Source organism: Lutibacter agarilyticus, from assembly GCF_900188235.1.
GTDB lineage: Bacteria > Bacteroidota > Bacteroidia > Flavobacteriales > Flavobacteriaceae > Lutibacter > Lutibacter agarilyticus.
This window is the reverse complement of record NZ_FZNT01000013.1, coordinates 1-57,671: the sequence shown is the minus strand read 5'-3', so window position 1 is coordinate 57,671 and position 57,671 is coordinate 1. Positions and strand designations below refer to the sequence as shown.

General features: G+C 32.5%; 34 protein-coding genes. All 34 read right to left on the bottom strand.

What is annotated here, in order from left to right:
- Positions 1 to 206: 206 nt before the first annotated feature.
- Positions 207 to 554, bottom strand: coding sequence for a DUF2493 domain-containing protein (locus CHB67_RS16635; protein WP_089382937.1), 348 nt, complete (start codon positions 552 to 554; stop codon positions 207 to 209).
- 236 nt (positions 555 to 790) lie between these two features.
- On the bottom strand, positions 791 to 1,231 hold the full coding sequence (locus CHB67_RS16630; RefSeq protein WP_245813598.1) for a DUF6943 family protein: 441 nt from the start codon (positions 1,229 to 1,231) through the stop codon (positions 791 to 793).
- 1,508 nt (positions 1,232 to 2,739) lie between these two features.
- The gene (locus tag CHB67_RS16625; protein WP_089382936.1) at positions 2,740 to 4,194 is read right to left on the bottom strand and encodes a sulfatase; all 1,455 of its coding nucleotides are present in this window, start codon (positions 4,192 to 4,194) and stop codon (positions 2,740 to 2,742) included.
- Between the two features lie 181 nt (positions 4,195 to 4,375).
- Positions 4,376 to 6,103 (bottom strand): sulfatase family protein, encoded by a 1,728-nt coding sequence (locus CHB67_RS16620; protein WP_217900285.1) that lies wholly within the window; start codon positions 6,101 to 6,103, stop codon positions 4,376 to 4,378.
- A gap of 212 nt (positions 6,104 to 6,315) precedes the next feature.
- Positions 6,316 to 7,629: a T9SS type A sorting domain-containing protein gene (locus CHB67_RS16615; protein ID WP_089382934.1), complete on the bottom strand. Its 1,314-nt coding sequence runs from the start codon at positions 7,627 to 7,629 to the stop codon at positions 6,316 to 6,318.
- Between the two features lie 78 nt (positions 7,630 to 7,707).
- Positions 7,708 to 7,971: a hypothetical protein gene (locus tag CHB67_RS16610; protein WP_089382933.1), complete on the bottom strand. Its 264-nt coding sequence runs from the start codon at positions 7,969 to 7,971 to the stop codon at positions 7,708 to 7,710.
- A gap of 18 nt (positions 7,972 to 7,989) precedes the next feature.
- On the bottom strand, positions 7,990 to 8,343 hold the full coding sequence (locus CHB67_RS16605; protein WP_141119743.1) for a hypothetical protein: 354 nt from the start codon (positions 8,341 to 8,343) through the stop codon (positions 7,990 to 7,992).
- Between the two features lie 60 nt (positions 8,344 to 8,403).
- The gene (locus CHB67_RS16600; protein WP_089382931.1) at positions 8,404 to 10,644 is read right to left on the bottom strand and encodes a beta-glucosidase family protein; all 2,241 of its coding nucleotides are present in this window, start codon (positions 10,642 to 10,644) and stop codon (positions 8,404 to 8,406) included.
- Between the two features lie 972 nt (positions 10,645 to 11,616).
- Positions 11,617 to 12,753 (bottom strand): endo-1,4-beta-xylanase, encoded by a 1,137-nt coding sequence (locus CHB67_RS16595; protein WP_089382930.1) that lies wholly within the window; start codon positions 12,751 to 12,753, stop codon positions 11,617 to 11,619.
- Positions 12,754 to 12,774: 21 nt separating this feature from the next.
- Positions 12,775 to 13,890 carry an endo-1,4-beta-xylanase gene (locus CHB67_RS16590; protein ID WP_089382929.1) on the bottom strand — a complete coding sequence of 372 codons (1,116 nt, stop codon included), beginning with the start codon at positions 13,888 to 13,890 and terminating at the stop codon, positions 12,775 to 12,777.
- A gap of 21 nt (positions 13,891 to 13,911) precedes the next feature.
- On the bottom strand, positions 13,912 to 16,485 hold the full coding sequence (locus tag CHB67_RS16585) for a sulfatase-like hydrolase/transferase (protein ID WP_089382928.1): 2,574 nt from the start codon (positions 16,483 to 16,485) through the stop codon (positions 13,912 to 13,914).
- A 112-nt stretch (positions 16,486 to 16,597) separates the two neighbouring features.
- Entirely contained in the window at positions 16,598 to 18,016 is a 1,419-nt protein-coding gene (xylE, locus tag CHB67_RS16580) for a D-xylose transporter XylE (RefSeq protein ID WP_089382927.1), read from the bottom strand.
- A gap of 75 nt (positions 18,017 to 18,091) precedes the next feature.
- The gene (locus tag CHB67_RS16575) at positions 18,092 to 18,940 is read right to left on the bottom strand and encodes a fumarylacetoacetate hydrolase family protein (RefSeq protein WP_089382926.1); all 849 of its coding nucleotides are present in this window, start codon (positions 18,938 to 18,940) and stop codon (positions 18,092 to 18,094) included.
- Positions 18,941 to 18,986: 46 nt separating this feature from the next.
- On the bottom strand, positions 18,987 to 19,766 hold the full coding sequence (locus CHB67_RS16570; protein WP_089382925.1) for an SDR family NAD(P)-dependent oxidoreductase: 780 nt from the start codon (positions 19,764 to 19,766) through the stop codon (positions 18,987 to 18,989).
- A gap of 9 nt (positions 19,767 to 19,775) precedes the next feature.
- Positions 19,776 to 21,503 carry an IlvD/Edd family dehydratase gene (locus CHB67_RS16565; RefSeq protein ID WP_089382924.1) on the bottom strand — a complete coding sequence of 576 codons (1,728 nt, stop codon included), beginning with the start codon at positions 21,501 to 21,503 and terminating at the stop codon, positions 19,776 to 19,778.
- 38 nt (positions 21,504 to 21,541) lie between these two features.
- The gene (locus CHB67_RS16560) at positions 21,542 to 22,354 is read right to left on the bottom strand and encodes an SDR family oxidoreductase (RefSeq protein ID WP_089382923.1); all 813 of its coding nucleotides are present in this window, start codon (positions 22,352 to 22,354) and stop codon (positions 21,542 to 21,544) included.
- A gap of 12 nt (positions 22,355 to 22,366) precedes the next feature.
- On the bottom strand, positions 22,367 to 23,224 hold the full coding sequence (locus CHB67_RS16555) for an amidohydrolase family protein (protein ID WP_089382922.1): 858 nt from the start codon (positions 23,222 to 23,224) through the stop codon (positions 22,367 to 22,369).
- 91 nt (positions 23,225 to 23,315) lie between these two features.
- Positions 23,316 to 24,848, bottom strand: a complete 1,533-nt coding sequence (locus tag CHB67_RS16550; protein ID WP_089382921.1) for a RagB/SusD family nutrient uptake outer membrane protein — start codon at positions 24,846 to 24,848, stop codon at positions 23,316 to 23,318.
- A gap of 17 nt (positions 24,849 to 24,865) precedes the next feature.
- On the bottom strand, positions 24,866 to 28,027 hold the full coding sequence (locus tag CHB67_RS16545) for a SusC/RagA family TonB-linked outer membrane protein (protein WP_089382920.1): 3,162 nt from the start codon (positions 28,025 to 28,027) through the stop codon (positions 24,866 to 24,868).
- Between the two features lie 636 nt (positions 28,028 to 28,663).
- Positions 28,664 to 29,443 carry a ThuA domain-containing protein gene (locus CHB67_RS16540; RefSeq protein WP_089382919.1) on the bottom strand — a complete coding sequence of 260 codons (780 nt, stop codon included), beginning with the start codon at positions 29,441 to 29,443 and terminating at the stop codon, positions 28,664 to 28,666.
- 305 nt (positions 29,444 to 29,748) lie between these two features.
- Positions 29,749 to 34,014, bottom strand: a complete 4,266-nt coding sequence (locus CHB67_RS16535; RefSeq protein WP_089382918.1) for a hybrid sensor histidine kinase/response regulator transcription factor — start codon at positions 34,012 to 34,014, stop codon at positions 29,749 to 29,751.
- 156 nt (positions 34,015 to 34,170) lie between these two features.
- The gene (locus CHB67_RS16530; protein WP_089382917.1) at positions 34,171 to 35,736 is read right to left on the bottom strand and encodes a sulfatase; all 1,566 of its coding nucleotides are present in this window, start codon (positions 35,734 to 35,736) and stop codon (positions 34,171 to 34,173) included.
- Between the two features lie 115 nt (positions 35,737 to 35,851).
- On the bottom strand, positions 35,852 to 37,405 hold the full coding sequence (locus tag CHB67_RS16525; RefSeq protein WP_089382916.1) for a sulfatase: 1,554 nt from the start codon (positions 37,403 to 37,405) through the stop codon (positions 35,852 to 35,854).
- 116 nt (positions 37,406 to 37,521) lie between these two features.
- Positions 37,522 to 39,090 (bottom strand): sulfatase, encoded by a 1,569-nt coding sequence (locus CHB67_RS16520; protein WP_089382915.1) that lies wholly within the window; start codon positions 39,088 to 39,090, stop codon positions 37,522 to 37,524.
- Positions 39,091 to 40,731, bottom strand: coding sequence for a sulfatase family protein (locus tag CHB67_RS16515; protein WP_245813596.1), 1,641 nt, complete (start codon positions 40,729 to 40,731; stop codon positions 39,091 to 39,093).
- A gap of 194 nt (positions 40,732 to 40,925) precedes the next feature.
- Positions 40,926 to 43,391 (bottom strand): glycoside hydrolase family 9 protein, encoded by a 2,466-nt coding sequence (locus tag CHB67_RS16510; protein WP_089382913.1) that lies wholly within the window; start codon positions 43,389 to 43,391, stop codon positions 40,926 to 40,928.
- 114 nt (positions 43,392 to 43,505) lie between these two features.
- Complete coding sequence (locus CHB67_RS16505) at positions 43,506 to 45,173, bottom strand: glycoside hydrolase family 43 protein (protein ID WP_089382912.1); 1,668 nt, start codon at positions 45,171 to 45,173, stop codon at positions 43,506 to 43,508.
- Positions 45,174 to 45,233: 60 nt separating this feature from the next.
- A complete protein-coding gene (locus CHB67_RS16500; protein WP_176461312.1) occupies positions 45,234 to 47,399 on the bottom strand; it encodes an endo-1,4-beta-xylanase in 2,166 nt (721 codons plus the stop codon).
- Between the two features lie 52 nt (positions 47,400 to 47,451).
- On the bottom strand, positions 47,452 to 49,170 hold the full coding sequence (locus CHB67_RS16495; protein ID WP_089382910.1) for a glycoside hydrolase family 43 protein: 1,719 nt from the start codon (positions 49,168 to 49,170) through the stop codon (positions 47,452 to 47,454).
- A gap of 14 nt (positions 49,171 to 49,184) precedes the next feature.
- Positions 49,185 to 50,687 (bottom strand): sulfatase family protein, encoded by a 1,503-nt coding sequence (locus tag CHB67_RS16490; RefSeq protein WP_217900284.1) that lies wholly within the window; start codon positions 50,685 to 50,687, stop codon positions 49,185 to 49,187.
- A 32-nt stretch (positions 50,688 to 50,719) separates the two neighbouring features.
- Positions 50,720 to 54,238, bottom strand: coding sequence for a glycosyl hydrolase (locus CHB67_RS16485; RefSeq protein ID WP_089382908.1), 3,519 nt, complete (start codon positions 54,236 to 54,238; stop codon positions 50,720 to 50,722).
- 27 nt (positions 54,239 to 54,265) lie between these two features.
- Positions 54,266 to 55,690, bottom strand: a complete 1,425-nt coding sequence (locus CHB67_RS16480) for a sulfatase family protein (RefSeq protein ID WP_217900283.1) — start codon at positions 55,688 to 55,690, stop codon at positions 54,266 to 54,268.
- Between the two features lie 31 nt (positions 55,691 to 55,721).
- Positions 55,722 to 57,092, bottom strand: coding sequence for a family 43 glycosylhydrolase (locus CHB67_RS16475; RefSeq protein ID WP_089382907.1), 1,371 nt, complete (start codon positions 57,090 to 57,092; stop codon positions 55,722 to 55,724).
- Between the two features lie 346 nt (positions 57,093 to 57,438).
- Positions 57,439 to 57,671 (bottom strand): LUD domain-containing protein (locus tag CHB67_RS16470; protein WP_176461311.1); only part of this gene is annotated, 233 nt, incomplete at its 5' end.

Genomic DNA, 57,671 nt, shown 5'->3' with positions numbered 1-57,671 from the left:
GTATCTGTTTTATGATTTTTGATTGTGCAATTTTTCGAATGTACTAATTTAACAAAAAAGAGCTCATAAAATATGTTTGTTGTTAATTTAGAATGAATTTAGATATGATTTGGATTCATTTGATGATTTCAAATTTATGATACAAAATTGAATTGAGATTACGGGAAACTGTATTGTGAACTCATTTTTTTATTGTTAGGCAATTATTAAGTATCAATAATTCTTACTTTCAAATTATTTTGTTTTGCTAAGTCAATCATATTTTTAGTTCCTTTGCTTTCACCATCCCAAAAGGCAATTAATGCGTCTGCATAATTTGCCATTTGTTCATTGCGTTTTGGTCCTGCTGCTTTTCGGTATCGTTTCCAGTCTGCAGGGAATTGTGTGAGTTTGTATCCTCTTTCTTTTGCGTATTGTTCGCCTAATTGATCTGCTCCTCTGCAGGTTCCACTTACGATTTCAATATTGTTTTGATCCTGGAGGAAGTGGCCACAGATTTGTTTTAATTTTTGGTAGTTGGTGAAGGTTCTACTTCCTGCTATTATTAGTTTCATATTTTTTAGTTTTAAATGTTGAGATTCCCAGTCAAGCTGAGAATGACGATTAGGTTTTTGATGATGAGATTCTTCGACTGCGCTCAGAATGACAGTTCAGAATGACAGTTCAGAATGAGATTCCCAGTCAAGCTGGGAATGACACTTTGTTTGCACTTCGACTCCTCTCAGTGACCTAGTTCATGATGACGTTTTACCCCCTTTGTCCCCCTTGAAAAGGGGGAGAGGTATTTTTATTAAGACCTCAGCAATGCAATTTTTAGTTGCTTGATTACTGCAAGTTGCTGCTGCAGGTTTTCTTCAAATGCATTTATTTTTTTAAGCTTTTCAACTTTGATTTTCCATTGTTGCTCTTGGTTGTTTTGAAGTGCTGTATTGATTACTTTTTTTGCATCTGAAATACAGATAAAAGGAATGACACTTCCTTTCAAATAGTAGTTGAAAAATCGACCAATTTTAAGTGATAAGCATAAATAATACAAGGATTCACGAGCTTGTTCTGAAGATGTTGTAATTACAAAACAATTGGGGCAAGGTTGATCCAGTGGTTTTCCACTGTTTAAGCCTTTATTTAGAATAAAAAAGTGAGGTTTGTTGTAGGTCCTTCCTGGTTGGTGGGTTTTGATTTCATAAGTAAGCATAGTTCCGGAATTAAAATTATAAGCGCTATCGCGCATGTAATTTTTTTCGGAAGAGAAAGAAAAAAGATAGCAGCAGGTTAGGTTGTGAGGCAAATGTTGTCAAGGTTTTTGGAGAAAATACTACCGTATTTTAGTTGACAGTTTACAGTAACAGTTAGCAGTTTTCTTTTATTTAATATTTTTATTAAAAACGAATTCTAAGGTGGAGATTTTTTTCAAAACCCGTAGGGCTTGACCTTGATTACATAAGTGTGGCTGACGAAGGGAACAACCGAAATTTGCTAACTTTTTTATTTTTTTTGTAGTAGGATTATTCTTTATATAGTGGTTTTAGGATTATTCATTTGCAGGTAATGGCTGCCTAATGCGATAGCATTAATGCGAGCCGCCTAGCGAGTTCGAACGTAGGGTGTTGAGGCAAAAGTACGTTGCCATCGGCATAAGTACGTGCAACAACTACGTGGCACACGCAGGGTTGGCTAAGTTTTTGACTACTTTTTTTGTTCCTATTTATGCGGTGGGAAAGGCAAGGGCAAAGAATGGAGTGGCTATTTATTTGTATTGTTCATTTTGCCTTGATGCAAAACGAACCAAAAAATCAAGACTTATTTTAATTTCCTGGAATTCTAGCGTTTTATCCGCTATCGTATCCAGACCGCTGCGCTCTTTGGATACTTAGCCGCTTCTAAAACTTGAATTGCTACAGAAATTAAAATAGGTCGTTTTGGTGAGTTTACTATTTTAGAAGCAGGCTATTTAAAAGTAGGATTTTAACGAAATGGATTGCTCTTGTGCGCGTTTGCGATATGGTTTAATCCCAAGTGATAAAGAGGGGGTAAATCATATGCAAAATGGATTGGTTTATTCTGAAGTAAGTACTGCAAAAACTGTGACAACCCGATCAGCCCGAAGTGAGCAGCAGGCGAGCCAAATTGTGTAATAGCGGTTTGCCCCTAATAATTTTGAATTCATACCTAAATGGGTTTTAGGGGCAAAAGATAGCTATGCGTGAGCAATACGTGTATTGTGTGTAGTAAAATAAATAAATTGTGCTAAATGAGGACTGTGGACGATTAGTGCAACTTATGGTAAGTACAAGGGTATTGTTTAACCCCTCCGCCTTTGGCACCTCCCCTTAAAAGGTGAGGAGTTTTGATTTTAGTTTATTTACTAAAATGCCCTTGTAATTATATTTTATGAAACAAAATGGAGCGTATTGTGAACACCTTATTACCTGCACAAATGTTTGTACTTTGTTCTGTTGTTTTTTTGGAAACGGATTTCAGAGGGCAAAGGCAAAGATAAATGCTTACCTTTCAGTAAGCTTTTATGCGTGGAATTGCAAGCTGTATGCAATGGAACGGGATACTGCTGGAAATGAGGTGTTTTAATAAGCATCTAAAACTGAAACTTAATTCAATTTCAACAATGGAGATACAAATGATTCTTAAAATTAATCAAGATAGCATTATCCTAAAAATTTCATTCATTTAAAATAACTTAAAACATGATTTTATAAAGACACTTCTTTTTAATAGCTATTATTATTCTCCATAGATATTTGCATAATAACTACTATGAAGTTCTTTGTGTAAATCATCAACTATTTTAGCATATTCAGCTGTTTCTACTACATTTTCATTCTCATCTGGGTCTTTATCATGGTCGTAGAGCATACGATCAATTAATTTATTATTTATTGGATTTATATATTCTGTATAACTATATTTCTGTGTTTTTATAGTATAACCATTGGTGTTATTTATAAATATATGTGATTTCCCTTCTAAATTAGGATTGTGTAAAATGGGTGCTAAACTTTTCCCTTCCAATTGTTTATTTGGAATTTCTATATCACACAATTGAGCAATTGTTGGGTAAATATCCACCAATTCTACTAAAGCATTGGTATTCCCCGATGTTGAAATAAAAGGAGATGAAATAATTAAAGGGATTTGCATTGAAATTCTATGGCTTGTCCATTTTGCCCACTGCGAGTGCTCTTGTAAATTATAACCGTGATCTGACACAAAAACTATAATTGTATTTTTATCTAAACCTGAAGATTTCAATTTATTTAAAATATCTCCAATTAAAGTGTCTACATAACTCACCGTTGCATAATAACCGTGAATTAATGAAATAGCAGTAGAATCATTAACTTTTTGACCTCTATCTGGAATTCCTGTGTATTGTCGTAACTCAATTGATTTAGAAATAGATATTTCAGGCGCATTTTTAGCAACAAAATTATTGTAAGGTTGTTTAATTGAATTTGAAGGGTATTTATCCCAATGACGAGCTGGTGCGTTGAATGGTAAATGCGGACTTATAAAACCTGCTGTAAGAAAAAAAGGTTCCTTATTATTTTTAAATTTTTCAATGTCATTTATTACTTTTTGAGTCATCAACCCATCAATATAATCTGTATCCCTTACGTCAGCTCTTTCATAAGCAGGACCACTATTGGTTGCTTGATAAATTAAAATATTTTCAGGCAATAAATAATCACGCCACAATCCTTCCCACCAATCTGTTGGCGCAAGACCATCAGGATTTTCTTCAAAAGCATAAGGTCTCCAAACTTCATCCCAATCGCTCACACGATCATCTAAATGATGGTATATTTTACCATTTGAAATAGTCGTATACCCGTTTTGTTTAAAAAGTTGAGGTAACGTTATAGCATTTGGAGTATCATCTTGTACAAATACTTTATAATCTCTAAAAATATTTTTTGTAGGGCGCATTCCTGTTAACATACTAGCTCTTGATGCTCCACAAACCGCAACATTACAATAAGCATTGTTAAACAAAACACCTTGCTTAGCTAGATTGTCAATATTTGGAGTTTGCATTTGAGTTTGACCATAACAATTCAATTGTGGACGTAAATCATCCATATACAAAAGAAGTATATTGGGTTTTTGAGGTGTAGTAGTTTTACAACCTAAAATTAATAAACCGATACCGAAAATTAAAAGAATTTTATATTTCATTGTAAAATAAATAGTTAATTTAAAAAAAAACTTCCTAATTATAGATTCGTTCGTAAACTAAAACCAAAAATTAGGAAGCCATAATAATTGTTATTTATGAAAAAAGGGTGTTATTTTTTAGTCTCCTTACCTTTTGATATAAGAAGGTTATTTATTTGATCCGTTTCTTCTTTTGAAAATTTCAAATTTCAAACTTACCCGGTAATTTATCTAAATGCTCTTGCATTTCTATTTTCATTTCCTCTAACACAGCTTTATAAGCTTCTTTTAAAGCTAAATTATTTTCTTCTATTGGATCAGCTTCTAAATCGTACAATTGGTCTACATCAAAAAAACCTGATTTATTCCCATAGGTTGCGTGTTCTGCGCCACCACCTCCTGGAACCATTTCTAAGTGTCCATATGGTAATGTTGAATCGTAACTTATTGCTTCACCTCCAAATGACTCTCTAAATTCATTATATTCTTTTAGAATTTTTGCTCGTTCTTCAGCATTTAGTTTTGTTGCATATTCAGGATATCTAATTGCTATGTATTTATATTTTCCTTTAACAACTGCTCTTGCATATCCTAATTCATAAAAGTTAGAGCTTCTTGGAATAAATTCTTCGCCATCTAAAGCTGCTTTAAAACTGTAACCATCACCAATAGTTGAAGTTTCTTTTACACCTGCAAAATCTAAAATTGTTGGAAGAAAATCAATATTTGAAACTTTCACATCGCTTGTATTTCCTACTTTAAAGCCTCCTTTTTTCCAAATAATGGTTTGCGAATGGATACCGCCTTCATATAATGTACCTTTGGAGTTTTGACCGTGATCATTAAAAAATACTATAATTGTATTATCTAATTTTCCTGTTTCTTCTAATTTATTTATCAATGCACCTAAGGCGTCATCCATCCATAATAAATTAGTTTTTTTCTCACCACTTAAACCTGACTCTTTGATTCTTATTTTTAATGATTCGCGTGAAGGTTGAACATTTAACGGCTCTTCTAAAAGTCCTTTTGAAGTAATTCTAGGATCAGCATCATACGAGTTTTCAGCATTCAAAGGATGATGAGGAATTGTAGTTGCAAAATATAAAAAGAAAGGACTGTCTTTGTAGTTATCAATAAATCGAAGTCCACCTTCGGTTATCCAATCCATATTTTGAGATGCTAATGCTTTTATTCCTAGCCAATTTGGATTGTCATGGTATAGGTTGTCTGCAAAATCAAACCCACAATTTTTAATATCCTCTTGTAACATTTTATGTCGGTATTCTAATTCTGCTATTACCTTTGGATCAGTTGGATCTGCGTACAAATCGGGTTTCTTAGATTGATCTACTTGCTCTAAACTTTCTATGGCATGGTTTTTTCCAACAAAACCTGTTTTATAACCTAATTCTTGTAAGTAATTACCGATCGTTTTTTCTTTTCCTGGCGTAATAAATGAATTCCATTGTATCACAGTTTGACCTTCATTTTCTTTTGTGAAATCAGTAAATTCTATATTGGTTGCCCTACTTGCATAAGTGCCTGTTAAACTATTATATCTACTTGGTGTACAAACTGGTGAAGAAACCATTTGACCAGTCATAAAAACGCCTTCATTTGCTAAACGATCAATATTTGGAGTTAAATTTTCACCCTTTCCTTCTGGACGTGTATTGAACATATCAGGATACATATCATCTGCAATAAAAAATATAAAATTTGGTTTTTCTTGGACAACCTCTTTTTTCTTATTGATTATTAATTCATCAACTTTTTGAACTCCTTCATAAGGATGTAACTCTTTTTCACTATCAATTTGATTGTAAGCTATTTCAATGGATTTCATTTCCGTTTTTGAATGCTGGCTTTCTGCGTTGAAAAAGGTAAACAAAAGGATGATAAACGATAATTGTTGAAGTGTATTCATTATTTTAAATATTAATTTATGTTTTTATTTATTGAATACTGTTTGAATTAAGCAAATATGAAATTTAAATTATTGATAACAAATTAGCTATCTTAGCTAAGAATAGCTTCGATAGCCAATTTTGAATAACCAAACCACTAGTATTTTATAGTCGAAAATTCGACGAAACAAGCCAGAAAAATGGCATAATTTTTTTAATTTAAATGATGATCCTATTCTTTAACAAATCTTTTTACCAATACATTTTTATTTGAATCTTCAATACTCAAAATGTACACACCTGAATTTAAAATACTAATATCCAATTGATTATTACTCAAATTACTAGTTTCCAAAATTTTTCTTCCAGTTATATCAAATAATTTAACGCTAGATATATCATTAACTCCTTCAATATTTAAAATACCACTTGTTGGGTTAGGGTATACTGCAACGTTATTAAAAGCATAATCATTTGTACCTAATGTTCCAGAGTCATTATCAAATACAATACTAGCTATTTTTATTACGCCATCACTAACAGCAGCACCACCTTTTGTAAACATAATATTCCATCCAACATAATTACCTGTCCATTCTGGTATAGTAGTTAAATCTAATTCTAATAAAGTAGGCGCTCCATTATTTAAAACACCTATATCGTTATTATAAGAGAAAACACCACCTGCAGGATTTATAAGTTGAAATCTTATTTCATTCGCATCAGTTGTATTATCCTCAACAACAATATGGACATACTGATTAGCACTAGCATTAACTGCAAAAAAAGTTTGTGCCAATTTAGGATATTGAGCCCCTGAAGTTCCTGTAGAATAATTTATGGTGTTACCACCGTCTGCAACACTCCCTGATGCCGAACTAGTACTTGTAAAGCCAGTAATATCATCAGAAGCAAAATTGTAATTATTTTTAACCGATGTACCTGCACTCAAAATTTCAATTTTCTTGATAATGATGTTACCTGCATCAGCACTAGTCTGTGTTAAAAAAGGATTGCTACCTACCATACCAATTGTAGCTCCCATTCTTAAACCAACACGCTCCATATTTTCAACACCATCAGTATCATTAAGAGTACCATCTCCATTATCATTCTTATAGTTGGCCGTTAAAGCTACAGTAACAACTTGCTCAATACCTGCTCCTACGGTTGCAGCTGGCACTAAATCGTTATTAACTGCATAAAATTGAATGCCACCAGTAGCATCGTTTCTGTCATTTAAAGGACCTAAAACATCTACCTCTGTATTATTGTTAATTAATGTTATACGCATTAAATCTCCAGGTTTGGAAACATATGCTGCTTCTGCAGGATCAGTAGTTGTTAAATATATTAAACCACTATTGCGAAATTCTAGAACTAATCCCTCTGCTGATGTTACAACACCATTAGGATTATCAAGAAGACCACCGCCTCCTTGTTTGGCCCATGAACCTGGATTTTGACTTCCTGTAAAGTCATACACTTTTTGTGCGTTTGTAATAAATGCTACTAATAAAGCAGCTAATAAGGTAATTTTTTTCATGATTTATTTGTTTTAAAAAATTAATATTTAGTTTGTAATTATTCACTAACAAACAGGGAATTATCATTTCAATCTATTTTAAATAGACGTGTTTCCTAAAGTTCTATCTCCAAAAAAATATATTGGAATACGTACTATTTTAAAGCCTGCCTTAGCCACATCTTCAAAATAACTTTCTGTAAATGCTGATGCCCAATTACCCTCAACTGGTGCTGATAAGACATTACCCATGTTAATTCCCCTGCCCATACTACTTACCATTTGTTGTGGTGTAGTTTGAGCAAAAATTATATTTGCCAGCAATAGTAAAAAGCCCAGTAAGTATTCCTTTAAACGTTTCATTTTAAATTTTGTCTAAAACTATTTTTTCTTCTTTTTTTCGTTAGCTTCCTTCATTGCCAATCTCTGTTTTTGTGATAAAATATCTTTATATATTTTTTGATAACAAGCCTTATTTGTAGCCTTCTTATCTTCCTCACTTCCACCATCTTTTCTTATTTTCGCTAACGCTTCTAATCTATCAACTTGAAGCGTTTTAATTTTAGATTTTTGAGCATCTGATAATGCAGAAGACTTATCTTGTCCAACAATATCTTCGTTCATGTTTATAACGAGTTTATCTGCTTGTTTCATAATATGATCAGACTGAGCAAAGCCCGAGATAATTGATCCGATAACTAATAAACAAGTGATAATTTTGGTTCTGATTTTCATGATATTTAAATATTTAAAATTTCGTAAAAAAATATTTTCTTACGTTTGTTATTAATTTGATTATTTAATATTTATGGAGATTTCTGTTTTAATATCTCTTGATGAATTCCCTATTTTAAGTATGTATGTTCCTGGTTCAACCACCCATGCTTTATCAACAACATTATAGTACGCCAATTCTTTTACAGGTAGTTGGATTGTGACATTTTCTGTAGTTTTATTTTCAATCAATACTTTCTTGAAACCTTTTAATTCTTGCGCTGCTCTTTCAACTGATGAATTAGGTTTTGAAACGTATAGTTGAGCCACTTCTTTACCATCTATGTTACCAACATTTGCAATATTAAAAGTAACTTCAATGATGTCTTCAGTTGTATATGTCTCTTTATTTGTTTTTAAATCTGAAAACTTAAAATCTGTATAAGACATACCATAGCCAAAAGGATATAACGGTTCTATTTTCTTAGTGTCAAACCAACGGTAACCTACTAAAATACCTTCCTCATAAATAACCGTTTGGTCTCCAGGAAAACTATTTGTAGCATGAGCAGGAGAGTCTTCTATTTTTACAGGCATGGTCCAAGGTAATTTACCTGAAGGATTCACATTTCCTAAAATAACATCTGCCAAAGCATTACCGCCCTCAGAACCATTAAACCAACTCCAAATTAAAGCCTTTGATTTTTTACTAATATTTTCAATATCAAAAGGCGCTCCACCAATCATTACTACGATGGTATTTGGATTAACAGCCAGTACTTTTTCAATTAATTCTTCTTGTGCGAATGGTAATCTTAAACTAACCCTATCTGAAGATTCAGTTTCAAAATCTCTATTTGAACCTGCAAAAACAATGGCTATATCAGAATTTTTGGCTGCTTCAATAGCAGCTGCAACCATTTCTGGTTCTAACTTATCAATAGTAACCGGACTTTTTAGTGTAATAACACCAAGCTTGTTTTTCGCTGTTTTTGAATAACGCTCTAAATACCCTTCAGCATAATTTATGGTTATTGATGTTGGAAGCTTATTTTGAAGTCCTTGTAATGGTGTAACTTCTCTTTCTGTTTTTACTCCCGCACCAAAACCTCCTAAAGCATTTTTCTTTTTAGCATTGCTTCCTATTACTGCTATACTTTTTATACCGTTAGTTTTTATTGGCAATAAATTGTTTTGATTTTTAAGCAATACGACAGATTCGGCAGCTATATCATAAGCATCCTTAAAATGGTCTTCAGTATTAATACTTCCTTTAGCGCGACCTTTATCATCAACACTTTTCAACGTAAACATTAAGCGCAATACATTTTTTACACGTTCATTTAAAACTGCTTCATCTATATCTCCAGATTTCACTTTTTCAATAAGAGGATTGGCATAAAAATATTCATCAAATGGTTTATGAGTTCCCATTTCAATATCAAGACCGTTTTCAATTGATTTTTTAGTATCATGAACGGCAGCCCAATCTGAAATTACAACACCATTAAATCCCCATTCATCTCTTAAAACACTATTTAACATAGGACCGTTTTCACATAAATACTCACCTCTAAACTTATTGTAAGCCCCCATAAAACTATAAGCATTTGCTTCTTTTACTGCTGCTTCAAAAGCTGGGAAGTAAATTTCACGTAAGGTTCTTTCATCAATTTGAACATCAACAAAATTTCTATTTGTTTCTTGATTGTTAGCTACAAAATGCTTTACACATACCGCAACATCATTTTCCTGAACACCAACAATAAAAGGCACTGTAAGTTTTTTATTTAAAAACGGATCTTCTGTGAAATACTCGTATGTTCTTCCTCCTAAAGGTGTTCTAATAATATTAATTGCTGGTGATAATAAAACGTCCTTATCTCTAGCAATAGATTCTTCTCCAATACTTGTTCCTAATAGGTAAGAAAGTTCTGTATTCCAGGTTGCTGCTAATGCACCACTAGCTGGATAGTATGTCGCAAAATCATTGTCCCATCCTGCAGGTTTCCATGAGTCTAGAGAAAGTTCTTCCCTTACACCTAAAGGTCCATCGGCCATTGTTAACTCAGGAATTCCTAAACGTTCTATTGCTTTTGTAGCAAACATGCTATTACCATGTAACATTCCTGCTTTTTCTTCAATAGTCATTTGAGCTATTAAACTATCTATTTTAGCATCAAATTCAGTAGTAATCGGACTTCCTTTATATTCTACTACCGATATAACTTCAGAAACTTCATTTGACGATTTCCCATCTTTACAAGATGTTATGAAAACAGATGCTACTATAACTAATGTGTATAAAAATTTATTTTTCATTTAAAAATATTTATTATTTCTTGTGTTGTTTTGAATTATTGAATGCGCCTTTAATAACCTCATATACTTACACTTAGGTGTTTACCATCTATATCGTAAATAGCTATAAAAGTTTCTTTTCATTTTTGTTTTATTTTGAATCATCGAAGAACTATTTAATTTAATCGGAGTAGCCTCTATTATTTTCACTAAAAAAACTGCATTATTAAATTAATTTGGTCTTTCTTATAGAATCAACTTAAGTCTGATTTAGTATAACATATTACAATATTACTGATAGAGCTTAATTAACAAAGGGTGTTATGGTTCTTGTATAGGGTTAAATGATTTTTTACCCAAAACACCCTTTAAAGCTTCAACAAAAAAGACATAACTCACTGAAAATAAATCGCCGCAGCTATTTTTTATTTAACATTTCAAAAAACCAACAAGTAGCATTAAAGCCAAGAAACACTTTGATCATTACATGAAGAAATAATAGTAAGTAAGAGAAAAAAACTCGAAAAAAGTATCAAGTTGAGGATTGTACACGTCAATTATTCGTCAACTTTTCATCAGTTGAAAAAATGCTTATAATTTTCCGCAAAAAAACCTATATTAAAGTCTGAAAATCCTAAAACTAATCAATTACTTATCCTTTATTAATGGAGTTCAGGTCTTAAATTATTCTCTTTTACTATCACCCAAAACTTTTTTAATAATGGCATAAGCTGGAAAAGGATCAGAATTATCACCATACAGGGAAATAAAATCATTCCCATTAGGTGTTTCTTCCTAGAATTACTCATATGTTCAGGCTTACAACTCCTGTAGATTCCTTAGAATGAAAAGTATGAGATATACTGTTATAAGCTCTAGTTTGTTTCTCATAATTCTCATCTATACTTAGTTTATCATCGACCTTATAATCTAATTCCGTTACTTGAAACTCTAGACCATTGCTTGAGGCTAATAAATTAATGTTCCTGTTTCTTATTTATTACTGTGTTTTGAATTATCAAATGCAGCTTTAATAACTTTATGAGAAGGTCTTGGCTTTAAGTTTTCATCATAAATAGAAATAAAAGTTCCTTTATCTGGGTGTAATCTATCTGTCATATCCCAAAGATTTAAGGTTACCACTCCTGTTGCTGTTTTACTTTCCAAAACCTCAACTATCCTTTTATAAGCTAAAGCTTGACGATTAACTTCTAGTATAAAATTTTTATTATCCCTTACTTGATAATCTATTTCTGTAATATGAAATTCTAAATTATTAGCATGTGCCCAATCAATTAAATCACTTAATTTTTGTACTGTTTCCTCAGGATCTACTAAAATTCCATTTACATTTTTATTAAAATAATTGATATGACCCTGCCACCCAATACCATCTACACGATGCCCTTTTGAGCGAATATACAAAACGGTTTTCTTCAATTTATCCCACAAAGCATCTTGTAACCCTCCATTTTGATTGTAAACTAATTTTATATTTGGAGCGTGCTCTGTAGCCAATTGAAATGCTTTTAAAATGTAATTTGGATAACCATTCTGATCTAGCCCCATTTTATAAAAAGGAACTTCCCAAGCATCCGTTCCTGGTTTGTTCGGATTGTATTCGCCAGTTGTAGTTATAGTTTCATTTACTACATCCATCCATTTAATTGTAGGCTCTACATTATACTTTTTACAAGATGCTATTAAAAAATCGGTCATATTTTTTTCTAACTCTTCAGCTGTACGAATATCTTCTCTTGTCCATTCAGATACTTGAGGGCTTATTGGTCCGTGCACACGAATCTCTAAATTATGTTTTTTTGCGAATGCAATATGGGCATCTATCCAACTCCAATCCCAACTAGATTCTTTATTATCTCGTTTTACAATTTGTTGTTTTGCTGCATTGGCTGGTGTTAAATATTTAAAACCATCATCTAAATATAATTTCTCTACTGGTGTATTTAACTGACGTAGATTTAGTGTAGAACCAACAATCAAATTTTCTTTTTTCACCACGAATGGTGCTTCTGTTTCTTGTTCTTCTACCTGTGTATCATCATTAGAATCACCACAAGAAACCAATAACAATAATACTACTGTCGATATAGATAATAATTTAAATTTCATATTTAGTTATTTTAAAATGTTTTATTTATTTTGATATTCAAGAGCATTTATAATAGTTTTATATGCTGGAGTAGGTTCAAATTTTGAATCATAAATCGAATAGAAGTACCCTTTATCTTTTTTGAATCGCTCTCCCATATCCCAAAGATTTAAGGTAACTACTCCATTTTTCGACTTTTCGATTAAAATATCAACTATTTTTTGATACACCTCAGCTTGTTTCTTATATGCTGCATCTAGATTATTTGAGTCCTTTACAAAATAATCCAGTTCAGTAACATGGAATTCTAAATCATTTTGATGTGCCCAATCAATTAAATCTGCTAATTTCTTTGCCTCTTCTTCCATATTTACCACAAATCCACTACTGTTGTTATTGAACATTATATGAGCTTGCCAACCTATTCCATCAACACGGGAACCTTTTGAACGTAGGTATAAAACAGTTTCTTTTAGTTTATTCCACATTGGAGCTTGCATACCACCTTGCAGGTTGTAAACCAATTTAATATTTGGAGCATGTTCTGTCGCAATTTCAAAAGCTTTTAAAATAAAAAGTGGGTAACCATTTTCATCAACACCCATTTTAAACCATGGATTTTCCCAAGCATCCACTCCTGGTTTGTCACCTAACCATTTACCCGTTTTTTCAATAATAGTTTCATTCACAACATCCATCCATTTTACTGTAGGCTCATTGTTAAATCTCATTGCAAAAGCCGTTAAGAATTCGGTCATATTTTGATCTAATTCTTCAGCGGTTCTATGATCTTCTTTTGCCCATTTTGAAGATTGTGGACTTATTGGCCCGTGTAAACGAAGTTGTAAATCGTGTTTTTTAGAAAAGTCAATAAAATCATCAACCCATTTCCAATTCCAAACATTGGGAGTAGGATGAATTATTTCTTGCTTTGCAGCATTGGCTGGTGTTAAGTATTTAAAATCCTTTAAAAACAATTCCTCCTTGATCGTCTTTAACTCTCTATGGTTTAATGTAGCCCCAATAATAAAATTCTCTTTATTTATAATTGGTGGATTTTCTTCTTTTATTGATGAATTATCTTTAGAATTTCCACACAAAACGAATAACGATAACGATAATGCTATTGTCGATGTATATAATAATTTAACTTTCATATTTTATTGTTTGAAAATGTTTTATTTATTTTGATATTCAAGAGCATCTATAATCGTTTTATAGGCTGGGGTCGGTTTAAACTCTGCATCATAAATAGAATGGAAATACCCTTTGTCTTTCTTAAATCGTTCTCCCATATCCCAAAGATTTAATGTTACTCCCCCTGTTTTTGACTTTTCTTTTAAAACATTTACAATTTTTTGATAAACCTCAGCTTGTTTTTTATAAGCAGCATCAATATTATTTGAATCTTCAACAAAATAATCTAGTTCCGTAACATGGAATTCTAAATCATTTTGGTGTGCCCAATCAATTAAATCAGCTAATTTTTTTGCCTCCTCATCAGTATTTTCGACCCATGCGAATGTTGTAGGACTTAAAAGTATATGTGCTTGCCATCCAATACCATCTACACGATATCCTTTTGAACGCAGGTACAAAACGGTTTCTTTTACCTTATCCCACAATTCAGTTTGCATACCTCCATTTTGATTGTAAACCAATTTAATGTTAGGTGCATATTTTGTAGCAATATCAAAAGCCTTCAGAATAAAAAGTGGGTATCCGTTTTCATCTACTCCCATTTTAAACCATGGGTTTTCCCAACTATCTGTTCCTGGTTTATCTCCTAACCATTTACCTGTTGCTAATATGGTCTCGTTTACCACATCCATCCACTTTACTATAGGTTCATTATTAAACTTCATTGCAAATGCGGTTGCAAACTCAGTCATATTCAACTCTAATTCTTCAGCAGTTCGGTGATCTTCTTTTGCCCATTTTGATGCCTGCGGACTTATAGGTCCGTGTAAACGAACTTCTAGATTGTTTTTTTTAGAAAACGCAATAAAATCATCTACAGGTTTCCAATTCCAATCTTTGGGAGTCGGATGAATTACTTGTTGTTTGGCGGCATTGGCTGGTGTTAAATATTTAAAATCCTTTAAATACAATTCCTCTTTAATAGTATTTAACTCACGATAATTAAGTGTTGCACCAACCTTTAGCCCCTTTTCATTACTTTTCTTAAATTTTATTTTTTCTGAAGTGAAATATCCCTCAGAATAACCAATTAATTTATCTTGAATAGTTCTGTATTTTTTTTCTCCAAAATGGTTTACAGTTTCTAAAGGATCTTTTACATAATCATATAATTCTTGAGCAACTATATCTTTAGAATTAATAGCATCCATACTTTCTTTACCCTTAACCCAAACGGTATATCTGTAATCATCAGTTCTAAAACTATAGCCCATAACGTCTCCTTTAGGCCATTGACTTACGGCATATTTTTTACTGGTATGTGATGACTTATTCATTGATTTAATCAAACTTTCACCATCTAAATTTGTTGGCACAGATAAACCCGACAATTCACAAAGTGTTGGAAAAATGTCAACAAACTCTGTAGGTGAATTCACCTCTATGGATTTATTGCTATGTGGAGAATATATTATTAGCGGAGAGCGGGTAGCTTGCTCAAAATTTGAATGTTTATTCCATAAGCTATGATCTCCTAAATGCCATCCGTGATCTCCCCAAACAACTATAATGGTGTTTTTGTCTAAACCTTTGTTTTTTAACTCATCTACTATTTTTCCTATTTGAGCATCAACAAAACTAGTGCAAGCATAATAACCTCTTATCAATTCTTTTTGGAAGTCTTCATCCATTCTTAAAAGTTGATTTTCATCAAGTTCATATTCAATACCAGGAGCAATATACGCGCTCATTTCATTTGAATTGTGATAAGCTACCTTAGGACTATTTTTAGACATTTTTTGATAAGCAGCGACTGGTACATTGATACTGTCATATAAATCCCAATATTTTTTTGGCGCTACAAAAGGTAAGTGTGGTCGTTTAAAACCAATTGCAAGAAAAAACGGTTTAGTTGTTTCTTTACTCAAATCATCCATTAAATCAATGGCTCTATTTGCAATAGCAGCGTCCATATAAGCATTATCTGATACATTACTTTTTTCAAAAGGAGGTTTAAAACGATCCGTTACATAAACATACGTATTTTTTACACCTTTATCTTTTGCTTCTTTATAAAGCTTCTCAATTACTTTTTTATTTGACTTTTCTTGATAATATCCTAAAGCTGGTCTCCCAAATTCTTCTGGATACGATAATTGCCATTCTCTTACAAACGGAATACTCCAAGATGCTGCATCTAAAGTTTCTTTATCTACACAACGAGGATCATAAATTTTACCAACACCAACAGTCGTATAACCGTTTTGTCTAAAATATTGTGGTATCGTTACTATATTAGGGTTTACATCCCTCATTCTGGTTTTTAAATCTTTCACTCCAGTATAATCTGGACGTTTACCTGTCATTAAACTAGCTCTCGACGGTCCGCAAACTGCTTGTTGTGTATGGTTATTTGTAAAAATTGTAGAACGCTTAGCCAATTCATCCATTGCTGGCGTTTTAGCATAAGTATCACCAAATGCACCTATAGTAGGTTTTAAATCATCTATTGCTATAAAAATGATATTAGGTTTTTGTGCATTCTCAACTTTTTGCGCCAATAGATTTGAAGCAAAAACAAGAATTGTTAATAATGTGATGAACTGTTTCATAAATATTTTTATTGTAAGTTTTTAAATGATTGAAATTTTTATAACACTGGTGTTAACCAGAAAAATTAGATATTGTAAATTCGTACTTCTTTAATCTTAATTATTTCAATTGCTATTTTTTCCATAATTCTTCCATTTCTTCCAATGTCTTGCCTTTTGTCTCGGGCACATACTTCCAAACAAAGTACATAGCTAATAGTGACATCACCCCATAAATCCAATAAGCAAAACCATGATGAAATTTTTCTAACAAATAAGTGTTTTTATCCATCATAGGAAATGTCCATGACACCAAATAATTAGAAACCCATTGAGCAGCAACTGCTATTGCCATTACCTTCCCTCTAATTTTATTCGGAAATATTTCAGATAATAATACCCATACAACTGGTCCCCAACTAAATCCGAAGAATGCAACATAAAGCAACATTAATACTACTGCGGTAATACCTGTTATTTCAAAATAAAAGGTAGTACCAAGTGCAAACATTGAAATGGCCATACCCAAAGCACCATAAACCATTAGCGGTTTTCTTCCAAACTTCTCGATAGTTAGAATAGTTAGCATTGTAAAAATTAATAGCGTAGCTCCTACAGCTATAGTTTGCATTAGCGAAACATCGGTAGCTGACCCCATGCTTTTAAAAATTTCTGGCGCATAATATAGCACACCATTAATACCTACAAATTGTTGAAAAACCGATAACAATATTCCTATAACAATAATTTTAGGGCCAAAAGAGAATATTTTCCCTGAATGGTGAACTACTGTATTTTGAATATCTATCAGTATTTTTTTTCCTTCTGTTTCACCATTTAGTTTAGTTAAAATAGTAAGCGCCTCTTCTTTTTTTTCTTTTAACACCAATGATCTAGGCGTATCAGGAACAAAAAACAACATGATTAAAAATAATCCCGCGAGTATGGTTTCCGAAGCAAACATCCAACGCCATCCAACAGTATAAAGCCAAGAATCATCACCTTGTTCGGCAATAAAATAATTCACGAAATAAACAGCTAACAGACCAAAAACTATAGCGAATTGATTCATAGACACCAACTTACCTCTTATTTTTGCTGGCGCTATCTCAGAGATGTATAATGGCGAAAGCATTGAAGCTAAACCAACCCCCATACCTCCAATAATTCTATAAACAATAAACACATAAATAAACGTATGATCACCTTCTCCTATTGGTCTCATAAACATTTCGGGCATAGACGAACCAAGCGCTGAAATTATAAATAGTAATGCTGCAAGAATAAGTCCATTTTTACGCCCTAATTTTTTAGCAACAAGACCTCCTGAAAATCCTCCTATAACACATCCAATCAATGCACTGGAAACTACTAACCCTAAAAGGGAATTAGCACCCATTTCATCTAAACCAAAGGGTGTAATAAAGAAATTTTCCAAAGAACCCACAGTTCCTGATATTACTGCCGTATCATACCCAAACAACATACCTCCTATTGTGGCTACCAATGTCAATTTGATTAGATACTTTGAATTCTTTATTGTTGCTCCCATATTGTTTTTAATTGGCTTTATATTAGTACTTCATTAAAATAATTTTTATATCAGGATTGTAAAATAGAATGAAGATTAAGCGTTTATACAGCTTTGTTTTTGACTTCCTAAACCTTCGATTTCAAGTTCAACAACATCTCCTTCTTTTAAATATTGAGGTGGATCAAAACCTAAACCTACACCTGGAGGAGTTCCTGTATTGATAATATCTCCTGCTTCTAATGTCATAAATTGAGATAAGTGATGAATTACATGATAAACATCAAAAATCATAAAACTTGTATTTCCAGTCTGCTTTTGAACACCGTTTACTGACAAAGACATTTTTAAGTTTTGAACATTCGCAACCTCATCTGTTGTTGATAAATATGGTCCTAATGGATTGAAATTATCACAAGATTTCCCTTTAGTCCATTGACCACCTCTTTCTAACTGAAATGCTCTTTCAGAGACGTCATGAGATGTACAATATCCCGCGATATAATCTTTAGCATCTTCTACAGAATTCAAATACCGAGCATCTTTACTGATAACTACACCTAATTCTACTTCCCAATCTGTTTTCACAGAATTTCGTGGAATAAGAATATTATCAAAAGGTCCAACAACAGTATTTGATCCTTTTTGAAATATAATAGGTTCTTCAGGAATTGCCATTCCAGATTCGGCAGCATGGTCTGAATAATTTAAACCAATGCAAATTACTTTACCTGGACGAGCAACACATGCTCCCCAACGTTCAGCATCATCTATCGTTGGAAATACTGAAGGGTTTTTAATATATTCCTTTAATATTTTCAACCCATCATTTTGAAAAAACTGTCTATCCCAGTCTTGGAATACAGAAGACAAATCTTTGCGTTCACCATTTATTAAAACTCCTGGTTTTTCATTACCTGACTCTCCGAAACGAATTAATTTCATATTTTTTTTATTTTAATAATTAAATTTTGTTTTCTTATTTTATCTATTAGTTATTCAAACGAGTAAATCCTCCATCTATAGCGTAATCACTACCTGTAATAAATGATGCTTCATCTGAACATAAATAAAGAGCCAGATTAGCAACTTCTTCTGGACGTCCCATTCTACCAATTGGTTGGGATTTTGATAATTTATCAAACATAACTTTTTCCTCACCTGGATAGTTATTCTTCAAAAACCCATCAACAAAAGGCGTATGTACTCTACCTGGTGAAATACAATTACATCTTATATTATAAGACAAGTAGTCCTTTGCAACCGATAATGTCATGCCTACTACAGCACTCTTAGTCATACTATAAGCGAATCTATCTTTTATCCCTACATTAGCAGCTATAGATGCCATATTCAAAATGGCACCTCCATTTGATTTTAAAAATGGAATAGCCGCTTGCATTACATAATACATTCCCTTAACATTCACCGCAAACAATTTATCAAAATCATTTGAAGATGTTTGCTCTAGGTTTCCAATATGTGCAATACCTGCATTATTAATAATAATATCTAACCTTCCTTCTAGTTTTGCAGCATCCTTTATAGCTAGTTCTACATCATCTTTAATAGCTATGTTACACTTTTTATATACTGCAAACCCTCCTTTGTTTTGAATGTTTTCAACCGTATCAGCAGCACCTTTCTCGTCCATGTCTAATATATAAACAGAAGCTCCTTGTTGTGCTAGAGCCAAACTAATAGCCTTTCCAATACCGCTACTACCACCAGTAACAATTGCTGTTTTACCCTTTAAATTAAATATGCTCATTACTATATATTAATGTGAATCTCTTGGTATTCCACTACCTGATTTCCCGTTTAAAAAATTTAAATCTGCTCCTAAATGCGCTTGCTGCACATGGTCTGTATACATTTTAACATATCCTCTTTTCAAAGCAGGTTCACTTGGAGTCCATGCTGCCTTTCTCTTTATAAGTTCTTCTTCTGAAATATCAAGATGTAACCTTCGTTCTGGCACATTCAATTCAATCATATCTCCTGTTTCTACTACTGCTAAAGTTCCACCTACAGCAGATTCTGGTGACACGTGAAGTATAACTGTTCCAAAAGCAGTACCACTCATTCTTCCGTCAGATATTCTAACCATATCTTTAATCCCTTTCTTTAATATTTTTTCAGGTAAATCAACATTGGCTACTTCTGGCATTCCTGGATATCCTACAGGACCTGCTCCTTTAAGAACAATAACACTGTTTTCATCAATATCAAGATCTGGATCGTCTACCTGTGTATGATAATCTTCTACCGTTTCAAACACAATTGCTCTTCCTCTATGCACCATTAACTCAGGAGTTGCTGCTGAAGGTTTGATTATAGCTCCGTTTTCACAAAGATTTCCGTAAAGCACAGCAATACCCGAAGCTTCTTTAAACGGTTTGTTAACTTGTGCTATTACTTCTTCATTATAACAAGCTGCACGATCATTATTTTCACCTATTTGATTACCATTAACTGTAATGGCATCATTATGAAGATGTTCTTTCATTGTCTTTATTACTACAGGAAGTCCTCCTGCATCAAAAAAGTCTTCCATCAAAAATTTTCCAGATGGCATTAAGTTTACTAAGAGAGGTATATTACTCCCTAAACTATCAAATTCTTTAAGATCTAAATCTACACCAACTCTTCCTGCAATCGCTTTTAAATGGATGATAAAATTGGTTGATCCACCAATAGCTGCGTTTATCTTAATTGCGTTTTCAAATGCTTTTTTAGTCAATATTTTTGAAATGGTTAAATCTTCCTTCACCATTTCAACTATACGTCTTCCTGAATTTCTAGCTAATAATTTTTTGCGTGAATCTACAGCTGGTATTGCTGCTGCTCCAGGCAATGTAAGTCCTAAAGATTCTACCATACATGCCATTGTTGAAGCTGTACCCATTGTCATACAATGCCCATCACTTCTTGCGGAGCACCCTTCAGCCTCCATTAAATCATCTTTGGTATACCCTTCGTTGCTAACTTTATCTTTTATATTCCATAAAAAAGTTCCAGAACCGATACGCTCTCCTTTGTACTTACCATTAAGCATAGGGCCTCCAGGAACTACAATAGTTGGTAAATCTACACTAGCAGCTCCCATTACTGTGGCAGGAGTTGTTTTATCACAACCAGTTAATAATACAATACCATCTAAAGGGTTTGCACGGATACTTTCTTCGGTATCCATACTTCCTAGATTTCGGAACAGCATAGCAGTAGGTCGCATTAAAGATTCTCCCATACTCATTACAGGAAATTCTAGAGGATAACCTCCAGCTTCTAAAACACCTTTCTTTACATGTTCTGCAAATTCCCTAAGATGTGCATTACAAGGTGTTAATTCTGACCATGTATTGCAAATACCTATAACTGGTCTTCCATCAAATTGGTCGTTAGGTAACCCTTGATTACGTAACCAAGAACGGTGTATAAATGCTGTTTTGTCATCAGCAGCATCAAACCACTCTTGACTTCTATATCTTTTTTTATCTTTTTTCATTATATTGTCTATTTATAAATTATATAGAGATTCCTTATTTATTTTGAGCCAGCATTTACAGTTGATTCTCCTAAACCTTCAGGTCCTAATGCAAGGTATCCACCATCAACATCTAATGTAGTTCCTGTTATAAATGACGCATCATCACTAAGCATAAAAAGTGTAGGTCTTGCTATTTCAATTGGTTGTGCCATTCGGTTTAATATTTGAAATTTCCCCCAAATTGGACCCCATTTTTCACGACCTCCACCATCTAAATCTGCTGCTTTATCTGTTTCGTTAGACCAAGTCCATCCAGGTGCGACTTCATTAACACGAATATTGAATTTTGCTAAGTCCAAGGCTTGACATTTTGTTAATTGATGTACTGCTCCTTTCGATGCATTATAAGTCCAGCGATCTATTTGAGCTATATACGCGGAAATACTTGAAATGTTTACTACTGCACCTCCTCCATTTTCTTTCATATAAGGAACAGCAAATTGAACCATTCTTGCAAATGCTACTGGACCGGTATTTAAACTACACAACCAGTCTTCCTTTGTTGCGTTAACTCCTTTAGCTGTAAAAGAAAAGGCATTGTTTACCAAGCAATCTATTTTCCCATAAATTTCAATGGTCTTCAAAATAGTTTCTTTACAGAACTCTTCTAGCCCCATATCACCATGGAGGAAAGTAACATTATAGCCTTCCTTTTTAAAGTTATGTTCAACCTCAATACCTCTATCACTGATACCCGTAAAAAGGACTTTACCTCCTTCTTTACAAAACTCTTCTACAATTGAGTAACCTAAACCCGATGAGCCTCCAGTAACTATGGCTACCTTATTTTTAAATCTATTAAAGTTCATTTTTTATATTTTTTAATTATTTAACCCATAAAATTGGATGGCATTTTCCCTAAACACAAGACTTTTATCGTTTTCATTTAAATCTTTGGTTAATGTTTCTGCAACTTGCAACCAAGTTTGCCATGTTGCCGCTCGCTCTAATGGAGGCCAGTCACTACCCCAGATTAAGCGTTTAGGTCCAAAGCTTTCAATTACCACTTCAGAAAAAGGTTTTAAATCATTTATTTTCCAGTTTTTTAAATTTGCATTGCCTAAAAAGTTTGAAAACTTACAATAGTGTGGTCCTGAATCTGCAAAGTTCTTTATAAGTTCTTTCCAAGGGTGTAACTCTTGCTTATCAATATTAGGATTACCTATATGATCTAGAATAAAACGTGTATCTGGACACTTTTCAATTAATTTCATTACTGCTTTGAAATGTGAAGGATCTATTGTTATTTCAAAATGTAATCCGTACTGTCCTAGTAATTGTACACCTCTTATAAAGTCGGGTTTTAAACAAAAATCTGGATCTTCTTCAAATTGTATAATTTGACGTACCCCTTTAATTCTTGGATCCTTTTTAAAACCTTGCAGTATAGGTTCAACGGCATTTCCTGTGTGTAATGGAGCCCAAGGAATTATGCCTTGTAAGCGCTTATCTACATCTGCGATATTTTGAACCCATTGCAATTCCTCCTGAAATTGTTCAGGTTTACATTCACATTGTACAAAAACCATAGACTCCACCTTTTGACACCCAATAGCTTTATCATAATCAGACATTAAATAGGTTTGATTTACAATAGGTTGCATATTTTTTAACCAAGGGTAAGTCAGCTTTTTCAAATCCCAAATATGTATATGAGTATCAATAATAGGTAAATCCATTTTTTATAAATTTTACTAAAGCGAATATTTAAATAGTTTTAAATAGAAATTATAGCACGATCTCCATATTCGCTTTTGTTTGTTTATTAAATTAGTTATCTATCAATTCGTTTGTATTTATTTCAAGATTAGGAATTGGTAAGGTCATTACCGTTTCTTCATTAGTATCATGAGTAACGTCTACATTCGGTAGAAATGTTGTTGCTGTGTTATGTGGAATAATAATGTTATTCAAAAAGTAATCATACCCACGACGTCTGTTGTTAAACCATCCATGAGTTTCTCCCATAAGTTCAAACTGATATTCTTTCATTATGGCATTTCTAAAAGATACTTGATCTCCTGAATAATCTGCAGGTGGTACAATACCTACTCTATCCAACACTTCTGTTACATAACCAAGCTGTTCACCATTTTGTAGCTCGTTAGAAATTTCAGCAAGCATTAGCAATAAATCAGCATACCTAAAAAGCTTGAAATTTTTATTGGTTACTCTTAATTCACTGTTTTGATTAGTTGAACCTATTTTCAATAAATGAGGAAAACCACCGTTAAAGTTTGGTCTACCAGTACCCCAAGGTATATCAGGATAAGCTCTACTAAGTCTACCGTTATTTTGCATTGTAAATGAACTTACATAAGTAGCTATGATACGCTCATCATCAGGATACGTATTTCTATGTAAATCAAATGCTTCTGCATTTATTTTTAACCAACCGAAGGTATTGGCACTAATATAATTACTTGGTGTAAATGCTCTCGCATGATCTAAAGATGCTAATTCAGAAGATTGAATTTCAAAAATAGATTCTAAAGTATTGTTACCTTTAGTATCATTAAATAAATCAGTATAGTTTGGTAAAAGGCTATAAACTCCATAAACTTTTATCGCCTCATTATAAGCTAATTGCCAATAGTTTACTCCTGGGTCTTGCACACCTACAGGTGCAGTTGCCAAAGTCATATAAATTTTTGCCAAAAGCATATCAGCTGCGTGTGGTTTAGGTGTACCTTCACCTACCGACCCATTCATTAATTCTTGTGCTTTTTTTACATCATCAATAATTTGCGCATACACTTCTTTAACAGGTGACTTCGCCATGTTTATTGTTGCTGGAGACACGGGCAATAGTCTTAAAGGTACTTCTCCCCAAAGTCTAACAAGATTAAAATAGTTAAACGCACGTACAAAATAGGCTTGACCTATAACATCATTAATCACTAATTCTTCTGTTTCCACTGGATAACTTGTTTCATTTGCAGAAGTAATAGCATCGTTAGCACGACCTATTGTTCTATAAATTTCATTCCAGGAATTCCCCAAATGAAGTCCACCACTTAATGGTTTTAAAGATGCTATGGTTATATTATCTACAACTTTATTAGTATTACCTCCACGCTTGGTTACACCAAAACCCGAATTTAATATTGTTAACATCATAAAATCATTACCATAATAGCTATAACCAACCATTGTTGAATATATCCCCTTAAGTGCAGCTTTAGCATTGCCGCTAGTATTATATACATTTTCATTTGCTAAAAATGTAGGCTCTTCTTCTAGACTACAACTTGTAGCTAGTATTGCCATCATCATTAAAATTATATGCTTTATATTTTTCATCTTTGTACTTTTTTAATTTAAAAATTTAGATTTAGGCCTAAAGTGATTTGCTTTGCATTTGGAAACCCTCCAAAATCAACACCTACTATATTTCCTGTCCAAGAAAAATCTGTTACCTCTGGATCGTAGCCTGAATATTTAGTGAATGTTAGTAAATTTTGTCCTGAAATAAATATACTTACCTCTTTGAATGTTTTAATATCTTCTACTGGAACATTAAACATTAGGGTTATATTACTCATTCTTAAAAAACTTCCATCTTCAATAATTCTATCTGTAATTGCTGTTGCAGTAATCTCCTTGTCGTACCCAATTCTAGGATATGTATTAGATTGAGTATCTGGCCTCCAAGCATTTTGATACGTTTCTGTAAGAATATTGTTATAACCTCCTTCAGGAGTTCCTATTTGCAATAAATTTCCATTTGCAAGTTGGTTACCGTATACACCGCTAAACTGTGCGCTTAAACTTAGATTTTTATAGCTAACATTTAGATTTCCTCCGTAAACAAATTCTGGATTAGGATCACCTATTAAGGTTCTATCGGAACCATCAATTTTATTGTCACCATTTTGATCTATAATTCTTATATCTCCTGGCTGTGTATCTGAAATTGTTATTGCATCTTCTGTTTGGTAGATACCATCTGTTTCAAACCCGTAAAACAAGCCTATTTGTTCACCTTCTATAAAAATATTTGCTGGTGCTTTAAAATATAAACCAGAAGAAATATTCTGTCCTAAATAATAACTTCTTGATTCAAGTTCTCCGTTGATATAAATATCTGACGGAGCAAGTCCAAGGTTTTGTACTGTATTTCTATTAAACGCTATATTTCCACCTATTTTAATAGAAAAATCGTTTTTATCAACAATCACTCCTTCTAAAGTAAACTCAAGACCTTTATTATTAATACTTCCTCTATTTACCAAAAGTGAACCAAAACCTGCTGAAGTTGGTAAAGGTTGATTTAATAATAAGTCATCGGTTTGTTTGTCATAAACATCAACAGAACCATTCAATCTATTTCTAAAGAATCCAAAATCTAATCCTAAATTTAATTGCCTTGTAGTTTCCCATTTAAGATTAGGGTTACTTACGTTAAAAGGTGTAAACCCTATATCCGTTCCTTCATTAGTGTTTCCATATAATACAGGACCGTAATTAGCAAATGTATTATACGCTGAAATACCCTGATTTCCGGTAGCTCCCCAACCAGCTCTCAACTTTAAGTTATTTATAAAATCTACATTTTCAAGAAATGCCTCCTTGTCTGCTCTCCACGCTAAAGAAAACGATGGAAAATAACTAAATCTATTTTCTTTAGAAAATTTTGAGGATCCATCTGCTCTAATACTTCCTGTAAAAATATACTTATTATTAAGTGTATAATTAACCCTTGACAAGTATGATAGTAATTGGGTTTTTGATGGGTTAACAGTTAATGGTAATGCAACAAATTGACCATATTGTGGAGCATCTACACCAAACTCTGTTGTTGAAAAATTTTCTACTCTATATACTGAACTTTCATTATCCTTAACATCATACGTAAATCCAAGAACTGCATTAACTCTATGTATTTTATTAAACGTTTTATTATAGCTGAATAAATTATTGATTTGGTAAGACTTTGAATCTAAATTAGAAATTGATAAAGATCCATTACTAAAACTCCCAACAAAAGTTGATAAGCCAAAAAAGCGTTTACGTTTTTTACTTCGCATGTTACCTCCCAGTTGAAGTTTGTAGTTTAATCCTTTTACTCCAAATAATTCTTTATATGTTAAATTTATAGATCCAATGTATCTTTTTTCTTCCGCTACATCTTCAAAATCATCAATAAAAGTAGTTGGCCCCCTTACTTCTAAATCATCTTGATTTTCAACATCTGCTGGATTTAATATTAAAGGAGGATAAAGGGTAAGCTGATTAATAAAACCTCGATTTCCACCAGCCTTATCACCTGCATTTGCAAAATCTCCATCTGAATAGAATGCACTTAATTTTGCACTTACGCTAAGCTTAGGAGATAAATCTTGATTTAAATTAATACTAAAGGTTCCACTTTGTAACCTCGTATTATCTACAATACCATTTTGGTCGTTATATACGGTAGAAATATAGTAATTTCCAGTCTCGCTACCACCACTAAAAGAAGCTCCTGCTGAATTAGAAAAACCTGCTTTAAATAATTCATCTTGCCAGTCATGTTGATCAGCAGCATTAGTACTTACAACTGGTTCACCATTATTGTTATAATTTATTGGATATACTTGCCCACCTTGTATACTATAAGGAATTGGCTGATTGTTTATTGTAGCCGTCTCATTCTTATACTCAGCAAATCCTACACCGTCTAACACATCATATGTTTTTGTTACAGTTGCAACACTGCTATTTACAAATGCCTGTATTGAAGACTTAGCACCTGCTTTACCTTTTTTTGTAGTTATTAAAACAACTCCATTTGCCCCTCTAGACCCATAGATAGCTGTTGCTGATGCATCTTTTAGTATTTCCATGCTTTCAATATCACGTGGATTTATACCGTTTAATCCGCTTTGCGGCTGTAATCTCGAGTTACCACCTCCTGCATCTGCACTATCTTCACCTGCCGATGAAATAATAACGCCATCTACAACATAAAGCGGTTCATTATTTCCTCGCAAGCTACTTGCCCCTCTAATTCTAACAGATACTCCTGAACCTGGACTTCCTACATTCTGTGTAACTTGTACACCAGCAGCACGACCTTGAAGCATCGCATCAACTGTATTGTATTGAGATTTCTGTACCTCACTTACTTTTACAGAAGTAACAGCACCTGTTAAATCACTTTTACGTTGCGTACCATATCCTACAACCACTACTTCTTCAAGAGATTCAGCATCTGGTAACAATTGAATTTTGAATTTAGTAGTATCACCAATTGTTAACTCTTGACTCTCGTAACCTAAATATGAAATCATTAATGTTCCACCTTTTTCAGGAACGGTTATTGAAAAAAGACCATCAAAATCAGTAGAAACACCAATATTAGTTCCTTTAATAAGCACATTTACTCCAGGTAAAGGCACACTATTTTCATTTAAAACAATTCCCTCGATATTATTGCTTTGTGCTACTGCCATTAACGGAAGCAGAAACAACAAATAAAGCACTCTAATTTTTCTCATAATATTAAATTAATGTTTGGTTAATATGATACAATAATAATTATAGACTTCATCTAAGACAGGGTATTATGGATTTTTGACAAGGTGAAATGTTTTTATCTAAATTATTTGCTGATTTTTATAGAAATAGCGTGTTTGAAATGATTTTTAAAGAGAATTTTAAGTTCTAACTTCAGTAAATCCCTACTTAAACAAGTGATTTTAATTTGATAACTATAAATTATGAGAGCTTAAATAAATAAGAGTTTCTGATTACAGAATAGGATTTAAGACCTTTGTTAGATTAAAAGCTAGTCAATTCTCTTTTTGATAATTGTATAACATTGAAATTAACTCCCAACCATTAACTTGTTTAGAAAATGAATTAACACCAGTAGTATGATACAATAAAACTCATTTTCTTTGGCTTGGTTTTGAATATAGGCAACACCAAATTACTAGGTTGAATTTAAATGATAGTAAATCTATTTATTATCCATATAATTTAAGCAATTAGGACATCTATGGTTAAAGTCAGTTGCAACTCAAATTTAAGTATTTGCATTATTGCTTAATAAAAAAATAGCTATAAAAAAGACTACCTTGAAGCTATTCTTAAAAAAAGATTTGAGAACTTATAATTTCATTTTGTATATGTTATTTTTCAATACCTAAACCTGTTGCTGCCCAATAAATACCTCCATAAATATGAGCTAAAAACCAAGGGTCGTTATAGGCTTCAGGAATATGTCCTAAGGTAGTATAAAATGATCTTCCACCATCAAAATCTTGATACCAAGCAATTGGGTGAAAATTTCCCATTGCAGTAAAACGTGTGTTATCGCCCCAAGTTTTATTAGGATTATATGTTTTTTCATCGACTTTTAATAATAGGTGTAAATTTCCTGTAAGAGGTTCTCCATAAGAATACCACTCATCTGTCCAAATCCATTTTTCATTAAGATGTATGGTTGATGGATGTGTTTTATCTTCAATACTAATAACTGCTGTTTGTTTTTCAGGATGATCTATAAATTGACGACCAACCAATTGTTTAAACCACAATTCTTGCTTTTTATTAGCTGAAACAGCATGAATACCTACAAAACCACCTCCACTTCTAATAAATTTTTTAAAACTATCCATTTGTTCTTCAGAAAGATTATAACCTCTGGAATGCAAAAAAACAATTACATCTACTTGACTTAGATATTTATCAGTAAATACATTTTTAATATTACCATTTGATTGCTCCCAAACTAAATTAAAATCATGTTTATCTGCAAGCTTTCTAAATTGTTTAACAGCAACTGGTATGGTTTGATTATGCCACCTATCTGGACTGGTAAACAATAGCACCTTAAATTGTTGTGCGCATAAGCTACTTGTTGCCACAAAAACTAAACAAAAACTTAATATTTTAGAATATTCTCTCATCACAATATTTATGTTTTATTTATTTTTAAGATTATGAATTAACGCTTTTTTAATTGATGTATCCCAAAGTTTATTCTTTTGAATCTAGATTAATTAATATATTTTAAGGTTTTGGGATCAGTATTTTGATAGATAAAACAGTGTATTGCAACATAAAGTTGGACACTAGCAATCAATATATTTTTTTTTGAAGCTTATAAGCATCTTTTTTCATTACTTCTTTGGCTATTTTTATATTCTTTATAAAAACATAAACATCTAACCTTAACACTAATCACTGTGATATCTTAGAATTATTAACTTTATTATACTTTTGATCTAAAAGATTTAAGGTATTCACTCGGGGTTGCTCCAAACTGCTTTTTAAAACATGTTCTAAAATATTTAGGATCTGAAAAACCAACCATAAAAACAACTTCAGTTATTGAATATTGACCAGATTGAATAAGATTAGAGGCACGCTTTATTCTAATGGTTCTAATAAACTCAGAAGTTGATTCACCTGTGATTGATTTTATTTTTTTAAAAAGTGCCGAACGGCTCATCCCCACATCCAATGCAAACTTTTCTACGGAATAATCTGGATTATCTATATTTTTCTTAATAATTTCTAAGGACTTCTTTAAAAATTCTTGATCTAATTTACTCGACAGTTCTTTCCAAGTAGATGAGGTTGGTTTTGTCTTAAATTTTTCAGCCCATTGCTGTTTGGTTCGCAAGATGTTATGAACTCTTAGTTTTAAAACTTCCATATTAAATGGCTTTAAAACAAACTCATCAGCACCTGTTTCCAAACCTTCTTTTTCATTTTCTATTCCTGCTTTAGCTGTAAGAATAATTACAGGTATATGACTTGTTGTGATATCATTTTTAATTTTCTTACACATTTCAATACCATTCATTTTAGGCATCATTAAATCTGAAATGATAAGGTCTGGACCTTTTTCTAAAGCTATTTTTAATCCCTCTTCACCATTAGGCGCTACTAACACTTTGTAGAAATTTTGAAAATAGTCAAATAAATATTCCCTTAAGTCTTTATTATCTTCTACTACTAAAATGGTTTGTGTTTCATTTTTATGCGTTACTGTTTTAGAAGTATTAGAAGACTCGGAGAGTATATCCTTAAAATCTTTAATTTCATTTTTAATAAAACTAAAATCGTATTGTTTAGGTTGAACCTCTAAAATAGAATCCTGTTCATATTCAATTTTTGAAATAGGAATAGCAATAGTACAAGTTGTACCCTTTTCAATAATACTATGAATGTTAATAGTTCCTTTGTGAATTTCAACAAGACGTTTTGTATATGCCAAGCCTAAACCCGATCCCATTTGAATGGTGTTACTTTCTTTTTTAACCTGATAAAACCTTTCAAAAACACCTGATAAATCATCACTAGCTATTCCAATGCCCTCATCAACCACGTTAATTATGGCATAATCTTTAGCATTCTTGGTTTCTGTTTCAATAGATAATTCAATTTTTTTATTTGGCTCGGTAAATTTAAAGGCGTTGGATAGTAAGTTATATATTATTTTTTCAATTTTATCATTGTCAAACCATGCATCAATCGTTTTTTCAGTTGTTTTAAAAGTAAAATCTATATTTCTTTCTAAAGCAATTTCTTCAAAAGCATGATAAATTTCTTCAATAAAATTAACTAAATTACCTTGTTCTACTATTAAATTTATGTTGCTAGATTCTGCTTTTCTAAAATCAAGTAATTGATTGATTAGGCGTAATAAACGTGTTGAATTCTTGTACATTATGGCATTTAAACGCTGTAGGTATTGTTCATCATTACTACCTTTCATAATTTGTTCAAGAGGACCTATAATTAATGTTAAAGGTGTTCTTAATTCATGGGAAATATTCGTGAAAAACCGTAATTTCATTTGATTAATTTCTTCAGATTTCTCGTGCAATGCGCTTTCTAATTTAAGGTCATTCTTTAATTTTATTTGATGCCATCTAACTTTAATAATGATATAAATAATAGCAAAAAATAAAGCTATAAAAAACAAAATAGCCGTGGTTGTTAAGTACCATGGTGGAGTAATTTTTATTTTTATTTGTTTTGGAACATCATTCCAAATACCCGAACTATTAGACCCGTAAACCTTAAAAATATAATTACCTGGTGGTACATTTGTATAGGAGGCGAATCTACGCTCTTTACCCATTGATGTTTGTTGTTTTTCTTCAAACCCTTCTAAAATGAATTTATATTTGTTTTTTTCTGGATTGGAAAAATGCATGCTAGAAAAAACAAATTCAAAAGAATTTAAATTGTATGGTAACACAATCTCTGTAGTTTTATTTATACCTTTTGTAAGTATATTTCTACCTTCAATTTCTTCATTCACCTTAACAGACTCATTAAAAAGTTTAAAGTCTGTAATCGTTAACTGAGGTTTCTGAGTATTTACTGTTAAACTGTTAGGATTAAAAAATGTAAAACCATTTACACCGCCGCAAAGCATTGTTCCTGTTGAAGTAAACTCCATAGCACTATCCATAAACTCATCTACATTAAACCCATCTTTCTTTTCAAAATAAATAATGGTTTCATTATGAGGATTTAGCTTTGAAATTTCTCTTGAATGCATTAACCAAATATTCCCTTCAAAATCTTCTCTAATTTGATAAACTACATTACTTGGCAACCCATTTTCAACAGTAAAGTGTTTAAATTCTATAGCGCCATTATCAGCATATTTTATCCGATTTACACCACCTCCATAGGTACCAACGTATAAATTACCATCTTTAGCCTCATAAATATCCATGATATAGTCATTACTCAAAGAAATAGCATCTGCTAAATTACTATAGAACCTCTCGAATGTTATGTCTCCCATTTCGGAGTGTATTAACCTATTAAGTCCATTAATAGTTCCTACCCAAATATTACCTTGGCTATCCTCTAATATATCTCTGATATTGTTATTTGACAAACTAGTAGAATCTTTAAGTGAAGCTCTGTAATTAACAGTATGGTATGAATTGTTTTGTTCATTAAAAGTCATTTTGACTAAACCATTTTCCCAAGCTCCAAACCAAATAGCATCATTTTTATCTTCTTCAATAGCAAAAACACGACTTTGAATACTATTTCCCTGATTATCTTTTATACTATCAAATGTTTTAATTTTAAAAGTGTGAGAAGCCTCATTATATTCTACCCTACTTAAGCCATTCATTGCTCCTACCCACATAGCACCTTTTCTATCTCTCATCAATCGTTTTACCTCAGGTGTTATAAATGTTTTAGCTGTATTATTAACACTTATTGAATAACTATCTATGTTTGGAGATTTTGATTTATTGGCTAATAAATTATGCTGTAACCCATTTTTCCCCAATACCGCAACTGTACCACCTTGTGTTCCAAACCAAAAATTACCTTTTTGATCTTCGCACATAGACAATATTGGGGATTTGAATAGCGCTGATGATGTATTGTAATTTAAATATTCTGTTGAATTGTAAAATGTATGATTGTCTAAATCCATTTTATACAGCCCATTATTTAAGGTACATAACCAAAGAATATTAGAATTATCAATAAAAATTTCTTTAATTTCCTGACTACCAATTAATTTTTTTAACTGATTATTTTGAGATAAATTATTTATTTCACCTGATTCTGTATTATAATTCAAAAAAAGTCCATTTCCTGCAATCCATATCCTTCCTTCATTATCACTACACAAATTTACACTGCGTTGCACTTTTAATTGTTCATTGCGAATACCTGATCTAAGTGCAATTTTTTTAGATTCTATAACCTTTAAATCATCATTCAGTTTTATCTTCAATAATTCAAGATTATTATTGACAACCCAAATTGTATTCTTTGGGTATTCCAACATATCAAGTATAATTTCATCCTTTCCAAATATTGGTTTTGTATAGTCTGTTGCGTCAAAATTTAATTTTGGAGTTTTTCCGTCTTTAATAATATCTACTTGGTGTAATTTAACTTTTGCTGAAGGCGTTAAAAACCAATATTTTCCATTTGCAGAAGCTATTAAGTTTTGAATATTTAAGTTGATATCATCATATTTCTTCAAAAAATAATCATATTCCAATTTTCCTTGGGAATCTATTTCAAAAAACTTTATTCCCTTAGTTGTATTTATAAAAAAAACACCTGTTTTTGACTGATGAATTACACTTTTACCTGAATATGTAGGTTCATTACTTCCTTTAAAATAAACATCAATTTTTCCAGTTTTTGTATTAATTCTATTTAAACCAGCTTCCGTTCCAACCCAAACAAAACCATCTTTGTCTTCAAATAATTTAAAAATAACATTACTACTTAAACCACTAGAACCTGAAGCAAAGTTAAATTGCTTCATTGAGTAACCATCGTATTTATTTAAGCCATTAAAAGTACCAAACCACAAGTATCCGTCCCTATCTTGAATTATACTTGTAACAGTATTATTTGATAACCCCTCATCTCCAGCTATTTGATTTAAACGCCATTGAGAAAACATAGACAGATGCAGTAGTAAAAAAAGACTGACAAAAATATATTTTCTCACTAGTTTATTCATTTAAATTTTATGTTTTAGAATTGGTTTTCTCCAAATATAGTTACAATTAAAGACTAAACAACACTTCTACAAATTATCTTAAACAAGATAAGTTGTTTTAAGTAGCATAACTCATTTATATATAATTCATCTTATTCTGAATTCTATATAATAAGGCTATTTAGTTAAAAAGTCCTTTAGTTGTGCTTTTAATTTTTTGGCCTCTGAGGCGTAATCTGAATCATCTACTAAATTTCTAGTTTCCAGAGGGTCAACTTGGTAGTCATATAGTTCTCGTCCTATAATTCTACCTTCCTCATATGGTGTATAAGATCTATATCCTTCATCATGCCATTCTGTGTATCTGTAACGATTGGTTCTAATAGAGTATCCCATTTTTGACTTATGTCTTCTGAATTGACTAACTGCATATTGAGGATCTATATTCGTATTTGGATCTGTATCTAATAACGGAGTTAATGATTTCCCATCAAGCTGAGGAGACTTTACTCCTACCAAATCAAACACAGTTGGAAACAAATCAAGTAATTCTACAGGCTTATCTACCTTTGTGTTTTTTGCAACTCCAGGACCTGCAAACATAAAAGGAATACGTGTTGCTTGCTCAAAATTTGAATGTTTATTCCATTCCGTATGATCTCCTAAGTGATAACCATGGTCTCCCCATAACACAATCACCGTTTCTTTTAAAATATTTCGTTCCTCTAGCGCATCTAACAATTTTCCTATCTGAGCATCTACATAAGAAATACTAGCCATATATCCATGTATTAATTCACGCTGCTTATCTTCTGGTAATTTTTTACCAATACGTGCATTATTGTCAATATCTGAATAAGACCTTAATTCCCCAAATGAATGATAGGCTATTTTAGGTGTTCCTTCTGATAATTCTTGAAATTCTGCTAATTTTATATCTTCTCTTTTATATAAATCCCAATATTTTTTTGGTGCAATAAAGGGCAAATGCGGTCTTATAAACCCAACACCTACAAAGAATGGTTTCCCTGTATTTAATATAGCATCTATCTTTTTTATGCCTTCTAAAGGATACAAGCCTGTGGTATAAGATTGATCCGAAACATCCGCACTTTCGGTGCTGGGTTTTAATTTTTCAAACGCATATTCGCGCTGTTGTTTATTGTTTAATCCTTTTTCTTTAGCCTCATTAATATAGCTAGTCAATAATCTTTTGTTTTCTGGATTTTGGTACGCTAAAACAGGATTACCATATTTTTCATCAAAATAATTAGGCTCTGTGTGCGGAATACTCCAGCTTTTATAATCATGTCCTTTAGATACTGGTCCATGATGATAAATTTTGCCTGTAGCAGAAGTTTCATAACCTTGTGTTATTAAATACTCTGGCATTGACATTAATTCTGGTGCTGATTCTCTAAAATTTGTTTCCAAATCCCATACTTTGGTATGGTCTGGATACATTCCAGTCATTACACTAGCTCTTGATGGTCCACAAACTGCTTGTTGCACATGAGCATTGGTAAAAATAGTTCCCATTTTTGCCAAACGGTCTATATTAGGAGTATACATTTCACTTTCTCCATAAGCATTTAACAGTGGTTTTAAATCATCAACTGCAATAAAAAGTATGTTTTTAGGCTTCGAATTTGTAAGCTTCACACTTTTTTTATTTGTTTTACAACTCCCTAAAATAAGTATAGAAAGTAACAAAAACGCTATATTTATATTTCTAAAATTCATTTATTTTTCATTTTTAGTTCTTAAATCTTGAACGGAAGACTCTTTATAACCAACAATATATCCTGTTTTTTTATCAGTAATAATTTTGCTGTAGAGACTCTTAAGAGAACGCTATCTATTTTGTTAAAAAACTTTTTAGTTCTGCTTTTAAAAGCTTTGCTGTATCAGCATAACTTGCATCATTGATTAAATTTTTAGTTTCTAAAGGATCAACCTCATAGTCATATAATTCTCGTGCAAGGATTCTCTCTTCCTTATATGGAGTAAATGATCTATACCCATCATTATGCCATTCGGTATATCTATAACGATCGGTTCTAATAGAGTAGCCCATTTTATCTTTCCATCTTGGGTATTGACTAACTGCGTATGTAGGATTTATATTAGTTTTAGGATCTGTATCAAGTAAAGGTTTTAATGATTTTCCGTCTACTTTAGCTTCTTTTACTCCTGCCAAATCAAACAAGGTTGGAAATAAATCCAGCAATTCTACAGGCTTGTCTATTTTTGTGTTTTTTGCAACACCAGGACCTGCAAACATGAATGGAATTCTTGTTGCTTGTTCAAAATTTGAATGTTTATTCCAAAGTGCATGATCACCTAGGTGATACCCATGATCTCCCCATAAAACGACAATAGTTTCATCTAAAATATTACGTTCTTCTAATGCATCTAGTAATATTCCTATTTGTGCATCAACATAAGAGATACAGGCCATATATCCATGAATAAGTTCACGTTGCTTTGCTTCAGGCAATACATCTCCTGTGTCAAGTCTACTATCAATATCTGACATATTTCTCAATTCTCCAAATGAGTGAAAAGCCCATTTTGGAGTACCTTCTGATTGCTTTTGTGGAACTGCTAGTTTAATATCTTCTCTTTTATAAAGATCCCAATATTTTTTTGGAGCTACAAAAGGTAAATGAGGTTTTTGATAACCTATACCGACAAAGAAAGGTTTCCCTGTCTTAATTATTTTATCCATCTTTTTAATACCTTCAATAGTATATAATCCAGTTGTATATGATAAATCTGAAACATTGGCACTTTCAGTACTTGGACGTAATATGTTGAAAACATAATTCCTTAACGCTCTATTAGTAAGTCCTTTTTCTCTACCTTCCTTCAAAGCAGCATTCATTATCCTTTTAGTTTCAGGATCCTGATAGGAACCAAAAGCAGGTGTACCATATTTCTCGTCATAATAATTAGGGTTAGAGTAGGGAATACTCCAACTTTTCCTATCAATCCCTTTATGATAAATTTTACCAGTTGCAGAAGTTTCGTAACCTTGTGTAATTAGATACTCTGGCATTGACAATAATTCTGGTGCAGAATCTCTAAAATCTGTTTCCAAATCCCATACTTTGGTATGGTCTGGATACATTCCAGTCATTACACTAGCTCTAGAAGCACCACAAATAGCTTGTTGTACATGAGCATTGGTAAATATAGTTCCCATTTTTGCCAAACGGTCTATATTAGGAGTATACATTTGATTTTCTCCATATGCATTTAACAATGGTTTTAAATCATCAATAGCTAAAAAAAGTATGTTTTTAGGTTTTGAATTTGTAAGCTGTACACTTTCTTGTTTTGTTTTACAACTCCCTAAAATTATTGTAGATAGTAGCAAAAATGCTATATTTATATTTCTTAAATTCATTTAATTTTCTTTTTTTAGTTCGTAAATATTGAGCGGAAGGCTCTTTATAACCAACAATATTTTTCTCTATTTTTTTCAGCAATAATTTTACTGTAAGACTCTTAAAAGAACACTTTTTATTTAGTTAAAAAACTTTTTAATTCTGCTTTTAAAAGCTTTGCTGTATCAGCATAACTTGCATCATTGATTAAATTTTTAGTCTCTAAAGGATCAACTTCATAGTCATATAACTCTCGCCCTAGAATTCTTTCTTCTTTATAGGGAGTAAATGATCTATACCCTTCATCATGCCATTCGGTATATCTGTAACGCTTAGTTCTAATAGAATAGCCCATTTTTGACTTATGCCTTCTATATTGACTAATTGCATATTTAGGATTTATATTGGTATTAGGGTCTGTATCTAATAACGGTTTTAATGATTTCCCATCAAGCTCAAGAGATTTTACTCCTGCTAAATCAAACAAAGTTGGAAATAAATCTAGCAACTCTACTGGTTTATCAACTTTAATATTTTTTGCAACACTAGGACCTGCGAACATGAATGGAATTCTTGTTGCTTGTTCAAAATTTGAATGTTTATTCCATAACGTATGATCTCCTAAGTGATACCCGTGATCTCCCCATAGAACAATAACTGTTTCATCTAAAATATTTCGCTCTTCCAAAGCATCCAAAAGCTTACCTATTTGTGCATCAATATAAGATATACAAGCCATATATCCGTGAATGAGTTCGCGTTGCTTTGCTTCAGGAAAAACATCACCAACACCAAAATTATTATCAATATCTGAATACCCTCTCAATTCTCCAAATGAGTGATATGCAATATCGGGAGTTCCTTTTGATAATTTTTGTGGCTCTGACAACTTAATATCTTCTCTTTTATAGAGATCCCAATATTTTTTTGGAGCAACAAATGCTAAATGTGGCTTTCTAAAACCTATCCCTAAAAAGAATGGTTTTCCTGTTTCCAGCATCTTATCCATTTTTCTAACACCTTCAATAGGGAATAAACCTGATCTATATGCCTCGTCTGAAACATCTACACATTCTGTACTAGGACGTATTCTTTTATCAACATATTTTCGTTGCTGCTTATTATTAAACCCTTTTTCCTTTGCCTCTTCTTCATAGATTTTTATCAATCTTTTTGTGTTAGGGTTTTGATATGTACCATAAGCTGGTGGTCCATATTTCTTATCAAAATAATTAGGGTTAGAGTGCGGAATACTCCAACTTTTAGCATCATGCCCGCTTGATGTAGAATTGTCATGATAAATTTTACCAGTCGCAGATGTTTCGTAACCTTGCGTAATTAAATACTCAGGCATTGACATTAATTCTGGTGCAGATTCTCTAAAATTTGTATCTAAATCCCATACTTTAGTATTGTCTGGATACATTCCAGTCATTACGCTAGCTCTCGATGGACCACAAACCGCTTGTTGTACATGAGCATTGGTGAAAATAGTCCCCATTTTTGCCAAACGGTCTATATTAGGAGTATGCATTTGATTTTCTCCATAAACATTTAACAGAGGTTTTAAATCATCAACTGCAATAAAAAGTATGTTTTTAGGCTTCGAATTTGTAAGCTTTACGCTTTCTTCTTTTGTTTTACAACTCCCTAAAATAAGCATGGACAGTAGCAAAAATGCTATATTTACACGTCTTAAATTCATTTAATTTTCTTTTTTTGTCAGTAGATCTTGAACAGAAGGCTCATTAGTATCGTTAGTAACAATATCCCCAAAATCTTTATCTGTTATCATTCTGAAGTCTTTTAAGCTTTTATTATTTTCAAACTTTATCATAAGCTTTTTTAATTTTGCTTTTAGTTCAACAACTACTTCTGAATAATTTGAATCATTTATGATATTATTTAGCTGATTTGGATCTTTTTCTAAATCATATAATTCCCAAACATCAATATTGTAATAGAAGTGTGCTAATGTATATTTTTGAGTTCTAAGTCCATAATGTGGCTGCACATGATGCCAATAAGGAAACTCATAATAATGATAATACATGGCATCTTGCCAGTTTTTTGGTGTTTCACCCTTTAGTAAAGGTGCAAAATTTGTTCCCTGCATTTTTTGATTGGTTTTTAACCCAGCCAACTCTAAAAATGTAGGTGCAAAGTCAATATTTGAGATAATATCTTCATTAACACTTCCTGGTTTAATTACCTCTGGGTATTTAACCATAAACGGCATACGTAAAGACTCTTCGTAAATAAAACGCTTATCAAAGAAACCGTGTTCACCAAGATAAAATCCTTGATCTGACGTTAAAACAATAATCGTATTTTCTTCTAAATTATTTTCACCCAAATAATCTAACACTCTTCCAACATTATCATCTACAGATTTTACACAGGCCAAATAATCTTTAATATAAGTTTGGTATCTCCATTTTCTACCTTCTTCAAAACTCATCCCTTTTGGTTGCACAACTTCACCTGGTTTTGCTCCGTAAAAATTCCATTTCATCTTATCTACACCTTCTAACCCATCAGGTTCTGGCATTTTCATATCCTTATTACTAAAATATTCCATGGTCATTTCAGTATCTCCAGCTGTTAATTCTCTACCTTCATAAGTATCATTAAATGTGCTTGGGTAAGGCATTTCTATGTCTTCCCAAAGTTTTTCGTATTTTGTATCAGGCTCCCAAGGACGATGAGGTGCTTTGTATTGTAATACCATTAAAAAAGGATCTGTAGAGTTCTTGCCTTCTTCTAACCAGCTTAAAGCAAAGTCTGTACTTAGATTTGTAGAATAGCCCTTTTCTTTAACATCAACTCCGTTTTCGTTATAAGTTGGATCCCAATAATGTCCTTGTTGACCTGCTGAATTATGATATTTAAAAACATCAAAACCTTTAGGTTCTGTTCCTAAATGCCACTTTCCAAACAAACTAGTACGGTAACCTTGTTTTTGAAATTCTTGAGGAAATGTCCATTGTGTATCATCAAATTTACCGCCACTTTCATTCTTATAATAACCGTTTAAATTACTGTAATTTCCGGTTAAAATAGCTGCTCTACTTGGTCCACAAATAGCATTGGTACAGAGTGCATCTTGAAATAACATACCCTCATTGGCAATTTTATCAATATTAGGCGTGGGAGCTATCTCTTTAAAAATTCCTCCGTAAACGCTAATAGCCTGTATGGTCAAATCATCAGCCATTATATATATAATATTTGGCTTTTTCTTGGTTTCTGATTTTTTAGTTGTGGTTTCGCATGAAAATAATGCTAAAACCATAGAACAAAACACAATCAATTTGAATGTTGTTATTTTAGAAATAGATGTCATTGTTTATTTTAATTTATTGTTGAAAGTTAATTTATAGTTTTTTTAAGCGATACATAGTTACTCCTTAATATTCACAATATTAAAAAAACCTCTCCTATTTTTAGGGGTAATATCAATTTATGAGAGGGCTAAATGGGTATCGTAATTTATAGACTTTAATTTAGTTTATTACTAGTTGTCCTATCTAATAATAGTTATTTTTTTATTATTTTTTTTGTAAAAACACCTTTTGAAGTATCAAAAACAATGAAATATACACCCTCTTCTATATTTCCAAAATCAATTGACTTATTTTCTGAAATTTTTACATTATTAACTTCACTCCCTTTTAAATCAAAAATTTTAATTGAGTTAATATTTTCGATATTTTTAAATTTAACAATACCACTAGATGGGTTAGGATAAATCATGATATTTTGATTTGATAAAATATTTTCATCAAGACCTAAAGTAGTCCGTTCGTCTTGATAATACTGCAATGCGTTTAAAGCATAAGCCAACGGAGCATTCCAATTTATGGCCACCTCATTAGTAGAATACGAACACCAATCATCTAAATAAGAAGCTGCTTTATAATTACTAGGATACACTGCACATGCAGAGATATCTTGTTGCCCTGAATGTGGACCTCCGGCTAACATTCCTGGTATAGGCAAAACTACATTATCGGCTTTAGATATTCTGTGATGTGAATTCACGGGGGGTTGACTTCCATAACCTGTAACATAACAATACCCTGTTCCGTTTCTACCTAATAAATAATCCATTGCTTTATAGGCTGCATTTAAATAAGATGCATCATTTGTTATTTCATAAGCTCTAATTAGTAAAAACACTTGATTTGCAATTCTACTGTTACTTCCCCATACATAATTCTGACTCGTCAATGAAATATTCATTACAGAAGATGCTACTTGAGATTTTAAAGCATCTGCTGTACTAATTAATTTGTTAATAGCTGTATTTGTATCTATTTGTGATGACAACAATGACTTGTGAAATGCAATTGAAATAAGTGCTAAGGGCTCTGGGGATTGCCATGTTGGAATGTCATTTTTTATAGTTGATATGTTTATGTCACTTTTATATTGCAAATCACCTGTTGAAATAAACAACTCTACAGCAGCCCATTGAAATTCACCGGCAACATTGGTATCTCCATATTGCCCAGTTTTAACGTCGACAGGGTTTGTAAAATAAACAGCTGGATTGGCTTTAGCCCAAGCATATGCAGATTTAGCCGCATTTAATAAAGCTGTACTATATCCTGGCAATTCAGTATTGTAATCTGAATAAATTCTTGATGCCATAGCCATTACTGCAGCAAAATTTAACGCTGCAGCAGTACTTTTTTGCACAACATATCTTTTTAGCGAATAATTCTTAGGCATCACAATACTTGAAAAATTCAAACCCGTAAGTTTGTGATAAACACCTCCATCTGATGGCTCTTGCATGGTTAACATCCAATCCAAATTCCATTTTATTTCATCTAAAATATCTGGAATAACACCTCCTGCTTCTGGAATATTAATGGACTTAGATTGGTAATAAGTTTCATAATGTTCATATGCAGCTAATAGTGTGTAAGTAGCAATACCACTATTCACAATATATTTGTTATAATCGCCTGCATCATACCATCCTTTTGGTGAAGAAATTACTGTTCCCACAGGTCTTGTAGGTGATGCAGCAGAACTATGAACATAGACCTGAGTATCTTCATGACCTATATTTCGTGCATAAACACCTCCGTAAGTTGACGATATAGCTGTAGATGCTCTGTTGTAATAATAATATTTTAAAGCTGCTTCTGATATGGATTCATAAACATCTGAATTTACATTGTATAAAATCTCTAATTCATCTGTTTTAAATTTATAAACTCCAGGTGTGTTTAGCGTTGATACATCTGCTTTAGCAACATATTCATTAGAATCACTCCAATAGTTAGGGGTTGTTGTAGTACCCGATAAAACAATATCGTCACTTGAATTTAATATTGTATAGTTTTTTGGAGAGAAATTATTAAAAGAAACTACGTTAATAGTTTTACTTTTATCTACAAAATAACCAACCTGATTGTATCTAACCTCATAATCTACCGTAGTTTCTATAGACTCACCTAATGTTAACCATTCTATATCTATAGTTCCATTATAAGCTCCAGTTCCCGGATTTAAAAAAATCATAATACCCTTTAAATTTGTTGGGTCTATTATACAAGAACTTGAAGAACAAGGGCCGTCATTTTTTATATACCCTAATTTCTTTGAATAATCAATTTCAAATATTTGATAGGTAGAACTTGGATAAATTGAAGACGGTTTTAAATTGGTTACATAATTATTAACATCTATTAAATCTATTCTCATTTGTGGAGAATTTTCAGCCTTAACTTTAATATAGAGCTTCATATTGGAAGAAGCATTGATATTTACATTGCTCCCTGAATTATGAAAAGAATAAATGGTATTTGCCCAAGGACTTCCGGTTCCATTTCCTACTAGCCTTAAATTATTGTTAGATATTGATGTTGTTATTGAGGGAGACGTTGTAGCCTTTTTGATACCTTTATCAAAGGCATCACTATAAATAATTTGTGCAGTACCCAATAATGAATGCAAAACTATTACGATTAATATTATTTTTCTTTTCATTATTATATAATTTTAAACATTATAAGAACACGTAAATAATAAAAAAGTATCCAATTTTTTTATTATTTACGTGTTCTTAAAGTATTCATTATTGGATTACTGATTTAAAAAGGATTAATTTAACTCCTTATAAGTTGCCCAATCAAATACTGCCTTTTGAGGTGATTTAGCATATGAATAAAGTCCAAAATATGCCCCAATATAACCTCCTGCAGTTTTAGTACTTAAAAGCTTCGCATCTAACTTTCCTCCAATAGGTTTCCAATTAGTTTCATCTAAACTATAAAACGCATAAAATTCGTTCTCGATGGTCTTCATTTTTAGAAAAACAGACTGTGATGGTTTAAAATCTTTAAGTTGAATACTCTCAAATTCCTCTGTGGCAGATGAAATCTTCAAAAAATAATTACTATCTTTTCTTTCTAAAACCATTTTATAAAAGAACTCTTCATTTTGAAAAGCAACAATTCCGGCTTCCATAGTTCTTCCTTTATATTTCCCTTCACCTTCACTTAATGAAACTTTCGTTGAAAATTCAGCTTTAAAATGTTGCAATCTTCGACCAATAAAAGAAGGATTACCAACCTCAGCAATACTAATAGGTCTTGCGTTTATAATTAATTTTCCATTTTGGATATCATACCATTTTTCTTTTGGAGTACGAATAAAATTCCATTCGAAATTTAACTTTGGATTGTCAAAATCGTCTTTCCAATCCATAGAGTAATCACTAAAAGAAACCAAATCTTTATTTGGACTTAATGGTAAAGAAACTTCTGAAGGAACGGTTTTTCCTTTTTTAAGTATCATGGGCCATTTGCCTTTTTTCCAATCTACAGGAAGGATAAATGTTTGGCGACCTGTATTAAAATGACCGTCTTCATAAGGCTGGCAAGCAAGAAAAATAGCAACCCAATCTCCGTTAGGTGTTTCAACAAAATCTGCGTGACCTGTACAGGTTACTGGATTTGATCGATCTTCTGGCAAACCCATTTGAGTTAATATAGGATTGTTTTTTCCTACTTCATAAGGTCCCCAAATACTTTTACTTCTCAATATAACTTCTCTGTGTTCTACTCCTGTACCACCTTCTGCACAAAGTAAATAGTAATAACCATCTTTATTAAATAGATGCGGTCCTTCAATCCAAATAGGATTTGTTGATGGATCAATACCTGCATTTAACAATTCTACACGTTTTCCTATTGCTTTTTTCGTTTTTAAATCAAACTCCTGAAGCCATACAGAACGATGTCCGCTATATCTTGGGTTTCCGTCTGCAACTGGTCCATTATTAACTACATAAGCTTTACCATCATTATCAAAAAAGAACGATGGATCAATACCCTCAATGTCATTTAACCAAATAGGATCTGACCAAGGTCCCGCTGGATTTTTTGCTGTTACATAAAAATTACCTCCTTGCTTACCTTCTTTAGCACCCATAAAGGTATTTATTAAATAAAAAGTGCCTTCGTGATAACGCAAAGAAGGTGCATAAAGACCTGCAGACAACCATTCATCGGTTAAATTAAGTTGAGAAGGTCTATTCAAAACGTGTCCTATCTGTTTCCAATTAGACAAATCTTTACTATGAAAAATAGGAATCCCAGGGAAAAACCCAAAAGACGAATTTACAATATAATAATCGTCTCCAACTCTACAAATACTAGGATCTGGATAAAAACCTGGTAATACTGGGTTTTTGGTTTGTGCTTGTAAACCAAGACATAGCGTAATTAAAATACAAGAAAGCATGTTAATTTTATTTTTTTTGAACATCTGAATCTATTTTTTGTTGTTATATATATATTTATATTTCCTTAAGTCAATTATTTTAGACTAATTGCCTCCTGTGATCTCTTTTACCTTATTAAAAAAGCCTTTTTTACGATCAGAATTTATACCCCAATCTACGGGTATACTTTGATAGCCTTCATTAAAATCTGTTTCGTCAGGAAACCTAAAGTCTAAATATCCCCAAGACACATAAGTCTCTATAGAGGTTGTGAAATTATTTGTGGCTTTATCAAAATCAAAATGATCATCTTCATTATTAATTATTGGCATTTTTCGATAGCCTTCTGCTTTACGTGTATCCTTCGCTAATTTTATTAAACGTTCTGGTTTTTTAGCACCATTTCCGTGGATTAGTAAAAAATCTGAAGCTTTTATAACATCAGAATTAGGTACCGTAATTCCCCCAAAACTTGTTGTAACCAAATATCGATAACCGTTTTTTTTCTTATTCTTAACTAGATGAATTAACTCTGCTACTCGACTAGGGCGTAATATATTATGCTCATAACTACCATTATCATTGGTTTCATTACAGATTTCAATAAGTACGTTGCGGTAATTCTTTTTAAATAACCAATCAATTAAATTAGTCGTTGCATTTATAATTGCAGCCTCATCTTTTAAATATTGATCTTGTCTAAAATAAAAGATGCCAAGTATTACTAACATCTCTAATTCATCTGCCTTTTTTAGAATAGCATCCAATCTTTTCATATAGGGCTCTCGTAGAGAACCATCTTCGTAAAAACCAGGATTTGTGTATGGTATTCCTTTATACCCTACAGGACTTCCACCTTGCATATTTAAGGTAAAACTATTCAATCCATAACTTTTCCATTCAGGCATAGCTTCTACAAACTCACGATTATTCCTTTCTGTATCCCATTTATTAGTATCAGGGTATGCAAATGATGTTGATGTTTTTGGATTTATATCATCAAAAATTCCCTGGACCATTCGAGAATTAATTAGTAAGCCTTCAACTTTATGCCCTTTCCAGTAGCGCCCTTCGTAAGTTGGTTTGCCATTGATATAGAACTGGTCTCCTTCAATTGAAACTACAGTTTGTCGTTCAATATTAAATTTATTTGCTGAATGTTGCAATGCTTCTTTTACGCCCAAATAAGCGGGTTTCTGATTTAAGTCAAAGTCGAATAACAAAGGACTTTTTTCGTAAAGCCAGTGTTTGTTCCAATTGTCACGCAAGCCCCAAAAGCAAACCCAATTTGCGCCGCCATCTACAATAGCAGTCATCATTTGTTTGTATTGCTCCTTTTGAAATTGAGCTTTTTCATCATTCCAATTTTTATCCTCGTCAGCAAAGTCTAATTCGGTAATGTAAACTTCCAAGCCTAATTTTCGGTATTCCTGAATGGTTTGTTTCAGTTTGTCCCAATCGTAGGTTTTGTTCAATTTAAAGTGCCCCTGCAAACCAATAGCATCTATGGGAACCTCAGAGTTTAAAAGATGGCGAACCATTTGATAAAATCCTTTTGATTTTTTAGTTCCCCAAAATTCTATATTGTAATCGCGTAATTCTAATTTGCCGTTGGTATATTTTCGGGCATATTCAAAAGCTTTTCGCACAAAAATTGGATGCGAATCATTAACCTTGTCTTCGCCAGTTAAACCCGATTTATCTGGCTCCATTCCCAACTGTACAAACTTAATTTTGGGAGCTTCCAAATTTGGAGGTGTATAGCTTCCATTGTTATAAATAAACTCGTTAACTACATTCCAGTACTTGACTTTTTCACTATTATTGTTAGAGCTTATAACTGCTTTAATATAATCAGATAAAAGTGAGTCTAGTTCAGCATTTGTATAGGTCGCTTTCTTGAACCAATCAGGAAAATATTGATCTGGACCTGCAAGTAGATGCGCTACTACTGGAACTTTATGTTTTGTGTACCAATTAACAACTGCATTAAATTGGGTGAAATCGTATTTTTTAACACCTTTCCAGGTTTCCCATGCAGGATAACAAGTTGTTTGCCCTAGATTGAATTCTTTGAGAAATAATTTACCTAGTTTACTATCTTCTGACCGCACAATTATTTTTGCGTCGGGAAAGCCCGATTGAAGCGTTGCACCAATTAAAATTGATGAATTAACATCTTTTAATCCTCCTACAGAAAGCTCCGTTTGAGCAGATGAACAAAGACTTATAAATATGATTAATACACTTAACATTTCTTTTATTCTCATATTATTTAAAATCTTATAGTAATGGCTTTTGATAGAACTCATTTAAATATTCTTATTTATTCTCTTTATATTCAAACCAATCAAAATCTGCATTATTATTACTTTGACTTCCGTTAGAAGATGTATATATCCCTACAAAAGCCCCAGTCCATTTTCCTCCTTTATAGAAATTATTATCTCTACAATCAATCGGTTTTTTCATCTCAATCCAATCTTTTCGGTTTGTGGAATAACTGAACGTATACAAAAACCCTTCTCCAGTAACTTTTAATATTATATCTCCTTTTGTTATAATTGCTTGATCAATTACTTCATCTTGATTATCAGGACCATTTCTTAAAACCAAACGAAGAACTTTTTTTTCATTTACCTTCGCAATCACAAATTTTACGTGGTAATTTATATCTCTTTCAATGACCAATCCAGCCTCTTCATATTCTGAATTAGGTTTGAAATCTAATTCTGTACTTGCCGAAAAATTAAAATGAGCCAATCGTTTACCCAAATAGGAAGGGTTGGTTATTTCTGATATTTTATTAGGACGTGTTTTCATTCTCAAAAACCCTTTTCTTTCATTTAATGACCACCACTCAGAGCGGGGCGTTCGCTTAAATGTCCAATGTAAATTGAGTTTTGATTCTGTAAAATCATCTCTAAAATCATTCACCGTATTTTTACTTGGTTTTAAATTTTTAGGTTTTATCTGAATTAATTCACTTCTCCCTACTTTACGATCAGGATTTACTATAGGCCAAGTACCACTCCAATCTACTGGAGAAATAAAAGTTTCTCGCCCTAACATAAACCGTAAACCATCATTTGGCCGTTTTCCCAAATACACAATCCACCAATCACCTTCTGGCGTATCTACCAAATCTGCATGACCTGTAGTTGTAATAGGATGTGTTGAAGATAAATCTCTGTGCGTTAAAATTGGACTTGATGGATCTAATTCATAAGGACCATAAATATTTTTACTCCTTGTAATAGTTACTGCATGATTATGGCCTGTGCCACCCATAGCAAACATGTGATAATAATAACCGTTCTTTTTATAGACATGCGAAGCTTCTATTGAATTTAAATAATTGTTATTATCTCTATCTAACAAAGTTCCTTTTTGGTAATAATCCGCAGCATTTAAAATGATTGTTCTTTCTCCAAGCAGTTGCCAAGTATTGACATCCAATTCTTGAAGCCAAAGTAAATTATGTGCTTTCCAAAGTTTTTCTTTTGATGGCATATTTCCAGACATATATACTTTCCCATCTTCATCAAAAAACAAAGAAGGATCAATACCTGGTGCTCCATTAATCCAATGTGGTTCAGACCATGGTCCGCTTGGGTCTTTCGCTGTTACTATAAAATTCCCAAATTTTGGCCCTACAACTGTAGTCACCATATAAAAAGTTCCATTATTATAACGAATGGTTGGTGCATAAATACCTGCAGAATCTTTAGTTGTATCTAAATTAAGCTGAGAAGGACGACTCAAAACATGCCCTATTAATTCCCAATTAACTAAATCTGTACTGTGGTATATAGGCACACCGGGGAAGTATTCAAAACTAGAGGTTACTAAATAAAAATCATCGCCTACCCTACAAATACTAGGATCCGGATTAAAACCAGGAATAATAGGATTTCTAAATGTATTTTCATTCTCTTCCAAATCTAGGATTTCTCCTTTAGCATCAACCTTTTGAGCAATTGCTATAGAGTAAAAACTGATGAAAAGAATAAGTACACTTAATATTTTTTTGACTTTCATTATCTCTTCTTTTTTTATTTGGTTTCTATTCTTCCTGGTTCTCTTCTATGCTCTCCTTTTCTTCCTGTAAGGCCATCTCCAAGTTCTTTACGAGCTTCTTCTGCCAACTTGAGTAATGATTTCACTACTTTAGGGTTCTGCTCCTTTACATCATATCGTTCTCCAGGATCTCTTCTCAAGTCATAAAGAGATAATCCAATTTCTGCATTATGTTTCTTCCCCATATATCCATCATTAGCTGGTTGCTCCCCTTCATAACTTCTATATTTATGTGGTAATATTAGTTTCCAGTCTCCTTCTCTCACCCCTTCTAAAGCATTGTCGTTATAGTAGTAATAAAGTTGATTACGTGGATTAACATTCTTATCTCCTTTTAAAATAGGTAAGATATTGACGCCATCTATTTTTCTGTCAGCTAAAGGGATTTTAGTAATTGCGGCAAAGGTTGGTAACAAATCAATAGTACAACTTAACTTATTGCTAATAGAGCCTTTTGATATAACACCAGGCCAACGCATAATACATGGTTCACGTTGTCCACCTTCAAAGCTAGTTTGCTTTCCTTCTCGCAAACCTCCTGCAGAACCAGCATGGTTTCCAAAATTTAACCAAGGACCATTATCACTTGTAAATATGATTAAGGTATTATCTGTGAGTTTATTTTTTTCTAAAACTTTCATGATTTGACCTACGGACCAGTCTATTTCCATCATAACATCTCCATACAAACCTTGTTCACTTTTCCCTTTAAATTTATCAGAAACAGCCAATGGCACATGAGGCATACTATGTGCAAAATAAAGGAAGAACGGGTCTTTTTTATGTTGTTCAATAAAACTCACCGATTTTTCTGTATAACGGGTAGTTAATTCATCCATTTCAATCATATCTTCTATATGTTCAATGGTCTTATTCCCCTCTATAAGTGGAAGTAACGGCATCTTCTTTTTCCAAGATGTATATTTTGTAATTGAACCACCTCCATAAGGTACTGGCCACATATCATTAGAGTAAGGCAATCCAAAAAACTCATCAAAGCCATGTTGCAATGGTAAAAATTCCTTAGCATCACCCAAATGCCATTTACCAACCATTGAAGTTGCATAGCCTTTTTTCTTTAAAACTTCGGGTATTGTTTCTTCAGCACTATTCAACCCAACTTTTGAATTTGGAAATATAGCTCCTGGAATTCCGATACGATTAGGATAACACCCTGTTAGAATACCAGCTCTAGAAGCACTACAAATTGCTTGTGCCGAATAAAAATTAGTAAAACGCATTCCTTGAGCTGCCAATTCATCAATATTGGGAGTACTGTAACCTTTACCTCCGTAAGAACTAAGATCACCATACCCCATATCATCCATAAAAATAAGGATGATATTTGGACTGTCTTTTTTTCTTTTTTGCGCATTAGCCTCTAAACACGTAAAAAAGAAAAGAATAATAAAAGAAAACAACACAATAACGGTATTGTATAAACCATCCCTTTTAGCAATCATGTTAGTGGTATTCATTATCATTTTAATTTATTAAGTTGGTAGTACTTTTAATTCTCTTTTTTATACTGAATTAATTGAATAGGTCCTATCAACCCAGAAGGTTTTAATGGCTTGTCCTTATCAAAATATTTATCTACGGTAGTTGTTGTAAATAAATTTTTAACTTCACCATATTCTATAAAATCTCCTATAAATCGGTTTCTAACAACAGTTGCCACTGTAATTTCTAATACGTTGTTGGATTGAATTAGATTTGGAATTGCAATTTTTGAATTAGGAACCCAGTAATATCCTAAATGCTTCCCGTTTAAAACAACCTCTGCAACTGCATCTACATCACCAAGATTTAGGTATAAATCTTCTTTGTTCTTTTTTGCCTTTTTCGGTGCTTTAAAGTTGATGGTATATGTTGCTTTTCCTCCAAAATATTTAATGGATGGATTATCAGATTCGGTTAATGATTTTAAGTTCTTAATACCTACTGAGGGTATTTTCTCGTCATAAACAGGCTCAAAATCTATTGTCCCATTAAAATCATCAATAGTAAACACAGTAGGCGCTTCAAGTGATTTTTTAATAACTTTTCCATTAGCATCTGTAAATATATAATCGTTGTTTTGCTGCGAAACAAACTCAAAATTATTTTCAATTAAAGTTGTGGTGGGAATGGTAAATTGAGCTTCTGTTTTTTCTATTAGCGGAAAAATTTGTTTTGAACCAGAATGTACTTTGGCAATGTGCTTTTCAGGTTTATCTCCTCTAATAATAAATATCAAGGATTGCAAAGGTTGCAAGCTTACTGGAATTCTCAATTGCGCTTCTTCTACTGAATAAATGGCTGGTTTAACTGTTGTACCATCTACTGCATCCCAGATTTCAGGTACTTTATTATTTGTACGGAACAATAGTTCGCGGCTTAAAGCTTTGTTTTGCTGATTGAATAAAAAATAAACATCATCATTCCCCACTTTCTTGTGTGTGAACATAATTTCTTTCGCTTCAGCAACATTGGTAGTAAAACTTGGAACAACATTAAGTTCTTTTAATAACTCATTTACAGGTTTTCCCCAAACAACTTTTCCTTTTCCATACTTCTTATCTATAATTGAGGAGTTACTCTTTCCCCACAACTCGTCTGCGATAGTTTTAAACTCTTCCGAATGATGTTTAATATCAGTTAACGAAAGTAAGGCTTCTGGTTTTGGACCATAAACTACCACTCCGTCTTTTACCAGTTTTGCAATTTGTTTTAAAGTTGACAACTGCATGTTTGTTTTTTCGGGAAGCGCAAGAAATGCATAACGCTGACTGCCACCAAATGACAATTTACCATCAATAGCTTTGGCCTGATTAACGAGCATATCGAAGCTACATGGAAAAGCCGTATAACCATATGGCATCTTTTTACTTATACTTTTGTAATTTGATTGTGGCAACTGGTCTCCAATATAATAAACAACATCCACCACAGGTTCTCCTTTTTGCAATACATACTGGATACGTGACTGATATTCCATCCAATCGTTTGATAAATTCCACCAAGGGTTATTGCGATTAAAACTTGCTCCAAACTTCCATAAAGTAACACCCGGTTTATCGTCTGTCGGTTGATGAACATAGGAATGCAAAATCATTTGATTTACACCAGAACAAAACGCTTCATCTCCCCATGCTTTCAATTCAATAGGCGAATCGCTATAATGTGCAAGACTCGTATAAGCCTCTGATGCTATAACTTGTTTATTTCCTTCAAATCCTTTAAAAAGTGGTAAACGTGGTCTTGGTTTTTCCTTTGCTTGGTAAACTCTATTTTCTGAAGCAAAATCCATTCCCCAAAATTCGGACATCACCAAATCGGGATAATTATTCGTTTTTAATACGTCAATGGAAGGATACATACCACGTTCCCCGTAAATGACTTCGGCATGCATTTCTAAATCATCTCGATGACATAAATCACGAAAGTGCTTGTAATAATTATCGCCAATTAAATCGGAAATCGTTAATTGGAAATCGAACAGAAACCCCTCAGATAGTTGCGTATTTCCAACCACTTCTCCACATAAAACTGGTATCCATGGAATGATATCGTAACCACGTCTGTTTTTAAATTCTTCAGGGAAATTTTTTGTCCAGTTCTGAAGGCCTGCTTCCCAACTATCAATTAATAAAAACTTAAACGTATTATCCGTAATCTTATTAGCTTCTTGTTTTAGTTTCTTTCCAAAACTATTAAAATGTTTATTCAAGGCAATAGTATCCATTTTGTCTACTTCAAACCCTTTTCCAAACTTAGTAGATGGACCATTCTGAGCACCTGTAGTTGTATATCCAAAACGAATTACTTTCCAATTTCCTTTTGGAGCCTTCCATTTTAGCAAACCGTTTTTATCTAATTTTTCTGTTAAATCAATTACGGACTGCTCATTTACGGTACTTGAAATGTTTTTACGCATTAAAGCAAAATCATCATTATTTGCTAACCCAATAGTCCCAGTTTTCTGCAATAAATTAGGAATTACAGGTTTATAACTTGATGTTTCATTATTTGCTAATAATTCAAGTTCAGATAAAGGGTACTTCTTAGTTACTTCAAGACATTCCAGTTTGAAAAACTGAGCACTGGTTTTTGGTATTGAAACCGACTTAGTTTCTGATACTCCTCTAAATTCAACATTTGAAACTTTTTGAAAATTAACATTATCATTGGACGAATAAAGAATAAACTTTCCTCCAATTTTATTTAGATTACCCCAAAAATATGACTTATAGCTATCTAAAATAAGTGACTGAAACTTCACTTGACTAATCTCTATTTTTGATTTCAATTCAATATTAATTACATCTCCCGCCTTTAGAACAACAGAGCTAAAAGGGTTCCCATCACTAATCGCATTCGCATCTACTTTCTTATTAATGGTAATTTTAGCTTTTGCTGTTTGAAATGAATTCTCTTTTTCATTTAGCGGAATAGCCACCACCGCATAATCGCGATAATAGTTACGAGAATTTGGAGGCAAGGCTAATTGTACACTTACCTCTTTACCTCCTTTAATAGTTGTCTTAGACCAAGTGTAAAGTTTCATTGACTCTTCTGCTGTAAGCCAAGGTCCACCACTGGTGCTCCATCCATCACAATTATGAATTCCAATGCTAATTCCCACTCGTTTAGCTTCCGTTAATGCCCAATTAAACATCTCGTACCACTCAGGTGTTCCAAACATAATATCGGGCACTTCAACAGGGTTTACAATAGGAAGCCCTACATTTAAAATGGTAGCCTGCACCACACCTTGTTTTTTCATCGATTCCAGATCTTTCGTAATCCCATCTTTGGTAATTCCATTATTCATCCAATGCCACCACGTGTGCACCTTAGATGATTCTGGAGGCAATTTAAATTCTTGTAAACTTAATTCTGTCTGAGCTGAAACAGAAATACAGGAAAATAACAACAACATAATTGTTATATTATATAACCTATTTTTTATATTGAAATGATTACTTAAAAAACTTTTAAGTCCACTTTCTTTTTTCTCATTTGATGACTCCTTTATATATTTCATTTGTATATATTTCAATTGTTAAATCACTTATAATTTATGTTTTCCCGATTTTGATGCTTCTTGATATTCTTTCTGATCTAGTATTGCTCCAGGATCATTCTGCTTATTCATCCACAAGTCTAATTGTTTAGAAAGCTGTTTTTTTATTTTTTGAAGTTTTTTATCCTCAATAAGATTCTTAAAATTTTCAGGGTCAGAAGAAAGATTGTACAATTCTTCTTTAGGTCTCTTTTGATACCTGTTTAATAAAAAGTTTGCATGTTCATTTGTATCCGCTTCATAAACCCAAGAAGGCCAGTAATCATGCCACCTTAACGTTCCCATTACATGTTTTTCGATGTATAAATTTTCTGAAGATAAATTCCTGATGTACGTATAGGTTCCGTTACTTACAGCTCTAATTGGGTATGAAGGCCCTTCAGGAATATTATTATGCATGAAGTATACAAAATCGCGATGCTTTTCTGTTTCACCATTTAAAACCTTCAAAAAACTTTTACCATCAAAAATGTCATTGTTTTTATTTTCTAAAACGATATCCAAAAGTGTTGGAAGCACATCACAATATTGAATTAGCGCATCTGTTCTTTGCCCTCCTTTAATTTTATTTGGCCACTTCATTATAAAACCTGTGTGCACACCTACATCCCAATTCGTCCATTTTACGCCAGGCATTTGTGCACCTTGTTCTGAAGTGAAAATTACAATTGTATTTTCTGCTTCTCCAGATTTTTCAAGTAAAGCCAATATCTTGCCAACATGTATATCTAATACTTCAATTTCAGCTAAATATTTACAAAAATCTTCTCTAGTTGCCTTTGTGTCTGCCATATGAGGTGGCAATTTTATTTTATCAGGATTAAAATGTGAAGGATCTCCAACTGTCCAAGGCACATGAGGACTTGTAAAAGCCGTCATTAAAAAGAAAGGTGTTTTTTTATCTCTATTTATAAATTTTTCTATTTCCTCAGATTCAAACTCAGACACTTCAGAAATTGCACTTTTAGTAATCCCTAAAATATCCTCAAACTGGTAAACAGATTCAGGTTTTAAATGTGATTTTCCCGATAATCCAACTCTATAACCTAATGGTCTTAAATATTGAGCCACTCCTTTTATATTGTTACGTGTTGCACTATGATTAAAGGTTACCCCATTAGTCATAGGGTAAAAACCTGTTAATAATTCGGCTCTACTTGGTGCACACATAGCTTCGGACAAGTATGCTTTATTGAATGTAAGTCCGTCTGATGCCAATTTATCAATATTTGGTGTTTTAACGTTGGTACCACCATATAATGATAAATCACTGAATGTGCAATCATCACCCATTATTAGTAAAATATTAGGTTGATTTGACTGAGCTCTAACAAATTCAGGACTTCCTAAACTAGTTATTAGTACTACTATTATTAAGATGATTTTCTTATTTAGCATTCTTATGTTTTGCATTCATTTATTCTAGATTAAAATTCAGTATTTTCTATTGTTCAAATTGAAGCCAATCTATAGCAAAAGGTTCTTTCGATTTGGAGACAATGAATAAGTTGTAAATTCCTGATTTTATTTTTTTCGTTTTTATACTTGTTGTTTTCCACCCATCTACGTCTTCTAAATTTACTATTGCGACTAACGGACCGTCAATTGCATTTAAACGCACTTCAAAACTCCCACCTTTTGGAGATTTTACTTTTAAGTTTAAAGTCTTAGTTTTATTATTACTGAATTCTACTTTATTGTATTGCAACCAAGAATTGGTCTCATTAAAAGACACATTCCAGCCATCAAAGGTTTGGTTAGAATTATTAAATTCAGTAGAAACTCCTTTTTTTGAAACTCTACTATATCTATCAATCTGTATAGTTTTTTCAGCATTTGAAACACCTATACCTCTTTTACTTGGAATAATTTCTTTTATTAAGCCATTTTTATCAAAGAACAAACTATCTGCTTTTATGGAGCGGTTTTTATCAAAATCGGGTGACAATTCATTATGATGGTAAAATAAATACCACTGATTCTTATATGCTACAATGGATTGATGGTTTGTATAGCATTTGTTTTCCCATTCTTTCATAATCACATTTTGATATTTAAAAGGTCCCAATGGGTTATCACTAGTTGCATACACAATTTGTTCGGTGGTTTCTGGGATGTAAGGAAAGGTCATATAATAAATACCTTTACGCTCAAACATAAAAGGACCTTCAATAAATTTACGCCTACCAATGCCATTTATTTTCATAGGTACTGGCACTGAAGCCAATTCAACCATATTCTCTTTAAGCAGTGCTCCATAAATGACTCTTTCTTCCGCCCAATAGATGTAAGACTTGCCATCTTTATCTGTAAACACATTGGGATCTATTCCCCAAATACCTTCAATAAAATTTGCTTCTGGCGCAAAAGGCCCATAAGGTTTATCGGAAACAGCAACGCCAATTCTTCTACCTTTTCCATTTATTTTTTCAACAGAATTTGCTGGGAAATAGTAATAATATTTGCCATTCTTAAAAACACAATCTGGCGCCCACATTCTAAATGATGCTGGTTCTACCCAAGGAACGGTATTGTGAGAAAGTATGACACCATGGTCTTCCCATTCGGTTAAATTTTCAGAGGAGAATACATGATAATCTGGCATGCAAAAACCTATAAATCCTTGTCCATCTTTACAAGGCACATCATGTGAAGGATACATATATAATTTTCCATCAAATACCCGAACCGTAGGATCTGCAGTAAACTGGTCCATCACTAAAGGGTTTTGGGAAAAAAGATTTACTGAGAACAAGGACAACACCAAGAAAACAATCGGTATAAATGTATTTTGTAATGCTTTATCGGTTTTCATATATCGGTTTTAAACTTTTATTGTTTCTATAAACAAAAGTATAAGCCATTGTATAAATATTTAGGGGTGTATGTTTTTTATAAAAGGTGATATGATTTTAAAGCGCTAAATAAGCTTTTAATGTGCACTATGCTATTTGAATGCAATAAAAAGAGATGTGCCAAAAATTATAGGACTCGACAATGTAGAAAAGGCTATGATTTACTAATTATTAATCGAAGCGTATTTTATTTTTTTGGTAATTTAAAACTCTTAATAAAAAATAGAACATTAAAACTCCATTTAAAAAGTAAAACGAAAGAACACTAAAGATCCAACTCGGTTAAGGTTTGATAATTATCCTTTGTTAAATTAGCACAACCGTTAAACTCATAGCTCCCTGTGCACCAACAACTAAACACTGTTCAATATCTGCAGTTTTTGAAGGCCCTGCTATAAAAACGCCAAAAGTTCTTTCTCTTTTTGAAGTTAAAGCATACGCTTGGTGTAAATGTTGGCAAATAGCTGTTTTGTCTAAAACAATTACTAAATCATTGGCTATAAAAGGTAATACTCTTATTGGAAATTGAGTTTCTGAAA

Bases quoted from the DNA above. Each gene is read 5' to 3' on its own strand.
- CHB67_RS16635 (WP_089382937.1), bottom strand. From the start codon at position 554: ATGAAACTAATAATAGCAGGAAGTAGAACCTTCACCAACTACCAAAAA.
- CHB67_RS16630 (WP_245813598.1), bottom strand. From the start codon at position 1,231: ATGCGCGATAGCGCTTATAATTTTAATTCCGGAACTATGCTTACTTAT.
- CHB67_RS16625 (WP_089382936.1), bottom strand. From the start codon at position 4,194: ATGAAATATAAAATTCTTTTAATTTTCGGTATCGGTTTATTAATTTTA.
- CHB67_RS16620 (WP_217900285.1), bottom strand. From the start codon at position 6,103: ATGAATACACTTCAACAATTATCGTTTATCATCCTTTTGTTTACCTTT.
- CHB67_RS16615 (WP_089382934.1), bottom strand. From the start codon at position 7,629: ATGAAAAAAATTACCTTATTAGCTGCTTTATTAGTAGCATTTATTACA.
- CHB67_RS16610 (WP_089382933.1), bottom strand. From the start codon at position 7,971: ATGAAACGTTTAAAGGAATACTTACTGGGCTTTTTACTATTGCTGGCA.
- CHB67_RS16605 (WP_141119743.1), bottom strand. From the start codon at position 8,343: ATGAAAATCAGAACCAAAATTATCACTTGTTTATTAGTTATCGGATCA.
- CHB67_RS16600 (WP_089382931.1), bottom strand. From the start codon at position 10,644: ATGAAAAATAAATTTTTATACACATTAGTTATAGTAGCATCTGTTTTC.
- CHB67_RS16595 (WP_089382930.1), bottom strand. From the start codon at position 12,753: ATGAAATTTAAATTATTATCTATATCGACAGTAGTATTATTGTTATTG.
- CHB67_RS16590 (WP_089382929.1), bottom strand. From the start codon at position 13,890: ATGAAAGTTAAATTATTATATACATCGACAATAGCATTATCGTTATCG.
- CHB67_RS16585 (WP_089382928.1), bottom strand. From the start codon at position 16,485: ATGAAACAGTTCATCACATTATTAACAATTCTTGTTTTTGCTTCAAAT.
- xylE (WP_089382927.1), bottom strand. From the start codon at position 18,016: ATGGGAGCAACAATAAAGAATTCAAAGTATCTAATCAAATTGACATTG.
- CHB67_RS16575 (WP_089382926.1), bottom strand. From the start codon at position 18,940: ATGAAATTAATTCGTTTCGGAGAGTCAGGTAATGAAAAACCAGGAGTT.
- CHB67_RS16570 (WP_089382925.1), bottom strand. From the start codon at position 19,766: ATGAGCATATTTAATTTAAAGGGTAAAACAGCAATTGTTACTGGTGGT.
- CHB67_RS16565 (WP_089382924.1), bottom strand. From the start codon at position 21,503: ATGAAAAAAGATAAAAAAAGATATAGAAGTCAAGAGTGGTTTGATGCT.
- CHB67_RS16560 (WP_089382923.1), bottom strand. From the start codon at position 22,354: ATGAACTTTAATAGATTTAAAAATAAGGTAGCCATAGTTACTGGAGGC.
- CHB67_RS16555 (WP_089382922.1), bottom strand. From the start codon at position 23,224: ATGGATTTACCTATTATTGATACTCATATACATATTTGGGATTTGAAA.
- CHB67_RS16550 (WP_089382921.1), bottom strand. From the start codon at position 24,848: ATGAAAAATATAAAGCATATAATTTTAATGATGATGGCAATACTAGCT.
- CHB67_RS16545 (WP_089382920.1), bottom strand. From the start codon at position 28,027: ATGAGAAAAATTAGAGTGCTTTATTTGTTGTTTCTGCTTCCGTTAATG.
- CHB67_RS16540 (WP_089382919.1), bottom strand. From the start codon at position 29,443: ATGAGAGAATATTCTAAAATATTAAGTTTTTGTTTAGTTTTTGTGGCA.
- CHB67_RS16535 (WP_089382918.1), bottom strand. From the start codon at position 34,014: ATGAATAAACTAGTGAGAAAATATATTTTTGTCAGTCTTTTTTTACTA.
- CHB67_RS16530 (WP_089382917.1), bottom strand. From the start codon at position 35,736: ATGAATTTTAGAAATATAAATATAGCGTTTTTGTTACTTTCTATACTT.
- CHB67_RS16525 (WP_089382916.1), bottom strand. From the start codon at position 37,405: ATGAATTTAAGAAATATAAATATAGCATTTTTGCTACTATCTACAATA.
- CHB67_RS16520 (WP_089382915.1), bottom strand. From the start codon at position 39,090: ATGAATTTAAGACGTGTAAATATAGCATTTTTGCTACTGTCCATGCTT.
- CHB67_RS16515 (WP_245813596.1), bottom strand. From the start codon at position 40,731: ATGACATCTATTTCTAAAATAACAACATTCAAATTGATTGTGTTTTGT.
- CHB67_RS16510 (WP_089382913.1), bottom strand. From the start codon at position 43,391: ATGAAAAGAAAAATAATATTAATCGTAATAGTTTTGCATTCATTATTG.
- CHB67_RS16505 (WP_089382912.1), bottom strand. From the start codon at position 45,173: ATGTTCAAAAAAAATAAAATTAACATGCTTTCTTGTATTTTAATTACG.
- CHB67_RS16500 (WP_176461312.1), bottom strand. From the start codon at position 47,399: ATGAGAATAAAAGAAATGTTAAGTGTATTAATCATATTTATAAGTCTT.
- CHB67_RS16495 (WP_089382910.1), bottom strand. From the start codon at position 49,170: ATGAAAGTCAAAAAAATATTAAGTGTACTTATTCTTTTCATCAGTTTT.
- CHB67_RS16490 (WP_217900284.1), bottom strand. From the start codon at position 50,687: ATGAATACCACTAACATGATTGCTAAAAGGGATGGTTTATACAATACC.
- CHB67_RS16485 (WP_089382908.1), bottom strand. From the start codon at position 54,238: ATGAAATATATAAAGGAGTCATCAAATGAGAAAAAAGAAAGTGGACTT.
- CHB67_RS16480 (WP_217900283.1), bottom strand. From the start codon at position 55,690: ATGCAAAACATAAGAATGCTAAATAAGAAAATCATCTTAATAATAGTA.
- CHB67_RS16475 (WP_089382907.1), bottom strand. From the start codon at position 57,092: ATGAAAACCGATAAAGCATTACAAAATACATTTATACCGATTGTTTTC.